The following is a 55407-nucleotide window of genomic DNA, read 5'->3' on the forward strand; positions in this document are numbered from 1 at the left end:
TGCACCCCGGCGACCTGGTCGTCGCCGAGGAGACCCGGGACCCGCGGGGCACGGTCGGGTGCGCCGGCACCGACCGGCTCGTCAAGGAACTGGTGCGCGCCGTGCCCGGGCGCACCGTACACACCGGGCCGCTGACCGGCTCGGACCACGTCGTGCGCGGTCCCGAGCGCGCCGACCTGCTCGCGACCGGCGCGATCGCCGTCGACATGGAGTCCGCCGCCACGCTCCTGAGCGCCGTCCGCGCGGGCCCGCGCCCCGTTGCGGCCGTCCGGGTGGTCGTGGACGCTCCCGAACACGAACTCGTCCGGATCGGCACCGTGCGCGGTGGAATATCGGCTTTCCGCGTCCTTCGGTCCGTACTTCCCGCGTTTTTCGAATGGCACCGTTCTTTGCCGCTCCCCAGGAGGTGAGCCCAGATGGCCATGCCGCTGCGTCAGTCCATCAAGGTCGCTACATACTTGGCCGAACAGAAGCTCCGGCGGCGGGACAAGTTCCCGCTGATCGTGGAGCTGGAGCCGTTGTTCGCCTGCAATCTCAAATGCGAGGGATGCGGCAAGATCCAGCACCCGGCCGGTGTGCTCAAGCAGCGCATGCCGGTCGCGCAGGCGGTGGGGGCGGTGCTCGAATCCGGGGCGCCGATGGTCTCCATCGCCGGCGGCGAGCCGCTGATGCACCCGCAGATCGACGAGATCGTCCGCCAGCTGGTGGCCAAGCGGAAGTACGTCTTCCTGTGCACCAACGCCCTGCTCATGCGCAAGAAGATGGACAAGTTCACGCCCTCGCCGTACTTCGCGTTCGCGGTGCACATCGACGGGCTGCGCGAGCGGCACGACGAGTCCGTGGCGAAGGAGGGGGTGTTCGACGAGGCCGTCGAGGCCATCAAGGAGGCCAAGCGGCGCGGCTTCCGGGTCACCACCAACTCGACCTTCTTCAACACCGACACCCCGCAGACCATCGTCGAGGTGCTCAACTTCCTCAACGACGACCTCCAGGTCGACGAGATGATGATCTCGCCCGCCTACGCCTATGAAAAGGCGCCCGACCAGGAGCACTTCCTGGGCGTGGAGCAGACCCGCGAGCTGTTCAAGAAGGCCTTCTCGGGCGGCAACCGGGCCCGCTGGCGGCTCAACCACTCCCCGCTGTTCCTCGACTTCCTCGAGGGCAAGGTCGACTTCCCCTGCACCGCCTGGGCGATCCCGAACTACTCCCTCTTCGGCTGGCAGCGTCCCTGCTACCTGATGAGCGACGGGTACGTCCCCACGTACCGGGAGCTGATCGAGGACACCGACTGGGACAAGTACGGCCGCGGCAAGGACCCGCGCTGCGCCAACTGCATGGCGCACTGCGGCTACGAGCCCACCGCCGTCCTGGCCACCATGGGCTCGCTCAAGGAGTCCCTGCGGGCCATGCGGGAGACGGTCTCCGGGAACCGGGACTGAGGGCGTGACCGCCGTCTCCCTGGGCGTCCCCGGGGTACCGGTCCGGCCGATCGCCGAGCGGCGCGAGTCGCGGCGGATCCAGGTCGGGCCGGTGGCGGTCGGGGGCGGGGCCCCGGTGTCGGTGCAGTCCATGACGACGACCCGTACGTCCGACATCGGTGCGACGCTGCAGCAGATCGCCGAGCTGACGGCGGCCGGCTGCCAGATCGTGCGTGTGGCGTGTCCCACGCAGGACGACGCCGACGCCCTGCCGGTGATCGCGAAGAAGTCGCGGATCCCGGTGATCGCCGACATCCACTTCCAGCCGAAGTACGTCTTCGCCGCCATCGAGGCGGGCTGTGCCGCGGTCCGTGTGAACCCGGGCAACATCAAGCAGTTCGACGACAAGGTCAAGGAGATCGCCCGGGCGGCGAAGGACCACGGCACCCCGATCCGCATCGGCGTGAACGCGGGCTCCCTGGACCGGCGCCTGCTGCAGAAGTACGGCAGGGCGACCCCCGAGGCGCTCGCCGAGTCCGCCCTGTGGGAGGCGTCCCTCTTCGAGGAGCACGACTTCCGCGACATCAAGATCTCGGTCAAGCACAACGACCCGGTCGTCATGGTCGAGGCCTACCGGCAGCTCGCCGCCCAGTGCGACTACCCGCTGCACCTCGGCGTCACCGAGGCAGGCCCCGCCTTCCAGGGCACCATCAAGTCCGCCGTCGCCTTCGGCGCCCTGCTCTCCCAGGGCATCGGCGACACCATCCGCGTCTCCCTGTCCGCGCCGCCGGTCGAGGAGATCAAGGTCGGCATCCAGATCCTGGAGTCGCTGAACCTGCGACAGCGCGGCCTGGAGATCGTCTCCTGCCCCTCCTGCGGCCGCGCCCAGGTCGACGTCTACAAGCTCGCCGAGGAGGTCACCGCCGGCCTGACCGGCATGGACGTCCCGCTGCGCGTCGCCGTCATGGGCTGCGTGGTCAACGGGCCCGGCGAGGCCCGCGAGGCCGACCTCGGCGTCGCCTCCGGCAACGGCAAGGGCCAGATCTTCGTCAAGGGCGAGGTCATCAAGACCGTCCCCGAGTCCAGGATCGTGGAGACCCTCATCGAAGAGGCCATGAAGCTCGCCGAGCAGATGGAGAAGGACGGCGCGTCGGGGGAGCCGGCCGTCACCGTGAACTGAACAGCACGGACCGAAGGGGGCTTGAGCGTGACGATTCTGGAGAGCATCCGGGGGCCACGCGACCTGAGAACGCTGTCCAAGGCGCAACTCGGCGAACTGTCGGACGAAATACGTGATTTCCTGGTGCAGGCGGTCGCCCGTACCGGCGGACACCTCGGACCCAATCTCGGCGTGGTGGAACTCACCGTCGCCCTGCACCGGGTCTTCGAGTCACCGGCCGACCGCATCCTGTGGGACACCGGCCACCAGAGCTACGTGCACAAGCTCCTGACCGGCCGTCAGGACTTCTCCAAGCTGCGCGGCAAGGGCGGGCTCTCCGGCTATCCCTCGCGCGAGGAGTCCGAGCACGACGTCATCGAGAACAGCCACGCCTCCACGGCGCTCGGCTGGGCCGACGGCCTCGCCAAGGCCCGCCAGGTGCGGGGGGAGCGGGGCCACGTCGTCGCCGTCACCGGCGACGGCGCGCTCACCGGCGGCATGGCCTGGGAGGCGCTGAACAACATCGCGGCCGCCAGGGACCGGCCGCTGATCATCGTCGTCAACGACAACGAACGCTCGTACGCGCCGACCATCGGCGGCCTCGCCGACCACCTGGCGACGCTGCGCACGACCGACGGCTACGAGCGGGTGCTGGCCTGGGGCAAGGAGGCGCTCCAGCGCACACCCGTGGTCGGCGACATCCTGTACGAGGCCCTGCACGGCGCCAAGAAGGGCTTCAAGGACGCCTTCGCGCCGCAGGGGCTCTTCGAGGACCTCGGACTGAAGTACCTGGGCCCGATCGACGGGCACGACATCGGTGCCGTCGAATCGGCGTTGCGGCGCGCGAAGCGCTTCCACGGCCCGGTGCTGGTGCACTGCCTCACCGAGAAGGGCCGCGGCTACGAGCCCGCCCTGCGCGACGAGGCGGACCACTTCCACACGGTCGGTGTGATGGACCCGCTGACCTGCGCACCGCTCAGCCCCTCGGACGGGCCGTCCTGGACCGCCGTGTTCGGCGAGGAGATGGCGCGGATCGGCGAGGAGCGCGACGACGTCGTGGCCATCACCGCGGCCATGCTGCACCCGGTCGGGCTGGGGCCCTTCGCCGAGCGGTTCCCCGACCGGGTCTGGGACGTCGGCATCGCCGAGCAGCACGCGGCCGTGTCCGCCGCCGGACTCGCGACGGGCGGACTCCACCCGGTCGTCGCCGTCTACGCCACCTTCCTCAACCGCGCCTTCGACCAGCTCCTGATGGACGTGGCCCTGCACCGCTGCGGCGTCACCTTCGTGCTGGACCGGGCGGGCGTCACCGGTGTCGACGGCGCCTCGCACAACGGCATGTGGGACATGTCCGTCCTCCAGGTCGTCCCGGGCCTGCGCATCGCCGCGCCGCGCGACGCCGAACAGCTGCGCGTCCAGCTGCGCGAGGCGGTCGCCGTCGACGACGCGCCGACGCTGCTGCGCTTCCCGAAGGAGTCCGTCGGGCCCGCCCTCCCGGCCGTTGACCGGGTCGGCGGCATGGACGTCCTGCACGCCGCCGGCCGGCCCGAGGTGCTGCTGGTCGCCGTCGGTGTGATGGCGCCCGTGTGCCTGCGGGCGGCCGAGCTGCTGGAGGGCCGCGGCATCGGCTGCACCGTCGTCGACCCGCGCTGGGTCAAGCCCGTCGATCCGGCGCTGCCGCCCCTGGCCGCCCGGCACCGCCTGGTGGCCGTCGTCGAGGACAACAGCCGTGCCGCCGGGGTCGGCTCCGCGGTGGCGCTGGCCCTCGGCGACGCCGAAGTCGACGTACCCGTACGGCGGTTCGGCATCCCGGACCAGTTCCTCGCGCACGCCAAGCGCGCCGAGGTGCTCGCCGACATCGGTCTCACCCCGGTCGAGATCGCCAGCCGGATCAGCGCGAGCCTGGCCGTGAGGGAAGCGGCCGGGGACGAGGGAACCGTCATGCCTGGGCAAGGAGAGAGCTGAATGACCAAGGAGTTCGATCTCGGCGCGCTGCTGGCCGAGCGTGGCGCCGAGCGGTACGAGCTGCACGCGAAGCACCTCAACCACCAGTTGCCGCGCATGCTGCGCACCATCGGCTTCGACAAGGTCTACGAGCGGGCCGAGGGCGCGCACTTCTGGGACACGGACGGCAACGACTACCTGGACATGCTGGCCGGGTTCGCCGTCATGGGCCTGGGCCGTCACCACCCCGTCGTCCGCAAGGCGCTGCACGACGTCCTCGACGCCTCGCTGGCCGACCTGACCCGGTTCGACTGTCCGCCGCTGCCCGGGCTGCTGGCCGAGCGGCTGCTCTCCTACAGCCCCCACCTGGACCGCGTCTTCTTCGGCAACAGCGGTACGGAGGCCGTGGAGACCGCGCTGAAGTTCGCCCGGTACGCGACCGGCCGGCACAGGATCCTGTACTGCTCGCACGCCTTCCACGGGCTGACCACCGGCTCGCTGTCGGTGAACGGCGAGGCCTGCTTCCGGGACGGCTTCGCACCGCTGCTGCCCGACACCGCCGTACCGCTCGGCGACCTGGACGCCCTGGCCCGCGAGCTGGGCCGGGGCGACGTGGCCGCGCTGATCGTCGAGCCCATCCAGGGCAAGGGCGTCCACGAGGCCCCACCCGGCTACCTGCGCGCCGCACAGGAGCTGCTGCACCGGCACAAGGCGCTGCTCATCGCCGACGAGGTGCAGACCGGACTGGGCCGGACCGGCGCGTTCTACGCCTACCAGCACGAGGAGGGCGTCGAGCCCGACCTGGTGTGCGTCGCGAAGGCGCTGTCCGGCGGGTACGTGCCGGTGGGGGCCACGCTGGGCAAGGACTGGATCTTCCAGAAGGTGTACTCCTCGATGGACCGGGTGCAGGTCCACTCGGCGAGCTTCGGCTCCAACGCGCAGGCCATGGCCGCCGGGCTCGCGGTGCTGTCGGTGATGGAGAACGAGGAGATCGTGGCGAACGCCGCCGCCGTGGGTGAGCGGCTCAAGTCCCGCCTGACGGAGCTGGTGGACCGCTACGAGCTGCTCGCCGACGTCCGGGGCCGGGGGCTGATGATCGGCATCGAGTTCGGCCGGCCGAAGTCGCTGCGGCTGCGCAGCCGCTGGACGATGCTGCAGGCCGCACGGAAGGGGCTCTTCGCCCAGATGGTGGTGGTGCCGCTGCTGCACCGCCACCGGATCCTGACGCAGGTGTCCGGCGATCATCTCGAGGTGATCAAGCTGATCCCGCCGCTGATCATCGACGCGTCGGACGCGGACCGGTTCGTCGACGCCTTCACCGACGTGATGGAGGACGCCCACCACGGCGGGCTGATGTGGGACTTCGGGAAGACTCTGGTCAGGCAGGCGGTGGCGAACCGCTAGCCGGCGGAGGCCGGCCGTCCCTTTGCCTGTGAGGCAATAAAATTGCCTTGCAGGCAAAATCGGGGCTGAATGGAGACATGACCTCCTCGAACGACCCGTCGGGGGAGCCGGCGGACGCCGTGTCCTCCGTGGTCGCCCCGCAGCTGCGCGCCCTGCGGCACCGTGCTGCTCTCACCCTGGAGGCGGCGGCCCGCGCCGCGGGGCTGTCGCCCGCGCACCTCTCCCGGCTGGAGACCGGGCAGCGTCAGCCCTCGCTGCCGATGCTGCTCTCGCTCGCCCGTATTTATGGTACGACCGTCTCGGAGCTGCTCGGCGAGACGGCCGCGGACCGGGACGCCGTCGTGCGGGCCGGGGACATGGAGCCGACCGCCGCGGGCGGCTGGACGTACTGGCAGGCCGGCGGTTCCGGCCGCGGGATGCAGGCCCTGCGCGTCCGTGTGCCGCACGGCTCCCAGGGCGACATCGTGCGCGTGCACCCCGGCGAGGAGTGGCTCCACGTCCTGCGGGGCCGGCTGCGGCTGCGCCTCGGGGACGCCGTTCACCTGCTCGGCCCGGGCGACAGCGCCCACTTCGACTCCCTGACCCCGCACCGGATCGCCGCCCAGGACGCCGACGGGCTCGAACTCCTCTTCGTCCACACCCTGCTGCAGAGCCCCACGGCGGCGCTGTGCCTGGGGCCCGTCACCACACCGACCCGTCACACCGCAGGAGAGATGCCATGAGCACGATCCAGGACAAGCTCCCGCGCGCCCTGTGGGTGCGACTCCTCATCTACATCGCCCTCGGGCACGTCGTCGCGGGCTTCCTCTTCCTGCTCTTCGAGGTCGGCGCCAAGTAGCCGGCCGGACCGTGAGCGGGCGGCTCAGTCCACCATCCGCTCGCGCAGCCGCTCCCGGATCTCCGGGGTGACGCGCAGCCCCTTCTCCAGGTAGGCGTCGACCCCGCCCCAGGTCGCCTCGACGGTCTCGAAGGCCGCGGAGAGGTATTCGGCGCGCGCGTCGAACAGAGGGCTGAGCAACTCCATGACCTCGGGGGAGTAGGCCGAGGCGGCGGATCCGCTGCGGCGCACCTTGTAGCGGCGGTGCGTCGCGTTCGACTTCAGGTAGTCCTCCACGATGGCGTCGCGCCGCACGCCCAGGGCGAGCAGGGTGATCGCGATCGACAGGCCCGCGCGGTCCTTGCCGGCCGCGCAGTGCATCAGCGCGGGGACGCTGTCCTCCGCGAGCGCGTGCAGCACCCGGGAGTGCTCCGCGGTGCGCTCCTTGATGATCGTGCGGTAGGAGGCGATCATCCGGTTCACCGCCCGGCCGTCCGCCAGGATCTCGCGGAGCTGGTCGAGGTCGCCGTCGCGGACCATCCTCCAGAACTCGGCGCCGTCGGCCGGGTCGCTCAGCGGCAGGTTCACATTGCGCACGCCCGGCAGCTCGACGTCGGGTCCCTCGAGCTTGTGGTCGGCGGCGTTGCGGAAGTCGAAGATCGTGTGCAGCCCCAGTGAGGCGAGGAACGCGGCGTCCTCCCCGGTGGCGTGCGCGAGGTGGCCGCTGCGGAACAGCACGCCCTGACGCACGCGGCGCCCGTCCTCGGTCGGCAGTCCGCCCACGTCCCGGAAGTTGCGCACGCCGGCCAGCTCGGGTTCGGTCGACGGGACCTGCTGCGTCACGGGGGCTCCTCCCACTCCGCCCCGCCGGCACTGCTCGCCGACGGGCGCCCAGCCGACGATACGGCATCCCTTGCCTGCGGCAACGAGCCGTTCGCGGGGCAGCCGGCAGGTCCGACTAAGGGGCATCCGGGGCTTCTGCCCGAATCAGCCTTTTAATCCGAACTCGTAGGCAAGTAAGGGATGCTGGGACATCTCCCGTGAGCAGCGTCATAGCGGTGACCGTGCGTGGCTCGTCATGTCCACGTAATGTGCGTGCGTTTCAAGCCTCTTCGCGGAGAAGGGCGCTCGCGGAATCGACGGAGTGTGACCGCCCGTCCCCGCAAAGGATCAAGCGAAACACCCGTCCGCGGAATCACTCGCTTGTCCGTTCGCATCCCGGTCGCTTACGTTCACCACCGATCCGGACGGACGCCTAATCCTGCCGCCGACCGGAGCCCGCATCCATCCACCACCCGTACACGGCAGGAGCGGGGGACCCACAGGTACAACGCCTGTTCCGGTTCCCGGAACGGCTCGGGGTAAAGCCGCGTCACGACGCGGCCGGGCATCTCCAGCCCGCACCCGACAGCTCACCTCGCAGGCGCCGGAGAGGAATTCGCCATGCCCGCGAAGGGTAAGCACCGCCGTACCAAGGCCCAGCGCCTCACCCGCACCATCGCCGTCGCCGGAACCGGTGGCGCCGCGCTCGCGCTCCCGCTGATGGGTGCCGCCGCCGCCAACGCCGCTCCCGCGCACTCCGTCGCCGGACAGTCCGTCCAGTCCGTCGCGGCCGGTGCGCAGAAGTCGGCCGACAAGGGCTCGGCCTCGCACACCTACGTCGTCAAGAGCGGCGACTACCTGTCGAAGATCGCCAACGAGCAGCACGTCGACGGCGGCTGGAAGAAGCTGTACGCGGACAACCGCGAGGCCGTCGGCTCCGACCCGTCGCTCATCCACCCGGGTCTCAAGCTGTCGATCGGCCAGAAGGCCGCGGCCGGCTCCGCCAAGTCCTCCCCGGCTCCGGAGAAGGCCGCCGAGAAGCCGGCCAAGACCGAGAAGTCCGCCGCGCAGTCCGCCGAGAAGTCGGACACCGCGAAGACCTCCGCCTCGAAGTCCTCGGGCACGAGCACCCAGTCCGCCGGCACCACCAGCGGCTACACCGCCCCCGTGGCCGGCGCCGGCGTCGGCACCCCGTACCACCAGTCCGGCAGCATGTGGTCCAGCGGCTACCACACCGGCACCGACTTCGTCGTCCCGACCGGCACCTCCCTGAAGGCCGTCGGCGCGGGCACCGTCGTCTCCGCCGGCCCCGGCGGCGCGTACGGCAACCAGGTCGTCATCAAGCTCGCCGACGGCTACTACGCCCAGTACGCCCACCTGTCCTCGATCTCCGTCTCCGCCGGTCAGTCCGTGACCGTCGGCCAGCAGATCGGTCTCTCCGGTGCCACCGGCAACGTGACCGGACCGCACCTGCACTTCGAGATCCGCACCACGCCGGACTACGGTTCCGACGTGGACCCGGTCGCCTACCTGCGTTCGCACGGCGTCTCCCTCTGACGACGTCTCCCGCGCCACCGAAGGCCGGACCCCGATCCCCGGGTCCGGCCTTCGGTGCGTCCGCCACCGGGCCCCGCTTATTCCTGAGTTGGCGAACACTTTAGGAGTGGCCTTTCTCACCGCCCGTCAACCCCTGCCTACGGTCGCGTAGGTCACACTCCACGGTGAATCATGGACCGACGTGGCAGACGATTCGAAGAGTGACAGCAGAGCAGTGATCGGGTCGTACGTGGCGGTGGGGGACAGCTTCACCGAGGGCGTCGGCGACCCCGGCCCCGACGGGTCGTTCGTCGGCTGGGCCGACCGGTTCGCCGTACTGCTCGCCGACCGGCGCCCCGAGGGCGACTTCACGTACACGAACCTGGCCGTACGCGGCAGGCTGCTCGACCAGATCGTGGCGGAGCAGGTACCCCGGGCCGTCGAACTCGCGCCGGACCTGGTCTCGTTCTGTGCCGGCGGCAACGACATCATCCGGCCCGGCACCGACCCGGACGAGGTGGCCGAACGGTTCGAGCGGGCCGTGGCCGCGCTGGCCGCCACGGCCGGCACGGTGCTGGTGACCACCGGCTTCGACACCCGGGGGATACCCGTCCTCAAGCACCTGCGCGGCAAGATCGCCACCTACAACGGGCATGTGCGGGCGATCGCCGACCGCTACGGCTGCCCGGTGCTCGACCTGTGGTCGCTGCGGAGCGTCCAGGACCGCAGGGCCTGGGACAGCGACCGGCTGCACCTGTCGGCCGAGGGGCACACCCGCGTGGCGCTGCGCGCCGGCCAGGTCCTCGGCCTGGCCGTCCCGGCCGACCCGGACCAGCCCTGGCCGCCCCTGCCGCCGCGCGGCACCCTCCACATCCGGCGGGACGACGTGCACTGGGCGCGGGAGTACCTGGTGCCGTGGATCGGGCGCCGGCTGCGCGGCCGGTCCTCGGGGGACCACGTGATCGCCAAGGGGACGCTGACGGCGGACGACATCAGGCTGCGGATCGCCTCGGTGGCGTGAGGGCGGCCCCGGCGGCGCCGGCGGGAGGCCCTGCCGCCCAGCGGAAGTCGCCCGGCGGCTCCGGCGGGGCCCTTCGCCCCGCGGGAGGGGCCGGGCGGCCAAGCCGACCCACCGGGGCACGCGCTCAGCGCCGGGGCGTGGTCAACGCTCCCCGTTCGAGGCCGAGTTCCCGGGCGAGTGCCCCGTCCACCCACTCCAGCGCACGGGCCCGGGACACCGCGCCCGTGTACGACGTCAGCTGCACGGCCAGCCCGTCCAGCAGCGCCGTCAGCCGCAGGGCGGCGCCGTCGGGGTCCGGGCAGGGGAACTCCCCGGCGGCCACACCCTCCGCGATGACCTCGGCGATGGCCGCCTTCCACTGCCGGTCCAGCTCCCGCGCCACCTCCCGCAGCGCAGGCTCGCGCAGCGAGACCGCCCAGCCCTCGATCCACAGTCGCCAGCCCTTGGCCTGGCCGGTCGGGGCGTACCACCGCACGGCCGCGCGCAGCCGGCGCAGCGCCGACGTGCGGCGGCCGAGCAGCTTGCGCAGGCGGGCCAGGTCCTCCTCGGCGGCGCGGGCGAACGCGGCGGCTACCAGCTTCTCCTTCGTCGAGAAGTGATACAGCACCAGCGCGCTGCTCACCCCGAGCGCCGCGGCCACGTCGGCGATCCGCAACGCCGCCACGCCCCGCGCCGATATCTGCTCGATGGCCGCGCGCAGCAGCTCCTCGCGCCGCTCCGCCACACTCAACCGGACTCTCGCCACGCCCGTCACCCTATACAGGCGCCCGCACGTGCCACGACGGCCACCTGCGGCCCCGCCGGCTCAGTCCGCCGTGGCGGTGGCCGCGCCCGTGCGCCCCGTGCCGGGCAGGTCGCAGGAGTCCTTGAAGCCCTGGCTGGTGAGGCCGAGAGCGGCGTTGATGCGGGACCGCAGGTTCTCGACGGCGACCATGGCCGTCAGCTCCACGAACGCCGGCTCGCCCAGCCGGGTCCGCAGCCGCTCGGCGAGACCGTCGTCGACGGCGGGCGGCGTCGCCGTCACCGCCTCGGCGTACTCCATGACGTCGCGCTCCAGCGGCGTGTAGGCGTCGCTCTCCCGCCAGAGCGGCACGTCGTGGAGCTTGCGCCGGTCCATGCCGCGCCCGGCGCTCTCCCAGTATCCGAAGTCCATGCACCAGGAGCAGCCGATCGAGGCCGCCGAGGCCATCACCGCGAGCGCCTTCAGATCGGCGTCCAGCCTGTTCCAGCGGGCCACGGACTGCTCGAACCGCAGGTCGCTCCAGAGCACGCGCGGGTTGTGCGCGAGGGCCTTGCCCGGGTCGAGGACCTTGCCGTAGGTGCGCCGGGAGTACCACTCCATGACGCGGAAGAAGAGGGTGCGGGGCGGGGTGAGGGATACGCGGGCCATGGGGGGCCACCTTCCTGTCCGTCGGCCGTGCCGATCCGTTCCCGGCGCTCCGTGGGGAGCGCCCTCACCGGTACGACGAGTGGAGGGAACCCGGATGTGACATCCGTCGTTCGACGTGACGTCGGACAGGACGACAATGAGAGCCTGACCCACTCCACCAGGAGGTACCGTGGCCGCCCCCCGTTCCCCCCGTACCGGGCTCCGCGTGCCGCGGCCCGCCGCCTTCGGCGTCGACCCGGGCGGTGCGCGCATGGCGCGTATCCGCAGATCGCCGCACTTCCGCGACGGAGTGTTCCAGAACCCCGGCGGCCCCGCCCGGACCCGCCCCTCCGGTTCGGCCCGCGAATTCGCCCGCGTCTACTTCGACCGGGAGTCGCGGCTCGGCCGTGCCCCGCGAGGCACGGTTCCGGTGCACGCCACCACGCTCGCCGACCTCGCCCGGCCGCCCGCCACCGGGCTGCGGCTGACCTGGACGGGGCACTCCAGCGTGCTCGCCGAGATCGACGGACAGCGGGTGCTCTTCGACCCCGTCTGGGGCGAGCGCTGCTCCCCCTTCCCCTTCGTCGGCCCCAAGCGGCTGCACCCGGCCCCGGTGCCCCTGGCGTCCCTGGGCCCGGTCGACGTCGTCGTGATCTCCCACGATCACTACGACCATCTGGACCTGCCCACGATCAAGGCGCTGGCCGGCACGGACACCCTGTTCGCCGTGCCGCTCGGCGTCGGCGCCCACCTCGAGCACTGGGGCGTGCCCGCCGACCGGCTGCGGGAGCTGGACTGGCACGAGTCGACGCGCGTCGGCGGCCTCACCCTGACCGCCACCCCGGCCCGCCACTTCTGCGGACGCGGGCTGGGCAACACCCAGCACACCCTCTGGGCGTCCTGGGTCGTCGCCGGTGAGGAGCACCGCGTCTTCCACAGCGGGGACACCGGCTACTTCGACGGCTTCCGCGACATCGGCGCCGCCCACGGCCCCTTCGACGCCACGATGATCCAGATCGGGGCGTACGCCGAGTTCTGGCCGGACATCCACATGACGCCCGAGGAGGGCATACGCGCCCACCTGGACCTCCAGGGACGCGCTCCGGGCGGGGTGCTGCTGCCGATCCACTGGGGGACCTTCAACCTGGCCCCGCACGCCTGGGCCGAACCGGGGGAGTGGACGAAGGACGCGGCCGAGGAGGCCGGCCAGGCGGTGGCGCTCCCGCGGCCGGGCGAGCCGTTCGAGCCGGCGGGGAAGCTGCCGGTGGAGCCGTGGTGGCGGGCGGTCTCCGGTCCGATCGCGCACCCGTGGCGGCGTCCGCAGGGCGCTCAGCGGGCGGCCGAGACGAGCAGGGGTGATCTCGACCTCGCGGGGGAGCGGTGACGTCGGTCGGGGACGAGCTGGGGGAGATGGTTCAGATGTTGAAGCGCCTTCCGGCTGAGGTGCTGGATCGTTTGCTGTTGGACTTTGGTCTCACCGTGGAGTGGAAGTTCTCCGTCCGTGCCGAGCACCTTTTGCGCGGCACGTGTCCTGTGCCGCCCGAGATGGCTGCCCGGGCCGCCCCACAGGAGTCTCTGGCCCTCACCTTCCTGCGCGGGCGCCGCCGTATCGGTGTCCTTGACGGGCAGAAGGGCGCCAGGCTCCGGACGACCGGTGGGGACCTGGCCATGCCAATTGATCGCGAGCATAGGCGATCTGTGAGGAGCCCAGTGCACCCGCTGGCGGACCACCGGCACGAACGCGTTCGGGTGGTTCGGCGCTCCCGCTCAGCTCCAGCGTCCCACCCGCACAGGAGTTCTGCTGCATGACCTGTTCTCGCTCGTCGGCTTCCTCGCACTTGCTGCGGTCTGCAGGAACCGTTCAGCCATGCCCGTAGGGACGACTCGTGCGGCGGCAGTAGATCGAGTCCCAATGCCGTGGTCGCAGTGTGGAGTTCTTGATCCGGCGACACGATCGTCAGCAGTTCGCCGATTTCCTGAGCCGTCTGCGCACGGTCCCCCGGATCGGTTCCACCGACTTACTCGTCGAGGGCCTCTTCGCGGGAAGTGAGGGGGAGCCCGGCCGAACCCCGCGTCGCCGAATCCGCCTCATCGCGCGTCCACGGATTCCTCGGCTGCGTCACGGGCTCCGTACGGACGTGCCCCGCCTGTCGGCGGCGCCGGGGTAGGGCATGCGCACGCACTCGGGCGACGGGTGCGCGACGGCGCTGCGACGAGAAACGACGATCCGGCCAGTTCGCGGCTTGTTCCAGGCTGAGTACGGCTACTCAGACTTCTTGATGCCGGATACGGGTGGGGCCGGTGGTGACGGCACGTTAGCTTTCACTTCGTCCACACACCATTGCCGGTGAACGGGGGCCGTTCGGCCGGTGGTGGGTCCAGGAAGTCGGGGAGGGGCCACGCATGGCGTGGGAAGAGTGGGAGCGGCTCAAGGCCGCGGCGGCTGAGCGTCAGCCCGCGCACATGCAGCTCAACCAGTTGCCGGCCGACCAGGGAGGAACGGGCGGCGGTACCTATGGTCCTCCGTCGGGCAGGTTGCGGTCGGACAAAGCCGCGTGGTCCAGGGCGGGGGAGGGGCTCGGCGAGGTGCAGACCAACCTCGGCAAGGCGTTGACGAAGCTGGGGGATTCCCAGACCGGTCTCGACGAGGGTTCCGCGTTTCTGACCGCCGCGGCGCAGAAGGGGGTCTTCGACTCGTGGGAGCGCCGGGTGAAGGACATCGACGAGTGGTGCGAGGGTCTCGCCGGTGTTCTGGAGAAGACGGGGAACGACCAGCTGAGGACGGACCAGGCGATCGAGGCCGAGATCGCCGCGCTGAGTGTCGGTTCCAAGGACGCGTCCGCCGACCACGGCAAGGGCCGGTGATCGGTCGTGGACATCAAGACCCTCAAGGCGCTCAAGCCGGCCGAGTACGCGGAAGCCGCGGACGGATACCGCGCGGTGAGCGATACAGCCGACGCGTCCAGGGAGCGCATCGGCAAGCAGATCACCAAGGCCATGGACGCGGCCAACGAGGGAAAGGCCGCTGACGCGGCGCAGAAGCAGCTGAAGAAGCTCGCGGAGAACCTTCACTACACCCAGGTCGAGTGCGGCCTGGTCAGCGGGTCGCTCAACGGCTTCTCCGCCGAGATCGCCTCACCTCGGCGCCGCCTGATCGAGGCGTTGGACGATGCGGCGGCTCTGGGATACCCGGTCAGCCCGGCTGGAGACGTCACCTTTCCTGCAGGCGGCGAGAACGAGGCAACCGGAGGCGAGGTCCCGGGCGGCACGGCCGTCGGCAACAACGGCATGCTGAGTCCCGACAACAGAGCCCTGTACGGCCCTGGCCCCAACGGACTGTATTCACCGGATGCGAGAACCAGCGGCATCGACATCCACCACGGCAACCCGCACTTCGCGAAGGCCCAGGACATCGCCGACCGCATCGCCCACGCCCTGCGGGAAGCCACGGAGATCGACGAGCGGTACAGCGAGGCGCTCGGCAAACTCAAGGCGGCGCCAGGGCTGAACGTCAACACGAAGACGTGGGCGGACGTGGCCTACGACGTAGACGCTGTCAGCTCGGCCGCGCGCGATTACCTACAGGACACCGTCCCTTTCGACAAGACCCCCGCCGACCGAAAAGAGTGGTGGGACACCCTCACCGACGAACAGCGCGAAGAATACAAGATCGCATTCCCTGAGACCATCGGAAGCCTGGACGGAATTCCGGCCGCGGTGCGTGATGAAGTGAACCGCGAGAATCTGCATGTACTCATCGCCAAACTGGAAGGGCAGCACGACGAGACTTCCAAGGCGCAACTGGAGGGCATGAAAGGAATTCAGGAGAAGCTGGCCAGCCCCAGTCAGCCACCCATGCTTCTGCTCGGCATCGGGGACGAAGGAAATGGTCGTGCGATCGTAAGCTACGGGAACCCGGACACTTCGAGGAACGTATCCGCTTACGCTCCGGGACTAGGGACAGCGCTTGACGGCGACTTCGCGGACGACACGGTCCGGCGAGCATTTCAGACCGCAAAAGGGGCATACAAGTACGACCACTCCACCGCTTCCATCGTCTGGTTGGGTTATGACGCTCCCGGTTTCACCGAAGTGACGTCCACAACTCTCGCCGACAGGGGCGCTCCCGCATACCGAAGCTTCATGGAAGGCATACAGGCCACCAACGAGAACGCCGATCCGCACGTCACGGCCATTGGCCATTCCTATGGCTCACTCTTGGTGGGAACGGCGGCAAGAGAGGAGGGCGGTATACCCGGAGTCGACGACATCGTACTCCTGGGCAGCCCCGGCACCGGTGCGCAGACCGCCGACGAACTCAACGTCGGGAAAGGTCATGTATTCGCCGCATCAGCCGGAAATGATCCAGTTTCCTGGCTCCCGGCCCCCAGCAGCCTTATCGGCCCCGCACCTGCCATTGTCAACGCACTGGACGGCGAACGCTGGTTCGGCAGGGACCCCGTCAGCGAGAGTTTTGGCGCCACGCGCATACAATCGGGCGACGGCCCACTGCCTCTTTGGCTCTCCGGTGAGGGCCCGACCCCGGCCCACTCGGGGTACTTCGATTCCGAGAGAAATCCGTCCGCTGCAAACAATATCGCCAAGATTGTCTCCGGAAGAGCAGATCTAGTCACGACAGAAGAGTCACGATGAAAAGGTTTCCCATCGGAGTGATCGGAATTTCACTCGCGCTCCTCACCGTCGTCGGTTGCGGCGGTGACCATGGGCGTTCGGAAGACGCACGGAAGGGTTCGAATGTGAACATGCAGGAGGCGGCGGACAAGGCCGATGCGCTTGTTTACGAAACTCTCTCGACAGTGAAGCCTCCCATCGAGTGGACTCACGACGTGTCGGATCACGGCAGCTGTGGTGGACAGGCGACCGGGCTGGGGGACGTTACGCGCCGCGCGGTTGTCATGACAAAAGTTTCGAAAGAGAGGAGGGGTGCCCTGCTCGGCATCATCGAGCGTCATTGGAAGAAGAACGGAAACAAAATCACCGACGTCAACCCTAGTGTCGAATTCCCGGAAATTTACGCCGAAAGCGGTGACGGACTGCTCCGCATGAGCTTGGTGGTCGGCGGGGAGGGACAGTTCTTTCTGGACGTCCAAACCTCCTGCGTCAAGGAGTCCAGCGTGGCCCCACCGGCGACGAAAGTGAACGGCCGCAGTTACTACGGTGAGCCGATTCCGAGGCCCAACACGGAAGACGCCTTCTGGTCGTCCAGTGAACCCCTCCCGCCGACGTCTTCGGGCTGAAAAACCAGCCCGCCTTCTGAAGCAGGGTCCTTGGTGGCCGCGGATCCAGGCCGCGAGCTCGCTGCCGCTGACCGCGCCGGGCGGCAGACTCGTGACCAGGTGGATCCGCTCGATCGTCAGCTTGCCCGTGCCCAGATCGCGTCTCCAGCGCACGACTTGGAGGGCCTGGCGGGCGTGCGGGTAGTCGATGTGGGCGAAGGCGACGGTCTTCAGGCGGCGGAGGCGCTCATTACGGTTGAGCCGCTGTGGGCTGAAAGAACCGGGACCTTCAACCTGGCCCCGCACGCCTGGGCCGAACCGGGGGAGTGGACGAAGGACGCGGCCGAGGAGGCCGGCCAGGCGGTGGCGCTCCCGCGGCCGGGCGAGCCGTTCGAGCCGGCGGGGAAGCTGCCGGTGGAGCCGTGGTGGCGGACGGTCTCCGGCCCGATCGCGCACCCGTGGCGGCGTCCGCGACCTGACGGAGCCCTACGAGGCGGTGTCGGGCTCGATCATGCCCATACACAGTCGGACGTTCAGTTCGGGTGACCCTTCCACGGTGAAGTAGTGGTCCCGCTTGTTGTGCGGGAATCGCTCGCAGTCGTCGGAGGCGCTCCGGCCCTCGATACGGCCGACGACCATGAGGCCGGAGGGCCGGCACCGCTCCACGGCCCACGCCGTCCCCGCGGGTCCGCTGCCGACGCAATCGCCGCGGTCCGCGTTGTACGCGGCGCCGTCGCTGTGGCGGTAGCCAGACAGACGGTCACGTCGGGATCGCCGACGGAGTAGCGCCACTCGACGTGGTCGACGTAGTCGCACACGCTGCGGTCGGTGGTGTTGCCGAAAGCGCGCAGGACCTCGAAGACGCCACCCTCGCCGCACTTGGCCGGCTCGAGGTCCATGTCCTGCATGGTTCCGCTGTTGCGGAAGCAGTCGCCTCGGGATACGCCGGCCAAGGCGTGGCCGGGTTCGGTCGATCCGCTGGACGGACCGGCCTGGGGCGTCTTCCCGGCGGGTGTGCCGCCCCCGTCGGTCAGCGCGATCCTGCCCCACAAGGCACCGAGTACCGCGACCGCCGCCAGGGCGAGGACGGCCGGCCGCGTACGCCGTGAACGGGGGGGCCGTGCAACCGGTTCCGGCTCCGGACTGTTCGCCGCTCCCGTCGTGAAGATCCTGGTCGGGTCGAGGTCGTGTGGCCCGGGGAGGACGACGGTGGGGTCGATGTCGGTGTAGCGGCGCAGTTCGGTGTGCTGTCGCCGGGTGAGCGTGTGGACGGCTTCGGGCCACAGGGATGGGATCGGGGGCGGCGTGCCGAGGGTGGCCAGGAGGGTCTGTGCGTCGGGCCGTTGGGTTGGGTCGGGGAGCAGGCAGGGTTCGATGATGTGGCGCAGTGCGGTGGGGATGGGGTCCAGGTCCGCGGTGGCCATCATGACGTTGTAGCGGGTCTGTTCGCCGGTCGTGCCCTGGAAGGGGTTGCGGCCGGTGGCTGCTGTCGCGAGCAGGGTTCCCAGGGAGAAGATGTCGCTGGCGGGGGTGAGGTCGGACAGGCCCATGGCCTGTTCGGGGGACATGAATGCCGGGTTGCCGATGGCCACGCCGGTGCCGGTCACGGTGACGAGTTGGGTCTGGTCGGGTGTGCCGGCTGTAGGGCCGGCTGATCTGGCGATGCCGAAGTCGATCACGACGGGTCCGTCGTCGGCCAGGAGGACGTTGGCGGTCGACAGGTCGCGGTGGATGAACTGGGCGGTGTGGATGTCGCGCAGTGCGGTGGCGAGTCCTGCCGCGAGGTGCAGCACGGTGTTCTCCGGCAGGGCCGTCGTCTCGGTCAGGGCGCGGTGGAGGGTGGGTCCGTGGTGGAACTCGTAGGCCAGCCAGGGGACTCCGGCGTCGGCGTCGGCGTCGACCACTCGGGCGGTGCGGGGGCTGCGGACTCTTTGTGCGGCGAGGGCCTCGCGGCGCAGTCGTTCGCGGAAGGTGTTGTCGTAGGCGGCGAAGGTGTCGCGTACGAGTTTGACCGCGACGAGGCCGCCTGCCGGATCGGAGGCCAGCAGCACCCGGCCCATGCCTCCCTCGCCCAGCACCGCGCGGGTCCGGTACGGTCCCACCGTGCGCGGATCGGACGGCGCCAGGTCCCACACAGACGGCCTCTCCCTGAAGAAGGTGGTGCGCCTTGACTTCGCTCCTGAGAATCGCGGCCGGTTTTCCTGTGACCGGGAGTGTGCGTCACTGTAGTGGACGACGGTCGGGACTCGTCGAGGTTCCGGCAAGGTCGCCGACGAGGTGGGCGGGCCGAACGAGCATCCGCCCGAAGGCAGGACACGAGCGGCCCGGCGAGTCGTCGCCGGGCCGCTCTCCTGTGCGGAACCGCCCGGCCCGCGAAGCCTCTGTCACCCCCATTGCCCGCGGTGACTCCGGGAGAAGCTGTCCGCGGCCCTGCGGGCCATCTGTCGCTGATGCCGGCGGAGCAGCGGGCGGCCATCGACGAGGCGTCCGCGGTGGCCCGCGAGCACGTCGGGTACCGCGAGCGTGGCCGGACGCCGCCCGCCGAGCTGGAGGGGCGCTACGCCGGAGCCCGCCGGGACGTCCTGTCGCCGCTGCTGGCCGCCGGCGGCCTGGACCGGGTCACGTGGGCGGCCAGCGCGCCGGCGCCCATGCCGGTCGACGGGGCCAGCCGCACCGCGCACTCCCGGGCGGCCGCCGGCACGTCGAACGAGGTCACCCATGGTGACCGAATTTGATCGAATCGGACCGGCGTCGGCGCTTCGGGAACGACTCCTTCACCGGCTTATCGGTCTGTCGTACGACGCCTCATACCAGAGCGGGACCTTGTCCGTGGGACTTCCGCAACTGCCCACCGCACGTGACGCACAGGCGACTACTGTCAGTGTCCGTCGGGCGGCGTAGGGCCGGATCCCCTGCCCGTCCGGACGACACCGCGACGGCGCACGCCCGCATGGCGTGGCGTGCCCGCGTGGCGCCGCCGTCACGGCGGGCACCCCGGCCCGACGGACCAACGGACCAGTACGAGGACCCCGATGTCTCACCTCCGCGCCCCCGCCGCGCGAGCAGACCGCCGTGAGGGCGGGCGGCACGGCCGGCCGGCCCCACGCACCGCCCCCGCACTGCACGAGACCCACCTACGGCCCCAGCTCCTGCGTCTCGCCGTGCTGCCGCCCGTGGCGGTCGCCCTCAGCGCCTGTGCCGCCGTGCTGTTCACCGTCCGCTCCACCGGCGCACGGCCCGGTCCCGTCCTGTGGGCCGTGCTCGCCGGAGCGGTCTCGGTCGCGCTGGCGGCCGTCGTCATCGCCGCCGTCGCCGCCGGCCGGGCCGCCCGGTCCGTGCACGAGCGCGTCGGCGCGCTGCGCCGCAGCACCGCACGCGGGGAAGCCGATCTGCGCGCCGCGGTCGAGGCGTTGCGCCGCGGCGAGACCCCGCCCCGGCGCAAGCCGCGCGGCGGGCCGCCGGACGACGCCGACGACTTCGAGCTGCTCGCCGCCGACCTCTCCCGCGCCCACGACGGCGCCGTCACCGCCGTCGTCCGGGCCGCCCAGCTCTCCAGCCAGGCCGGCAGCGAACAGAAGCTGGAGGTATTCGTCAACCTCGCCCGGCGCCTGCAGTCCCTGGTGCACCGCGAGATCTCCCTCCTGGACGAGCTGGAGAACGAGATCGAGGATCCCGACCTGCTCAAGGGCCTCTTCCGCGTCGACCACCTCGCCACCCGCATCCGCCGCCACGCCGAGAACCTCGCCGTGCTCGGCGGCGCCGTCTCCCGCCGGCAGTGGAGCAATCCGGTCGACATGACCGAGGTGCTCCGTTCCGCCATCGCCGAGGTCGAGCAGTACTCCCGGGTCCGGCTGGTCCCGCCGATCGACGGCACCCTGCGCGGCCACGCCGTCGCCGACGTCATCCACCTGCTGGCCGAACTCGTCGAGAACGCCACCCTGTTCTCCGGCCCGCAGACCCAGGTACTGATGCGGGCCAGCCTCGTCACGTCGGGCCTCGCGGTGGAGGTCGAGGACCGCGGACTCGGCATGCCCGTCACCGAGCAGAGCCGGATGAACGCCCTGCTCGCCGACCCCGACCAGGTCAACGTCGCCCGCCTGCTGGCGGACGGCCGCATCGGGCTGCACGTGGTCTCGCAGCTCGCGAAGCGGCACGGCATCACCGTCCGCCTCCAGACCAACATCTACGGCGGGGTCCAGGCCGTACTGGTCGTCCCGCAGGCCCTGTTGGGCACGGAGCCGGGCAGCCCGGACGCCGACGCCGGGGGCCGGCCGCAGGAGGCCACGGGGTCCGTGCCGGCGCTCGTCCCGCCGCAGCAGCCACGCACACCGGCCGCCGCGCTGCCACCCACGCCCGCCGGGCCCGTGTCCGGGACGCCGGTCTCCGACGGCCTGGTCTCAGGGACGCCGGTGTCCGCGGGACCCGTGTCCGGGGTGCCCGTCTCCGTCGCGCCAGCGTCGGGGGTGCCCGCTTCGGCTTCTCCCGGCACCGGGGCGCCGCTAGCCGAGGGGTCCGTGTCCGGGGCTCCGTTCTCCGTCGCGCCTGCGTCCGGGGCGTCCGCTGCCGTCCTGTCCGGCACCGGGGCGCCGGTGACCCCGGGGTTCGGGTCCGGGGTGCCCGGTCCCCCCGGACCCGCGCCCGCCGCACCCGGTTCCAGCTCCCCCGCCCCCGGCGTTCCGGTGCCCGCCGGCGCCCGGGCGGCCCGCGTCGCGGAGGGCGGGGAACCCGCGCCGCTGCCCGTGCGCGGCGCGCGTGAGGACCGGGCCAACCCGGCCGCCGCAGTGCCGGGCGTCCGGCCCGGCGACCGGGACGCCCTCGCGGAGCACGCGGCCGCCCCGCCCGTCCCGCGGCACAGTGCCGTGCGCGGCACCATGGACAAGCCCCGGCTGCCCCGCCGCCGCGCCCACGAGCACATCGCGCCGCAGCTGCGCGGCGGCCCCGCGCCGCGCCCGGAGCCCGGCCCGGACCGAATCGTCGGCCACGACCCCGGCCTGATGGCGGCCTTCCAGCGCGGCGTCGGTCTCGCCGAGACCCAACAACGCCTGGAACAGACCCCCTTGGAGACGGCCCGCCCGGAACCGCCCCTCACCGCGCGGGCCGCCCTCGACGCGTCCTCCAGGGAGCCGGCCCGCACCGCGTACCCCGAGGCGCCCCGCCTGCCCGCGCCCCGCGCCGACCGCACCGCCCCGCAGGACGGGAGCGCCCCGGCCGGATGACCGCACCCCCGCCCACCCCCACGACCAGCGCTCCCACAGACCTTCGTACCCCAAGGAGTCGATCCACCATGGCGAGCGACGCGCCGACCGGCCAGGTATCCGATCTCGACTGGCTGATGAGCGGCCTCGTGCAGCGCGTACCCCACACGACCAGCGCGGTGCTCCTGTCCTGCGACGGACTGGTGAAGTCCGTCCACGGCCTCGACGCGGACAGCGCCGACCACATGGCGGCCCTGGCCTCCGGCCTGTACTCCCTGGGCCGCAGCGCCGGCGTCAGGTTCGGCGACGGCGGGGACGTACGGCAGGTCGTCGTCGAACTCGACTCGACCCTGCTCTTCGTCTCCACCGCCGGCTCCGGCACCTGCCTCGCCGTGCTGGCCGGCCGCGAGGCCGACGCGGCCGTGCTCGGCTACGAGATGGCGATGCTGGTCAAGAGCGTCCGCCCCTACCTGGTCACCGCACCCCGGCAGCACGCCGTGGAACCCCCGGCGATGAGGCCTTGAGGGTGGCCACGGCCGGCGACGGGCCCTGGCTCGACGACGCGGCCGGACGTCTGGTCCGCCCCTTCACCGTCAGCAACGGCCGTACCCGGCCCACCGTCGCACTGGACCTGATGTCCCAGGTGATGGCCACGGGGTCGACCCCCCTCGGCTACCTCGGACCCGAACACGCGCAAGCACTCGACCTGTGCCGGGCGCCCCTCCCGGTCGCCGAGCTCGCCGCTCACCTGAGGCTGCCGGTCGCGGTCACCAAGGTGCTGCTGTCGGACCTCGTCGACTGCGGCGCGCTGACCACCAAACCCCCCGCCTCGTTCCACCACGACCCCACGGACCGGGCCCTTCTGGAGGCAGTGCTCGATGGACTACGACGACAGCTCTGACCACGGCCACGACACCAACCTGTTCCCCACCGCGCTGAAGATCCTCGTCGCGGGCGGATTCGGTGTCGGCAAGACGACTTTCGTCGGCGCGGTCAGCGAGATCGCACCGCTGAGCACGGAGGAACTGCTCACCACCGTCAGTGCGGCGACCGACAGCCTCGACGGCATCGAGAACAAGCTCGAGACGACCGTGGCCATGGACTTCGGCCGCATCACCCTCGACCCGCAGCACGTGCTGTACCTGTTCGGGACCCCCGGCCAGGAACGGTTCTGGTTCATGTGGGACGAACTGTGCGAGGGAGCGCTCGGGGCGGTGATCATCGCCGACACCCGCCGCCTGGACGAGTCCTTCGCCGCCGTCGACTTCTTCGAGGAGCGCGGCCTCGGCTTCGTCGTCGCGATCAACGAGTTCGACGGCGGCCACCGCTACGACCCCGAGGAGGTGCGCGCGGCCATGGACCTCCACCCGGAGATCCCCGTCGTGCGCTGCGACGCCCGGATCTCCAGCTCCGGCGTGCAGACGCTGCTCACCCTCGTACGCCACCTCATCGCCCACACACCGGCCCCCGCGACGGGGTACGTCCACAGCGACGGAGCCCGCCCATGAGCTACGACCCGCCGCGCCCGGTCGGGCGCCTGCTGCTCACGCCCGAGGACCGGGAGGCCCCGGCCCGGGTGCGACGGCTGCGCCGGCTCGGTCTGGCGGAGCGTCCGGATCCGGCCCTCGACGCCTTCGCGGCCCATCTCGCCGGGCTCGTCGAGGCGCCGTACGCCATGGTCAACTTCCTGGTCGAGGGCGGGCAGTTCTTCGCGGGCCTGCGCGTGCCCGAGGTCCCGCCGGTGACGCGCGCGGACGGCACCCGTGCCGAGTTCGGCCGCGTCCAGCCCCGCGACCACGGCTTCTGCCCGCACGTGGTGGTCCGGCGCAAGGCGCTGGTCCTGGAGGACGTGCGCGACTACCCGCGCTTCGCGGGCAACGCCGTCGTCGACGGGTTCGGCATCCACGCCTACCTCGGCGCGCCGCTCATCGACAGCACCGGGACGGTGCTGGGCACGGTGTCCGCCGCCGACGTGCGGCCCCGCACCTGGGGGAGGGCGGGCCTGGAGACCGTCAAGTCGTCGGCGGCCGACCTCGTACGGCGCATCGAACGCAGCGCCGAGGACGGGCTGCCCCTGTGAGCGGTCGCCGGGTGTGAAGGAAAGCTGCGGCCGGGCTTAAGAAAGGCTCGATGGACCCGGGGCGGTCCCGTACGGCAGATTGCTGTGCGATTCCACTTCCGTCCCCGGACACGGGCCGCTTCGGCATGCCCGGCGCCGGGGACCACACCCGTCAGGAGCCGTAGCGTTGAAGGCGCTGGTCAAGGAGAAGGCGGAGCCCGGGCTCCGGCTCGCGGACATCCCCGAGCCCGCCGTGGGACCCGGTGACGTGCTCATCAAGGTGCTGCGCACTGGTATCTGCGGCACCGACCTGCACATCCGGGCCTGGGACGGCTGGGCGCAGCAGGCCATCCGCACCCCGCTCGTCGTCGGGCACGAGTTCGTCGGCGAGGTCGTCGAGACCGGGCGGGACGTCACCGACATCAAGGCCGGCGACCGGGTCAGCGGCGAAGGACACCTCGTGTGCGGCAAGTGCCGCAACTGCCTGGCCGGACGGCGCCACCTGTGCCGCGCCACGGTCGGCCTCGGCGTCGGCAGGGACGGGGCGTTCGCCGAGTACGTCGCCCTGCCCGCCACCAACGTCTGGGTGCACCGCGTCCCCGTCGACCTCGACGTCGCCGCGATCTTCGACCCGTTCGGCAACGCCGTGCACACCGCGCTGTCCTTCCCGCTGGTCGGCGAGGACGTCCTCATCACCGGCGCCGGGCCGATCGGCCTGATGGCCGCCGCTGTGGCCCGGCACGCGGGCGCCCGCAACGTCGTGGTCACCGACGTGAGCGACGAACGCCTGGACCTCGCCCGCAAGGTCGGCGCCAGCCTCGCCCTGAACGTTTCCAGGGCCACGATCGCCGACGGCCAGCGCGAACTGGGGCTGCGCGAGGGCTTCGACATCGGCCTGGAGATGTCCGGCCGCCCCGAGGCGATGCGCGACATGATCGCCAACATGACCCACGGCGGCCGGATCGCGATGCTCGGCCTGCCCGCCGAGGAGTTCCCCGTCGACTGGGCGCGGATCGTCACCTCGATGATCACCATCAAGGGCATCTACGGCCGCGAGATGTTCGAGACCTGGTACGCCATGTCGGTGCTGCTCGAGGGGGGCCTCGACCTCGCCCCCGTGATCACCGGCCGCTACAGCCACCGCGACTTCGAGGCGGCCTTCGCCGACGCCGCGAGCGGCAAGGGCGGCAAGGTCATCCTCGACTGGACCGCGTAAGTCATCTGCCTTTCCTAGGAGCTTCCGAGATGTTCGACTCCGTGCGCGACGACCTGCGCGCCACCCTCGACGAGATCCGCGCCGCCGGCCTGCACAAGCCCGAGCGCGTGATCGGCACCCCGCAGTCCGCGACCGTGAACGTCACCGCCGGCGGCCGCCCCGGCGAGGTCCTCAACTTCTGCGCCAACAACTACCTCGGCCTCGCCGACCACCCCGAGGTCGTCGCCGCCGCCCACGAGGCGCTGGACCGCTGGGGCTACGGCATGGCCTCCGTCCGCTTCATCTGCGGCACCCAGGAGGTACACAAGGAGCTGGAGGCCCGGCTCTCGGCCTTCCTCGGCCAGGAGGACACGATCCTCTACTCCTCCTGCTTCGACGCCAACGGCGGCGTCTTCGAGACCCTCCTCGGCCCCGAGGACGCGGTGATCTCCGACGCCCTGAACCACGCCTCGATCATCGACGGCATCCGCCTCAGCAAGGCCGGGCGCTTCCGCTACGCCAACCGCGACATGGCCGACCTGGAGACCCAGCTCAAGGCCGCCGGCGACGCCCGCCGCAAGCTGATCGTCACCGACGGCGTCTTCTCCATGGACGGCTACGTCGCCCCGCTGCGCGAGATCTGCGACCTCGCCGACCGCTACGACGCCATGGTCATGGTCGACGACTCGCACGCCGTCGGCTTCGTCGGCCCCGGCGGACGCGGCACCCCCGAGCTGCACGGCGTGATGGACCGCGTCGACATCATCACCGGCACCCTCGGCAAGGCCCTGGGCGGCGCCTCCGGCGGTTACGTCGCCGCCCGCGCCGAGATCGTCGCCCTGCTGCGGCAGCGGTCCCGGCCGTACCTCTTCTCCAACACGCTGGCCCCGGTGATCGCCGCCGCCTCCCTCAAGGTGATCGACCTGCTGGAGTCGGCCGACGACCTGCGCGTCCGCCTCGCCGAGAACACGTCCCTGTTCCGCCGCCGGATGACCGAGGAGGGCTTCGACATCCTGCCCGGCGACCACGCCATCGCGCCGGTGATGATCGGCGACGCCTCGAAGGCGGGCCGGATGGCCGAGCTGCTGCTGGAGCGCGGGGTGTACGTGATCGGCTTCTCCTACCCGGTGGTCCCGCAGGGCCGGGCCCGCATCCGCGTGCAGCTGTCCGCCGCCCACTCCACCGAGGACGTCGACCGCGCGGTGGACGCCTTCGTGGCGGCGCGGGAGGCGCTGGACGCCTGACGCCGTCCGGCCCGGTGCGCCGGGCCTGAGAGAATCGGTGCCGTGATCGAAGCGCGGCGGCTGCACATCCTCCGAGCGGTGGCGGACCACCGCACCGTGACGGCGGCTGCCGCCGCGCTGTACCTGACCCCGTCGGCGGTCTCCCAGCAGCTGACCGCCCTGGAGCAGGAGACCGGGCACCGCCTGGTCGAGCGCGGTGCCAAGGGCGTACGGCTGACCCCGGCCGGCGAGATCCTGCTCAGCCACACCAACGCCGTCCTCGCCCAGCTCGAGCGGGCCGAGGCCGAGCTCGCCGCGTACGGCTCGGGCGAGGCCGGCACGGTCACGGTCGCCGCCTTCGCGACCGGCATCACCCTGGTCGTGGCCCCCGCGCTGGCCCGGCTCGCCGACGCGGCACCCGGCATACGCATCCGCGTGCGGGACGCCGAGGGCGACGCCAGCCTGCCGATGGTCCTGGACCGGCAGGTCGACGTGGCCGTCGCCGTCGAGTACCGCGGGGCGCCGTCCGCCGACGACCCGCGGCTGACCCACGTCCCGCTGTACGCGGAGCCCTTCGACGCCGTCGTCCCGGTCACCCACCGGCTCGCCGACGCCGCGGAGGTGCCGCTCGCGGAGCTGGCCAAGGACCCGTGGATCGGCCCCTACCCCGGCAACCCCTGCCACGACGTGGTGGTCCTGGCCTGCGAGACCGCCGGTTTCCAGCCCCGCCTCGAGCACTCCTCGGACGACTTCCGCGCGGTGGTGTCCCTCGCCGCGGCCGACGCGGGCGTGGCACTCGTCCCGCGCTCGGCGCTGCTCGGCATGGACCTGGCCGGAGTGGTGGTCCGCCCCGTCGACGGTGTCGCCCCCACCCGCCGGGTCTTCGCGGCCGTACGCCGGGGCGCCGAGGGGCATCCGCTGATCCGTCCGGTGCTGGACGCGCTCGAGGCGGTCGCCGAGCGGTAGGGGCGCCGCACGCCGCACGCCGCACGCCGCGGGCCCGGCCGACGACGGGAACCGGCCGCCCGCCCCGCGCAGTCTGGGCTGTCATGCGCGTGACGATGATCCTCCCGGCCCTGACCGAGGCGACGAGCCCGCTGTTCCGGCCCATCAAGTACTCGCTGTTCCCGCCGCTCGGCCTCGCCACCCTCGCCGGCTACCTGGATCCCGACGACGAGGTCACCCTCCACGACGAGCACGTGGAACGCCTGGACCCGGCGGCCATGGCCACCCCCGACCTGCTGGTGGTCCAGCCGTACATCACCTCGGCCCGGCGCAGCTACGAGATCGCCGACCACTTCCGGGCCCGCGGCGTCCACGTCGCCATGGGCGGCCTGCACGTCACCTCGCTGCCCGACGAGGCCGCGGCCCACGCCGACACGGTCTTCACCGGCCCCGGCGAGGACACCTGGCCGCTGTTCCTCAAGGACTTCCGCGACGGCGTACCGGCCCGCCGCTACGACTCCACCCGGCGGACCCTCGCCGGACTGCCGCCGGTGCGCCGCGACCTGATCAAGCGTGACCTATACCTCGTCCCCAACTCCCTCGTCGTCTCGCGCGGGTGCCCGCACCACTGCGACTTCTGCTACAAGGACGCCTTCTTCGAGGGCGGCAAGTCCTTCTACACGCAGGCCGTCGACGACGCCCTCGCCGAGATCGACCGCCTGCCCGGCCGCCACCTCTACTTCCTCGACGACCACCTCTTCGGCAACCCGCGCTTCGCCGAGGCGCTCTTCGACGGCATGAAGGGCATGGGCCGCCTGTGGCAGGCGGCCGGCACGGTCAACTCCGTGCTGAAGCCGGGTCTGCTGGAACGGGCGGCCGAGGCGGGCCTGCGCAGCCTCTTCGTAGGCTTCGAGACCGTCAACGACGCCAACCTCGCCGAACGCCGCAAGAACCAGAACATCGGCACGGACTACGGGGCGGCGGTACGGCGCCTGCACGACGCCGGGGTGATGGTCAACGCCAGCTTCGTCTTCGGGCTCGACCAGGACGGCCCGGACGTCTTCGACCGGACGGTGCGGTGGGCGGTCGAACAGGGCGTCGAGACGGCGACCTTCCACATCATGACGCCCTACCCGTCGACCGGACTGTGGCGGCAGCTGGAGGCCGAGGGCCGCGTCCTGCACCGCGACTGGGACCTGTACGACACCCGCCACGTCGTCCACCGGCCCCGGGGCATGACGGCCGGGCAGCTGGAGGACGGCTACTGGCGGGCCTACCGCGACTTCTACCGCTGGAGCAGCATCTGGCGGGGCTCGGCGGCCCAGCCCGGTGCGCACGAGCGGCTGCGGCACCTCGCGTACGCCGGGGGCTGGAAGAAGTTCGAGCCCGCCTGGGACCTGCTGATCCGGTCGAGACGGGTCGTGCGGGCCCTGCCCGTGCTGGAGCGCACTCTGAGCGCGTTCGGCGGGCGGTCCGGCGTCGCCGGCTGAGACGTATCCCCCGCCGCACGCGGGCCTGCGCGGCGAACTCGTCGAGGGACGGCTCACCGCCGGCGCCGACATCGCCTACGACCGGCCCCCCGTACCGGGCCTGGAACAGCACATCCGGGTCCTGGAAGGAGCGCTGGAGGTGACGGCGCAGGACGTCGCCCACGACCTCGGCACCGGCGACTGCCTGCGGCTGAGGGTGTGGGGGCCGACCCGGTTCCGATGCGCCGGCCCGCGGGACGCGCGTTACCTGCTGGCGGTGGTGCTGCCGTGACCGTGACCGTGTGGACGAGGGCCGTCCGACCGCGCTGCTGGGGGACCTGGCCGGGCTGCTGACCGACACCGTGGGCGGTGGCGCGTCGGTCGGATTCCTGGCGCCCCTGGCCCGCGACGAGGCCCTCGCCTGGTGGCGCGGGCGGGCCGCGGCCGTGGCCGCCGGCCGGCTCGTCGTGTGGGTGGCCCGCCATGGGGACCGGGTGACCGGGACCGTTGGCCTCGCCCTGCCCGACAAGCCCGACAGCCGCCACCGCGCCGAGCTGGTGAAACTCATGGTGTCCCGCGAGGCCCGCGGTCAGGGCCTCGGGCGCCGGCTGCTGGCCACTGCCGAGGAGGCCGCCGCCCGGACCGGCATCACCCTGCTTCACCTGGACCGACAGCCCCGCCGAGCACCTCTACCGCTCCGCCGGGTGGACGCGGGCCGGGACGATTCCCGACTACGCGGCGAGCCCGGACGGGATGCTGCGGCCGACGACCCTCTACTTCAAGCAGGTCGGAGCCCTCGCGTCCGGCGGGTGATTCCCCGTTCGTTGTCAGTGGCGGCGGCTACGGTGCCTGACATGCCGGACGCCGAAGACGTACGCCGTATCGCCCTGTCCCTGCCGGACACCACGGAGAAGACCGCCTGGAGCATGCCCACCTTCCGGGTCGCGGGCAAGATGTTCGCCACGCTGCCCGAGGACGAGACCTCCATGGCGGTGCGCTGCCCCAAGGAGGAGCGCGACGAACTGGTGCTGGCCGAACCGGAGAAGTTCTGGATCGCCGGTCACGAGGCCCAGTTCGCCTGGGTGCGGGCCCGCCTCGCCGCCCTCGACGGGGAGGACGAGCTGCGCGACATCCTCGCCGACTCCTGGCGGCAGGCCGCCCCGTCCCGGCTGCTGGAGGCGCATCCCCGCCTGGGACTCCCGACCGGGGGCTGAGAAGGCCCTCGGGCGTTGTCGGTGGCCCGTGGCATGATCCCGGGGACAAGCGTGGCAGCCGGGGCCGGAGGGGGGCTCCGGCTGCCAGGAGCACGGTGGGGACCACGGGCCGGGGACCGGCGCCCGCCCGGCGGGCGGCACAGGGCCGGTGGGTCCGGCCGGGGAGCACAGGAGCCGGCGGTGACCGGCCGGGAGGGGAGCGCGCGGGATGGCCGGGACGTCGTCGGAGTCCATGCACGAGGGGCCGGCCCAGCGCACGGCCGAACGCCCCTTCTGGTCACGGGACTTCGCCCTGTTCTTCGTCGCCCGGGCCGTCGCCCGGCTCGGCGACACCATGCTGCCCGTCGCCCTCGCCGCCGGCCTGCTCCAGCACGGGTACGGAGCGGGCGCCGTCGGCCTCGCCATGGCCGCGACGGCCGCGGCCTTCGCCGGACTCGTCGTCTTCGGCGGGGTGCTCGCCGACCGGTTCAGCACCCGCAGACTCATGATCGGCGCCGACCTGGTGCGCCTGGTCACCCAGGCCGTCACCGCCGTCCTCTTCTTCTCCGGCCACGTGGTCCTCTGGCAGATCTGCGTGATCGGCTTCCTCAACGGCGTCGCGGGTGCCGTGTTCCAGCCCGGCGTCGCCAGCACCGTGCCCCGGCTCGCCTCCGACATCCAGGGCGCCAACGGCGCCATACGCGTCGCCGAGTCGGCGGCCCAGCTCGCCGGCCCCGCCGCGGCCGGACTGCTCGTCGGCTTCGCCTCACCCGGCGGCGTCTTCGCCGCCCACGCCACCACCTACGCGGTCAGCGCCTTGTGCCTGCTGCTGCTCCGCCTGCCCCCGCTCCCACCCCGGGGCCGGGCCTCGGACGCCCCCCGGAGCCGCGCCACCGAGGCCTTCCGCGCCGACCTCGTCGAGGGATGGCGCGAGTTCCGGTCGCGGACCTGGCTGTGGGGCGTCATCGCGGTCTGGGGCGTCTACATGATCGCCGTCTGGGGCCCGACCGTGCCCCTGGTGGCGACCGAGGTCGTGCAGCGGCACGGCCCGCGCGTCTACGGACTGGTCAACTCGGCCCTGGGCGCCGGCACGGTCGTCGGCGGTCTCCTCGCGCTGCGGCTGCGCCCGCGCCGCATGCTCCGCGCGGGCGCGATCGCCCTCTTCGGCTTCGCCGCCTTCCCGGCGAGCGTCGGCGCCGGGCTGGGCGTACCGGCCATGGCCGCCGGAGCCGCCGTCGCCGGCGCGGGCATGTCCTTCTGGGGCGTCATGTGGGCGACCAGCGTGCAGACCCAGGTCCCGCCCGACGTCCTCAACCGCATCCACGCCTACGACGTCGCGGGCTCCCTCGCCATGATGCCCGTCGGCCAGGCCCTCGCGGGCCCCGCCGCCTCCGCCCTCGGCGCGGACCACGTCCTGCTCACCGCCGGCGCGGCGAGCTTCGTGGTCTGCACCGCCCTGCTCCTGATACCGGCGGTACGCGGCCTGGTGCGCGTCGACGCGAGCACGGCCGGTCCGGACCGGAGGACGCTGCCCGGACGGGCCCGCGCGGACCGGAGCTGACCTGCGGGTCCCCGCCCGGCCCGAAAAAGCGGTGCGCGACCACCGGTCCGAGTGCGGTATGGTTTTCCTGCGCGTTCGGCCAGGGGAAACCCCAGGTCACACGGGCAACGGGACGTGGCGCAGCTTGGTAGCGCACTTGACTGGGGGTCAAGGGGTCGCAGGTTCAAATCCTGTCGTCCCGACAGAGCGAAGGGTCTTCGCGGGCGAGAGCCCGCGGGACCCTTTGTCGGTTCCGGGCACGGACGAGGGACCCGCAGGCCGATGCCTGCCGGTCCCTCCCGCGGGGCCCGACGCCGTCAGATCACGCAGCCCACATGCGCCAGCGCCTGCTTCAGCAGCACCGCGTGCCCGCCGGGCATCTCGCTCTGCACCGCCGCGGACAAGGCCTCCTGCGGACTGAACCAGACCAGGTCCAGGGCGTCCTGCCGGGGCCGGCAGTCACCGGTCACCGGCACGACGTAGGCGAGGGAGACCGCGTGCTGCCGTGGGTCGTGATACGGGGTGACGCCGTGCGTCGGGAAGTACTCCGCCACCGTGAAGGGCTGGAGCGAGGACGGCACCCGGGGCAGCGCCACCGGGCCGAGGTCCTTCTCCAGATGGCGCAGCAGTGCGTCGCGGACCCGCTCGTGGTGCAGCACCCGGCCGGAGACCAGGGTCCGGCTGACCGTCCCGTCGGGCCCGATGCGCAGCAGCAGGCCCACGCTGGTGACTTCGCCGCTGTCGTCGACGCGCACGGGCACGGCCTCGACGTACAGGATCGGCATGCGTGCGCGCGCCATCTCGAGTTCGTCGGTCGTCAGCCAGCCCGGCGTGGTTTCGGTCATGTCAGACATCGCTTGATCATACTTTCAGCGTCTCGTGCTTCCTGGGCGCCGCTCCGGGACTGTGACCGTCCCCACGTCGCTCAGCCGTCGTCCGGAGGGGCGCCGGGCAGTCCGTACACCCGGCGCGCGTTGTCGCGTCCCGTCCACCGTGCGATGCGCAGCGCGTCCGGCAGGGCGAGTTCGTCCCCGTCCACCCGCTCCTGGAGCAGCCCGGCGAGTCCGCGACGGAAGGCCAGCGCCCCGAGGTGGTGGAACTCGGCCACTCCGTAGGCGTCGGAGCTGTACAGCAGCTTGCGGAAGGGCGTGATCTCCAGCGCCTCCGCCAGGATCGCCCCCGCCCGGGCGGGGCCGACGTGGTGCAGGGTGAGGCCCACGTCGAGGTACACCCGCTCGAAGACCGCCGACAGGTAGGCCGCCTGCCGCTGGTAGGGCCAGCAGTGCAGCAGCAGGACCGGGACCGTCCCGGCGGTCAGGTGCAGCCAGTCGGTCAGGTGGGTGGGGTCGGCGCGGTGCATGCGGATGTCGCTGTCGCCGAACCCGGTGTGCAGTTGCAGCGGACGCCCGAGCTCGACGGCGGTCCACAGCAGGTGCCGTACCAGTACCGGGTCGTCCAGCCGGCCGCCGCGCGCGAGCCAGGCCCGGGCGGCCCGCGTCACCTCCGCGGCCGACGGGCGGGCCGGATCGAGGTCGAAGCCGGTGCGATAGGCCGCCACCGACTTCACGCCCACCACGCCCGGCCGCCGCACGGCCTCCCGGGCGGCCGAGTGGAACGCCTCCGCGTACGCGTCCGGCTCCACACCCCCGGCCGCCACCGCCTCCGCCACGCCCTCCAGCCGGACCACCTCGTACGCGACCGCGTCCGCCGCCCCGGCCAGGCCGTCCGGCGTGGTCACGGGGTGCGGGGCGTACCCGGTGTCGACGCAGAACACGCCGGTGCCCGCGGCGCGCAGGAACCGCCGGTTCACCTCGGCGGCGCCCAGCTCGGACCGCCGGGCCAGATAGGCGTCCGGCGACGCGTGGCGCGGCAGGTCCAGCAGGGGTGCGCAGTGCCGGCGGACGGCGAGACCGGCGGGGCTGTCGAAGGACGAGAAGCCGGGCCATGCCTCGCCCTCGGTGAGGAGCGACTCGAAGCCCGCCCGGTCCAGATCGTCGGTGACGGCGCCGTGGCAGTGGTGATCGACCAGGTCGAGGGCGGCGAGGGTCTCGTGGACCGGGCCGGCCGCCACGTCAGTAGACCCAGCGGTAGGCCGCCGCCACCCGGTCGTCGTCCAGCCCGTCGACCGCCGCTATCTCGCCCCGCCGCACCGCGGTCACGGCGTCGGCCAGCACCGGCCCCAGCGCGTTCCGGAGCACGTCGTCCGCGCGGAACGCCTCGACCGACTCCGCGAGCGACACCGGCAGCCGGTGGACACCCCGGGCCGCGGCCTCGGCCGCGTCGAGCCGCGCCGGGTCACCGGTGATCTCCTCGGGCAGGGAGGCGGAGGACGCCATGCCGTGCAGTCCGGCGGCGAGCACGGACGCCAGGGCGAGGTACGGATTGGCGGCCAGGTCGACCGGCTTGACCTCCAGGTTCGCCGCCTCGTCGCGCACTCCGGCCGTGCCGGTCACCACGCGCAGGGCCGCCTCGCGGGTTTCCCGGCCCCAGGCGGTGAACACCCCGGCCCACTGGGAGGGCCTGAGCCGCAGATGACTGGCCGGGCTGGGCGCGGTCACCGCGGTGAGCGCGGGGAGGCGGGCCAGCACCCCGGCGACCAGCGACTCGGCGTCGGCCGTCATGCCGTACCGGCGCTCGCCGCCCGCGTGCAGGTTCCTCCCGTCCCGCCAGGCCGAGAGGTGGAGGTGACCGCCGCTGCCGACGCCCCGCGCCGACACCGCGGGGGAGAAGGAGACCCGCATCCCGTGCCGCTGGGCCACCGCCCGGATCGTCTGGCGCACCAGGACACTGCGGTCGGCCGCCGCCACCGGGTCGAGCGCGCCCACCGAGACCTCGAACTGCCCCGCCGCGTACTCGGGATGGAACTGCTCCACGTCCACGTCCTGCTCCGCCAGGGCGGCCAGCAGCTCCGCTGCGCAGTCGCTCAGCCCGACCTGCCGGGCCGCACCGTACGCCGGCCCCGTCACCGCGGGCACGAACGCGTCGTCGGGCACGTCTCCCCGGCCGAGGACCCACTCGATCTCGACGGCGGCCCGGAAGGTGACCCCGTGCCGTTCCGCGGCCTCGGCCACCGTCCGGCGCAGCACGGTCCGCCCGCAGGCCGGATGCGGCTCGCCCTCCTGCGTGATCCGGTCCACCGGTGCCCACGCCCAGCCGGGCTGCGCGGCGAGGACGGTCAGCCGGCCGAGGTCGGGGTAGAGGCGCAGGTCGCCGTCCGGGGAGCCGAGGACGTCCGTGGAGACGATCGTGTCGTTGGCGAGGAAGGTGTCGAACACCGGTGACATCCCGACGCCCCAGGCCGCGGCCGAGGCGAGCTTCGCCGTGGGCACGGTCTTGACCCTGCCGATCCCCGCGGTGTCGACGTACGCCAGGACGACGCCGTGGACGCCCTGCCTGGTCAGCTCGCCGCTCAGGGAGGCGGCCCGCTCGACGTCACCGGGACGACCGCCGGGGACGGGGCCGTCGGGCGTGGTCATGCGTCCTCCCCGGCGGTCCCGTCGGGGCCGGGCCACGGCGCGGACCGGGCGGTGCCCGCGTCCGCCGCGGCGGTGTCCCGCGTCGCGGATCCGCCCGCCGGGGTCCGGTTCTCGCTCACGTCTCGGCTCCTTCGCGTGTGCGCCGCCCGTCGCGGACCATTGTGCCGTCCGGTTAATCACCGTGTCCCGGGATCGGGCCAGGGCGCGCACGGCGACGCCCCGCGCCCGAGGACGCGGGGCGGCGGGTGCTGCGCGGCGCGGTCAGTCGAGGTTGCCGGGCTGCGGGGAGGGGGTCTTGCCCGCCAGGACGGCCTGCAGCCGTTCTGTGCCCTGCTGCGTCGCCGGTGACGGCACGACCACCGCCGTCCGGGTGACGGCGCGACCGCCGGCGCCCGAGCTCCGGCCGGTGCCCGGGAGCCGTGGACGTACGGCCTGTCGTCGGGGCGGTGGCGCGCGGCGCACCCGGTCAGCCGGCGCGGTCCAGGGTGTCCCGCACCGTGTCCTTGTCCAGGGCGGCGCGCACCAGGGCGGCGGCCAGGACGGCGGGTTCCGTGCCGCCGCCCAGCTCGAGCAGCCGTTCGGCGTCCTCGGGCAGGCCGAGGTGCCGTGCTCCCTGCAGGGCCTTGCGGTCGAGGTAGGGGGCCGTCTCCGGCCAGACCCGCTGGGCCTCGCGCAGGAAGATGTCCGCACCGGCCGGTCCCACGCCCGGGAACTCCTGGAGCAGGCCGCGCAGTTGCGTCACCGCGCCGTCCGCCTCCGTCCGGAGCCGGCGCAGATCCCCGCCCCAGCGCTCGATCAGCAGCCGGGCCCCGTCGCCGAGTTGCGTCGCGGTGCGCTCGTCGTAGCGCCGGTAGCCGCCCCGGCCGAGGGCGTCCACCCGCTCCTGCCACGGGGCGCCGGCCATGCGGCGCGGGTCGCCGAGCCCGGCCTCGTCGAGGGCCCGGGCGGTCGCCACCGCGACCGAGTTCCGGATGCGGGCGCTGAGCAGGTGGGCGAGCACCAGCAGCCGGTACAGCGGCTGCGGGGTGTCCTTCAGCCGGATGCCGGCCTCCTCGGCGTACGTCTGCCCGTGCGCGCCGACGAGTTCCCGTACGACGCGCTCGTCGCGGCCCGCCACTACGGCTTCAGCGGGTCGTGGCCGATCGTCATCAGCCGGTGCCTGAGCCGGGTGTCGTCGGACCGGGGCTCGTTCTCCAGGTCCGCCTGCGAGGTCACGGTGTCCACGACCTTGCGCATCGCGTGCAGGTCGTCCTCGGTCAGGTCCGTGCGCCGCTTCTGCAGGATCGCGAGGACGTGCCGTCCCAGGGGCGGGCCGGCGTCGTCCGGCAGCGGCTCCGTGACCTCGCCGGAGTCCCGTACCCGGAGCCAGTCGGCGAGCTCGGCGGACGTCATGTTCACCACGCGGTGGAAGTCCTCCCACAGCGCGTCGAGTTCGAGGGCGTCGGCCATGGTGCTTCTCTTTCGTCGTGTCCTTCGTCGTGCGGATGCGCGTACGCCGGGCGTCAGGGCAGTCCCGCGGCGCTCCTGCCGCCGCTCGTCGCGGGCGCCCGGGTGTCACGGAGCAGAGCGACGCGTTCCTCCTCGCAGGTGCCGCCCCACACGCCCGACGTCGGCCCCGTCTCCAGCGCCGACGCCAGGCACTGGGTGGTCACCGGGCACCGGGCGCAGACGCGCTTGGCGGCCGCGATGTCCCGCAGGGCCGGTCCGGTGGTGCCCACCGGGAAGAACAGTTCGGGGTCCTCATCCACGCAGGCGGCGTGGCGCGTCCACTCCATGGGGGCGCGGGTGCCCGTGGGGCACGGGGGCAAACGCCCCCGGCCGGTCAGCGGGCGAGCACGCCGTCCAGGAAGCGGGTGACGTCCGTGAACACCTCCGCCCGGTTCGTCTCGTTGAAGACCTCGTGCCGGGCGCCCGGGTAGATCCGCTCGGTGAGGTCGCCGCCGGCGAGCCGCTCGACGCCGACGCGGCTGCCGGGCAGCGGCACCAGCCGGTCGTCGTCGCCGTGCACCCACAGCAGCGGGAGCCGGCCGACGTCACCGCCCTTCGCGACGGTCTCCAGCGTCCGCACGAACGCCTCCAGCGTCGGCCGCTTCATCGGGCCGTGCCACACGAGCGGGTCCGCCGCGTACGCCGCGCCGACCGCCGGGTCCCGGGAGAGCGAGGACGGGCTGATCGGGGTGTCGGGGATCTCGTCCAGGGCGAGCAGGCGGCGCGGCAGCTCCCAGTCGCCGATGACCGGGCCGGACAGCACCAGCGCGGCGAGTCCGTCGGGGTGGCGCTGCGCGTAGCGGGAGGCGATCAGGCCGCCCATGGAGTGGCCGATCACCACGACCGGCAGGCCGGGATGCGCGGCCCGGGCGAGTTCCGCCACGGCGTCCACGTCGGTGACCACGTCCTCGAAGTCCTCGATCAGCACCCGCTCGCCGTCCGACGCGCCGTGCCCGAGGTGGTCGGGGGCGTAGACGGCGGCGCCGTGCGACGTCAGGACCCCGGCCACCTCCTCGTAGCGGCCCGAGTGCTCCCCGTAGCCGTGGATCAGCAGCACTACGTACCGGGGGCGCCCGGCGGGCCACTCGCGGACGGCGATCCGCCCCCGGGTTCCGGACAGGACGTGCTCGCGGGCCTCGGCCATGTCTCCTCCAGCTGCGTCGGTGCCGGTCACCCGGAGGATCTTCCCAGGGGGACGGCCGGAGGTCTATAGTCCAAAACTAGCAGTGCTAATTACGGCTGCGGGAATCAAGGAAGCAGGCTCGCGGAGGCCGGCCCGGCGGCACGCCGCCCGGCGGCCGAGCGACGACGGTCAGGAGTCACCTCGTGCGTCCCGTCCACTTCGCGGCCGCCCGCCGCACCCCGATCGGCAAGCTGCGCGGCGCCCTGTCCGCCGTACGGCCCGACGACCTCGCCGCCACCGTGATCCGAGGTCTGGTCGCGGGCGTGCCCGCGCTCGACCCCGCCCGCATCGACGACGTGTACTGGGGCGCCGCCAACCAGGCCGGCGAGGACAACCGCAACGTCGCCCGCATGGCCGCGCTGCTCGCGGGCCTGCCCGAGACCGTGCCCGGCGCCACGGTGAACCGGCTCTGCGCCTCCGGCCTCGAAGCCGTCACCGCCGCCGCCCGGACCATCGCCGCGGGCGAGGCCGACGTCGTGCTCGCGGGCGGCTCGGAGTCGATGAGTCGCGCGCCCTTCGTCCTGCCCCGCCCCGACGAGGCCCTGCCGCACCGCATCGAGACCGCCGACACCCGCCTCGGCTGGCGCCTGGTCAACCCGGCGATGAAGGACCTGCACGGACTGCTGGCCATGGGCGAGACGGCGGAGGAGGTCGCCGCGCGGTACGACGTCTCGCGCGAACGGCAGGACGAGTTCGCCCTGCGCAGCCACCGTCTGGCCGCCGAGGCCCGCAAGAACGGCCACTTCGACGCCGAGCTGCTCCCCGTCGAGCGGCCCGACGGCGTGGTCGTCGACGCCGACGAGTGCGTCCGCGAGGACACCTCCGTCGAGAAGCTGGCGCGCCTCAAGCCGGTCTTCCGCGCGGGCGGCACGGTCACCGCGGGCAACGCCTCCCCGATGAACGACGGCGCCGCGGGCCTCCTGCTGGTCAGCGAGGAGGCGCTGAACGACCTGGGCCTCGAGTCGCTCGGCCGCTACGTGGCCGGCGGTTCGGCGGGCGTCCACCCGGACGTCATGGGCATCGGCCCGGTCCCCGCCACCCGCAAGGTCCTCGCCCGCGCCGGCTGGAGCGTCGACGACATCGCGGAGGCCGAGTTCAACGAGGCGTTCGCCGCCCAGGCCCTCGCCTGCGTCGACCAGCTCGGCATCGACCCCGACCTGGTCAACCCCACCGGCGGCGCCATCGCGCTCGGCCACCCGCTCGGCTGCTCCGGCGCCCGCATCCTCACCACCCTGCTCCACCGCATGCGGCGCACCGGCACCGCCCGCGGACTCGCCACCATGTGCGTCGGCGTGGGGCAGGGCAGCGCGGTGCTGGTCGAACGGCCCTAGCCAGCCCACCACCCCTCTGCAGAGCCGCAGCAAGGAAACGGAGCAACACCCCATGGCAACCCTCTCCGTCGCCGCCATCCTCGCCGAGAACGCCCGGCGCCGTCCCGACAAGGAGGCGCTGGTCGAGGGCGACCTGCGCCTGACCTTCGCCGAGGTGTGGCGGCGGGCCCGCGCCCAGGCGGGGGCCCTGGTGGACCTCGGGGTGCGGCCGGGGGACCGGGTCGCCCTGATGGCACCGAACACCGCCGACTTCCCGCAGGCGTACTACGCGATCGCCGCGGCCGGCGCCGTCGTCGTCCCGGTGCACCTGCTGCTGTCCCCGCCGGAGGTGGGGCACGTCCTCACCGACAGCGGAGCGACCCTGCTGCTGGTGCATCCGGCGCAGGCGGAGACGGGAGCCGCCGCCGCGCGGGAGGCGGGGGTGCGGGTCGTCGTCCTGGGCGACGAACTGGGCAAGCTCGCCGCGGACGCCGAACCGCTGCCCTCGTACGTGACGCGGGACGCCGACGACCCGGCCGTCGTCTTCTACACGAGCGGCACCACCGGCGTGCCCAAGGGCGCGGTGCTCAGCCACTTCAACCTGGTGATGAACGCGACCGTCAACGCCTTCGACGCCAACGACATCCGCCCCGACGACATCGCGCTCGGCGCGCTGCCACTGTTCCACGCCTTCGGTCAGACCGTCTCCCTCAACTCCACCTGGCGGGCGGGGGCCACCCTGGTGCTGCTGCCGCGCTTCGACGCGGCGCGCGCGATCGAGCTGATGGTGCGGGAGAAGGTCAACACCTTCCACGGCGTGCCCACCATGTTCGTCGCCCTCGCCGCCGCGGCCGCCGGGGCCGACGCCCTGCCCGGCCTGCGGGTGTGCGTCTCCGGCGGCGCCTCACTGCCCGTCGCCGTGCTGGAGCGCTTCGAGGAGGCCTTCGGCGCCAGAATCCACGAGGGGTACGGGCTGTCCGAGACCTCGCCCGCGGCGGCCGTCAACCAGCCCGTGTTCGGCACCAGGCCCGGCACCATCGGCCACCCGCTGTGGGGCGTGGACGTGGAGATCGCCCGCGCCGAGACCGAGGACCGCGTGGAACTGCTGCCGCCCGGCGAGCTGGGCGAGGTCGTCGTGCGCGGCCACAACGTCTTCTCCGGCTACCTCGGCCGCCCCGAGGCCACCGCCGAGGCGCTCGTCGACGGCTGGTTCCGCACCGGGGACCTCGGCACCAAGGACGACGAGGGCTTCCTGCGGATCGTCGACCGCAAGAAGGACGTCGTCATCCGCGGCGGCTACAACGTCTATCCGCGCGAGGTCGAGGAGGTGCTCATGCGCCACCCCGGCATCGCCCAGGTCGCCGTCATCGGCCTGCCGGACGAGCTGCACGGCGAGGAGGTGTGCGCCGTGGTCGTCCCCGCGCCGGGCACGGCCCCCGACGGCGCCGCCATCACCGAGTGGTCGCGGCAGCACCTCGGCAGGTACAAGTACCCGCGCCGGGTCGAGTTCACGGACGAGCTGCCGCTGGGCCCGAGCATGAAGGTGCTGAAGCGCGAACTGCGGGCGCGGTACGCCGGCCGCACGTGACCGTCCGCCGAGACGGTCCTCCCGGGCACCGGCCGGGTGCGCATAGCATCGGTCTCCGCAATGGACACCATGACGCTCTGGCACCTCACCGGCTGGGAATTCGCCGCCCTCGCCTTCGCGGCCCTGCTCGTCGGCTTCTCCAAGACCGCCGTGAGCGGGGCCAACACGGTCAGTCTCGCGATCTTCGCCGCGGTCCTGCCGGCCAGGGCCTCCACCGGCGTCCTGCTGCCCGTCCTGATCGCCGGTGACGTCCTGGCCGTCCTCACCTACCGGCGGCACGCGCACTGGCCCACGCTGTGGCGGCTGTTCCCGGCGGTGGGGGTCGGCGTGGTCGTGGGCACCGTGTTCCTGGTGTGGGCCGACGACGCGGTCGTACGCACGTCGATCGGGGCGATCCTGCTGTTCATGGCCGGCATGACCGTGTGGCGCCGCCGGCGCAGCGACGCGGCCGGACAGCCGGACGCGATCACCTCCCGGGCCGGCCGGATCAAGGCCCGTTCGTACGGCGTCCTCGGCGGCTTCACCACCATGGTCGCCAACGCGGGCGGCCCGGTGATGTCGCTGTACCTGCTCTCCGCGGGCTTCCGCAAGCTGGGCTTCCTGGGCACCTCGGCCTTCTTCTTCCTGATCGTCAACGTCTCCAAGCTGCCCTTCAGCGCCGGCCTGGGCCTGATCGACGGCCGCTCGCTACTCCTCGACGCCGCGCTCGTGGTGTTCGTGGTGCCCGGCGCGTTCCTCGGGAAATGGGCCGTGAACAGGATCAACCAGCGTCTGTTCGAGCAACTGGTGATCGCGGCGACCCTCGTGGGCGGCCTGCAACTGCTCCTGCGCTGAGGTCCGTCGTCCGGATCAGGCCGGCTGGGAGGGACGGTGCGCCCTGGCCTACCCGAGCGGGGTGTGGTGCGTGCGGCCGCAAGGCAAACAAGGGTTGCCAGGGCGGAGCCCTGGCAACCGACGACAACGCGGCAGATGTGCGTGCCACACCCCGCGACGCCGGCATGATCCGGACGACGGACCTCAGGCGGTGCCGGCGGCGGCCTCGTCGAGCGCGGCGAGGGCGTCGGCGGCCTCGACCTGGCGCGGGCTCCGGAGGGCGGCGAGGGCGTCGCGGGCGGTGCGGAGCGTCTCCCTGGCGTCGGGGTGCCCCATGGCGCCGAGCACCTGGCCCAGGTCCAGCCGGGCCTGCTCCGTCCAGGCCGCCATCTTCGCGGCGTCGAAGGCGGCGAGGGCCTGCCGCAGCGGCGTTTCGGCCTCGTCCCAGCGTTCCAGGGCCGCCAGATCGTTGCCGATCTGCTGCCGGGCCACCGCCTGGTACACCGCGATCACCTCCTGCGTGCGGCCCGGGACCCCCGCCCGGCAGATCCGCTCGCTGCGGCGGTGGATCTCCAGGGCCTCCTCCACCTGGCCGGTGCTGCGCACGAGCACGCCGAGGGTGTTGAGGATCGACAGCTCGGCCAGCCTCCCCTGCGGGGACTCCTGCGAGGCAAGACGGCGGGCGGCCTCACGCAGCCGGCTCTGCGCCTCGTCCATGCGCCCCAGCCGGTGCAGCGCGCCCGCGCCGTAGCCCAGTGCCCACCCCTCCTGGAGCCCGTCCCCGCACTCGCGGGCCGCCGTGAGCGCGGCGTCCGCGCTCACCAGGGCGGCACGGGGGTCGTGCACGCAGAGGTTGTAGGCCCAGGCGAGGTAGTTGAGATGAGCGGCCTCCTCCCGCCTGCTGCCCAGCGCACGGGCGGAGCCGGACGAGCGCTGGAACACCTCCACCCACTGCTCCCAGTGCTGGTTCAGGTCGGAGAACCAGTGCATCGCCTCCGCCGTGTCCAGGACCTGCCGGTGGCGGCCCGTGTCGTGCGCCCGGCGCAGCGCGGCGAGCCATTGGGCCCGCTCGGCCTCCAGCCAGGCCCGCGCCTCCTCCCGGCCGGTGGGCGCCGTCTCCGGGTCCGGGTCGCCCTGCGGCGCGGCCCGTTCGTGGTCGACGTCGAAGTGCAGCGCGGCGGCGGTGGCCCGGCGCAGCATCCAGGACGCGGTCCGGTCGAGGGCGGCGTCGCGGCCCCCGGGGCCGTCCTCGGCCTCGACCTGTTCGGCCGCGTAGAGCCTGAGCAGGTCGTGGAAGCGGTACCGCTCGGCGCCGGCATCGCTCTGCAGCAGCCCGGCGTCGGTCAGTTCCTCGGCGCAGGCGACCACCTCGTCGTGGCAGAGCCCGGCCAGGAGCGCGGCGGTCTCGGGGCCGAAGTCCGCTCCGGCGGCGAGCGCGGCGCGGCGCAACACCGTCCGCGAGTCCGGCGGTAGCTGACGGTAGGACAGCGCGAACGCTGCCCGCACCTGAAGACTTCCGGCCTGGAGGCCGTCGAGGCGCCGGCCCTCGGCGGCGAGGCGGGCGACGAGCTTGCCGAGCCGTTCGTGCGGCCGGCTGAGGAGCCGTTGGCCGGCGATCCGGACGGCCAGCGGCAGGTGCCCGCACAGGTCGGCGAGGTCGCGTGCGGCCTGTGCCTCGGCCAGCACGCGGTCCGGGCCGATGATGCGGGTCAGCAGTTCCACCGCCTCCTCACGCCGCAGCAGCGCCAGGTCGGTGCGGTGCACGGACTCCAGACCCGCCAGGGCGTGGCGGCTGGTGACGATGGTCAGGGACGGACCGGTGCCGGGCAGCAGGGGGCCGACCTGGGACTCGTCGACGGCGTTGTCCAGCAGCAGGAGCATGCGCCGCCCGGCTGCCAGGGAGCGCCACAGACCGGCACGGTCGTCGGTGCCGGCCGGTATCGCCGCGTCGGCGACGCCCAGCGCACCGAGCAGCCGGGCCAGGGCGTCCCGGGGGGTGGCCGGCTCGGGGTCCATGCCGTGCAGGTCCAGCGCGATCTGCCCGTCCGGGAAGTGCGGGGCGAGGCGGTGCGCCGCGTGCACCGCGAACGCGGTCTTGCCCAGACCGGGCTGCCCGGCGACCACGGTGACCACCGGCCGGTCCGGACCGGTGTCCCGCGCCAGGTCAAGCAGCCGGGCGAGGGCCGGGCCGCGGGCGGTGAAGTCCTGGATGTCGCGCGGCAGGGCCAACGTGCCGGGCCCGGCCGGGCCGGTGGCCGTCCGGGGGCGCGGACGGCCGAGGGCGGCGGACCGCTCCAGGCCCTTCGCCTCCTCGCCGCCGAGCCCCAGCGCTTCGGCCAGCGCCTGCACCGTACGGCGCTGAGGCCCCCGGGTGCGCCCGCGTTCCATGTCGGCCAAGGCCCTGACACTCACCCCCGCCGCGTGGGACAGTGCTTCCTGACTGAGCCCGGCGCGGTCCCGCAGGCTCCTCAACCGCTGCCCGAAGTCCCCTGCGGAAGACGTGCCGTCGCGCACCGTCGTCGTCCCCGATCGTCCGGCCCGACCGGACGCGAGCCACCGGCAGAAGTATCACCGACAGGACTTCTGCCGGGAGAACCGCCTGGGCGCCGGAGACCGGAAATGATCGACTGAAGGCCGACGCGGAACGCCCCTCCCGGGCCTGCGCGATCCCGACGCCCCGGCGGACGGATCCGCCGAGGGGACGGAGCAGGTGCGGGCCGGGAACGGCTCGGACCATCCGCCGTCGAACGACCGTGGCACACGTGCCGTAGCTCACCGAAACGGGGAACCCTTCAGATGAACACCACTCCGCGTCAGCGCTCCGCGCTGCTCGCCGCCGCGGGCACCGCCCTCGTCCTGTCCCTCACCGCCTGCCAGGGCGACTCGGACACCAAGTCGTCCTCCGCGCCGACCACTTCCGCCACGGTGGCTTCGACCGCAGCGGCCGGCGAGGGCACCGGCACGTCCGGGACGACGGCACCGGCCGGGTCCGCGCGCTCGGCGGGACCGAACGGTGCGGCGGACTCCGCCGACGCCTCCGCGGGGGAGAGCGGCGCGAACGGCGAGCAGGTGACCGCCGCCACCCCGGCCTGCACCGCCCGGGACGTCCGCGTCACCGCCGCCACGCAGGACGGCCCGCCCTACACCCACATCGTCCTCACGGCGCGGAACAGCTCCGGGCACTCCTGCCGTCTGGCGGGCTTCCCGCACGTCCAGTTGCTGGAGAGCCACAAGCAGGACGTCCCGGCCGTCGCCAAGAGCAAGCCGGCCACGCCGGTCGTCCTCGAGGCGGGAGCCCCGGCCTACGCCCTGGTGAGGGTGTCGGACGGCGGGGTCGACGAGGAGAACGAGCCCGTGTCGGCGTTCTCCGTCGTGCTGGAGGGCGACTCCACGGTCATCGCCGTCACCGCGCCCGGCAGCGAGGGCATCGCCGCCGACCCGGCGAAGGCGCTCACCGGCTACTGGACGCCCGAACTGCGCAACGGGGCGGACGACTTCTGAACTCCGCCGCAGGGCACGGCAGTCACCCGGGGTGACGCGCGCGCACCGGCGCCCGGGCCGCGGGCCCGCGCCGGTGCGACCGCGGGCTGCCACCGGATCCGGCGGCACGTCCGGGCCGGGCACCTCGTACCCTCGACGCCATGCCGGTCCCGCACGTCCTCGTCCTCGGCGGCACCACCGAGGCCCGCCGCCTCGCCGCCGCCCTCGCGGGCCTGCCCGGGGTGCGGGTGACGACCTCGCTGGCGGGGCGGGTGACCCGGCCGGGCGCGGTCGACGGCGAGGTGCGCGTCGGCGGGTTCGGCGGTGCGGACGGGCTCGCCGTGTGGCTGCGCGAACAGCGTGTGGACGCCCTCGTCGACGCGACCCACCCCTTCGCCGCGACCATCACGGCGAACGCGGCACGCGCCGCGGCGGCCTGCGGGACCCCTCTGGTGATCCTGCGCCGGCCGGGCTGGCACCCGGGCCCCGGTGACCGGTGGCACCAGGTCGCGTCCCTCCCGGAGGCCGCCGGTCTGCTGCCGCGGCTCGGCCGCCGCGTCCTGCTGACCACCGGCCGCCTCGGGCTGGGGGCCTTCGCCCACCTGGCCGGCCTCCACTTCGTCGCCCGCTCGGTGGAGCCGCCCGAGCCCCCCTTCCCGCCGGACCTGCGGGTCCTGCTGGCCCGCGGCCCCTTCACGGTGGCCGACGAAACCGCCGTCCTCCGCGACCACCGCATCGACGTGGTGGTCACCAAGGACAGCGGGGGAGCGGCCACCGCGGCCAAACTGACGGCTGCCCGGGACCTCGCCCTGCCGGTGGTGGTCGTGCGCCGGCCGCCCCTGCCCGAGGGCGTGCCCGTGGTGCCCGACGTGCCCGGCGTCCTGGAACGGCTGGGCCTCGGATCGCCCTGACCGGGGCGCGTGCCGGGCGCCTCCAGGACGCGGCAGGCGATGTCCGGCTCCCTGCCTACCGGTTGCCCGGGTTGCGCCGCAGCAGGTACGTGTCCATGATCCATCCCTTGCGCTCCCGGGCCTCGGCGCGCAGCCGCTCGATCCGGGGCGCGGCCTCGGCGATCGGGCCGGAGGCGAGGATCTCGTCCGGGGTGCCCAGGTAGGCGCCCCAGTAGATGTCGATGTCCTGGTCGGCGTACTGCCGGAACGCCTGGTGGGCGTCCAGCATCACCACCACGTCGTCCACGCCCTCCGGGAAGCCCTCGGAGAGGCGCCGTCCGGTCGTGATCTGCACCGGGCGCGCCACCCGGTTCAGCCCGGTGCGGTGCCGGGCGACGAGCGAGGAGACGCTGCTGATACCGGGCACGACGTCGTACGCGAACGCCACCGTGCCCCGGTCCAGGATCTCCTCCAGGATGCCCAGCGTGCTGTCGTACAGCGCCGGATCACCCCACACCAGGAACGCGCCGCTCTCGTCCTCGCCCAGCTCCTCGGCGATCAGCCGCTCGTAGATGCCGGCGCGGGCGCTGCGCCAGTCCCCGACGGCGGGGGAGTACGCCGTGCCGCCCGCGGTGCGGTCCCGCTCCGGATCGCGCGCCTCGACCACCCGGTACGTGCCTTCGGGTACGTGCGCCTCCAGCATGTCCCGGCGCAGCCGCACCAGGTCCGCCTTCGCCTCGCCCTTGTCCAGGACGAAGAACACGTCCGTGCTCCGCAGCGCCCGGACCGCCTGGAGGGTGAGCTGGTCGGGGTCGCCCGCGCCGATACCGATCACATGAATCTTCCGCACGCCCCGAGTCTGCCGTACGCCTCCGGCAGGGCCCCGGGCGGGCTGCCGCAGGCCCCGCGGAGGGGCTCTTCAGCCCCGCAGCCGCGGCGCCCGGGCTCCCGCGTCCACCGGCGCGCCGTCCTCCACGTCCCGCGCCAGCTCCCGGGCCCACCGGGCGACCGCGTGCGGATCCACCCCGTACGGCCGCCGCTGCCCGTGCTCCGACGCCGCCCACTCCGTCACGGCCCCGGCCCCTCGCCGCAGCAGCCTGGCCCCGCCGGTGGCGTTGCCGCGCGCCGCGTGCGTGAGGCCGACGGCCAGCTGGGCCAGGCCCCGCCACAGCTCCCGCTCCTCCTCGGGGCCCGACTTCCAGGCGTCCTCGAAGACCTCGTGCGCGTGGAAGGGCTTGCCCTCGTCCAGCAGCCGCTGCGCCTCGGCCACCGTCTCGTCGGGGGCCCGTACTACCCCCTCGGGCTGGCGGGGGACGCCTTCCGCGCCGTGCGGCAACGGGCGTCCGAGCCCGTCCCGCGGCCGGGCGTTGCGGGCCCGCCCCTCGTCGTCGCGGTCCCGCTCGTCGGCCGGGTGGTCCGGGGCTGTGCTGTCGGCAGGGCTGTCCATGGGGTCGATTGTCGCTCGGCCTCCCCGCTTAGCCGTGACCCGGGGTGTGGGGTAAAGTGCTGTCCGCGTGATCGCGCGGTGCACCGCGCGTGAGCACATCGGGACGTGGCGCAGCTTGGTAGCGCACTTGACTGGGGGTCAAGGGGTCGCAGGTTCAAATCCTGTCGTCCCGACTCGTGAGAGTCGCAGGTCAGGGCCGGTTTCGGAGGACTCCGAAACCGGCCCTTGATCATTCCTGGGGATCAGGTGCGGCTGCCACTGCTCCGGCACCGTGAAGTAGTCGGCCGGATCGAGGGCGTTGGGCGGGATCCGCCCTCAGTGGCTTCCTTCGAAGCTGCGGGCCTCTTCGTGCTCCGGTTCCGGTACCGGAGCCTTCTTCTCCACGGCAGGCAGGGCGATCAGCAGCACGGCCGCTCCGAGGAGTGCGAAGACCGTGATCCAGCCCGCGCCGACGTGCATGGCACGGACGAACGCGTCATCGGCGGCCCGAGCAAGAGAGGGCTGGTCGACAGCGGTGGCGACGTGGCGGGCCTGTTCGGCGGACACGCGCGCCTGATCCCGCACCGGGCCGGGCACATCCTCCAGTGAAGGTTCGATCGCGCGTCGGTACATGATCGACATGATCGTGCCGCCCACCGCGAGGCCGATCACGCTGCCGGTCTGCCGCACGGTGTTGGTGACGGCAGATCCCGCACCGGCCTGCTCCAACGGCAGGTTGCTGATCAACGCGGCCGTGACCGGGCCGATCACCATGCCGATCGAGAGGCCCTGCACCAGCAACAGGGCCTCGATCCGGACGAGTGGAGTGCCGAGTCCGAGGAACCCGTACCCGCCCATGGTCAGCGCGGCCACGGTCAACGCCGGCACGGTGACAACGCGCAGCGAAAGGCGGCGGACCAGGCGCGAGGCAAGAGGCGCCCCCGCGAGCGCGCCGACCGCGGTCGGAATGTTGGCCAGACCCGCCTTCATCGGCGAGAAGCCGAGCGCGCCTTGCAGGTAGAACGCGTTGTAGAAGGTGATGGCGGCCACCCCGAAGAGCAGCAGTCCGAGCGCTGCGTTGCCGCCACCGAATGTGCGCTGCGCGAGCAGCCGCGGATCGAAGCTGGGCACCCTGACGCGCAGTTCGACGAGTACGAACACGGCCAGCAGGACCAGACCGGCAACGATCGGCGCCCAGACGTCGGTACGACTCCACGCCGTCACCTGCCCCGCCCGGATCAGCCCGTAGGCCAACCCCACGAGCCCGCTGATCGACAGCAGCATCCCAGCGAGGTCCAGTGGCCGCGGAGTGGGGCTGCGGAAGTTCGGCACCAGCACGGCGAGTCCGACCAACGCCAGTGCCGCGACCGGGACGTTGATCAGGAAGACCGAGCCCCACCAGAAATGGTCGAGCAGGGACCCCGCCAGTACCGGGCCGGCAGCCATTCCGACACCGGCCGACGTCGAGAAAACGCCGATCGCGGCAGCCCGCGCGGGGCCGGTGAAGGTCCACATGAGGATGGCCATCATGGCGGGAGTGATCAGCGCGCTGCCCACCCCCATCGCCGCTCGGGCGGCAATCAGCTGGCCGGCGTCGCTTGCGTAGGCCGCCCAGAGCGAGGACCCGGCGAAGATCAGCAAACCGCCGGAGAACACAGTCCGGTGACCGAACCGATCACCCAATGCGCCTGCGGTGAACATCAATGTGGCGAAAGCCAGCGTGTACGAACCGGTCGCCCATTGCAGCTCACCGGGATCGGCTCCCAGTCCACGGTCCGGGTCCGCAAGGGTCTCCAGCGCAGTACTCAGGACGGTGTTGTCTATCCAGATCAGCAGCGAACACAGCATGAGAACAGCGAGGATCAACTGCTGCTTGGCCTTCGGCAACGCGGGAGGCACGGTCATGTACACCATCGCATATCGCTCGGCGGGAAACTGGACGACTGGACTTTAAGTAAACTCCACGACGTCGTCAAGCTTTTGATTTATTGCCGAGACTGTTGCGGCCGAACGGAATGTATGCCCCTTGCCGCATTTGCGGAATCAATAATTGTGTGCCCCGCCGCGATTTGTTTTTCGAAGAATCCCATGCCTTTTGCGGGGTTGCGACCGAGTCGAATTCATGCCCCCGCTCTTCGACCACGTCGGTCATGGGTGCTCGGCGATCTCCCCTCGCCGCCGGGCCCCGGCGGCGAGGAGCAGCTCCTCGGTCTCGGGATGCGGCCCCCTCGCCGCCCAGTCGAGCGGGGACCAGCCCATGCCGTGGTCCTCTCGCAGGTTCGGATCGGCGCCGCGCTCCAGGAGCGCGCGTACCGCCTCGACGTGACCCCAGCAGGCCGCCCCGCACAGCGGCGTGCCCTCCGACCCGATTCCGCTCTCCGTGTCGGGCGATGCCCCGGCCGCCAGCAGGGCGCGGACGATGCCGGCGTCCCCGTCGACCGCCGCCTGGTACAGCGGCGTGGTGCCCGCGGAGTTGGCCGTCTCGGCGGGCGCGCCCGCGCGCAGCAGGGCCCGCACCCGCGTGAGGTCGCCGATCAGCGCGGCGTCGACGAGACGCCCGGACAGTTTCTTTCGCCGCCTTCGATTCACGACGACCGAGCCTAGTGGGCGGACGTGAGCCGCCGCCGCGAACAGGGGGGTGCCCGCGGTCCTCTGCCTGCGGCAGAACATCGACCCGACCGGCCCGACGGTGATTACAGTCCCGTCGCATGACAACGGTGACGACGCGCACGGTCGAGTACCCCGCCGACGGCCTGACGATGATCGGGCACCTCGCACTGCCCGCCGGCACCGGCCGCCGGCCCACGGTGCTGCTCGGTCCGGAGGGCCCGGGGCTCAGCGACGTGGAACGCCGCCGGGCCGACGCACTCGCCGAACTGGGCTACGTGGCACTGGCCTTCGACCTCCACGGCGGACGCCATCTGACCGACCCCGAGGAGATGCTGGCCCGCTGCATGCCGCTGCTCGCCGTTCCCGACCGGATGCGGGACATCGGCCACGCGGCGCTCGACGTGGTGCGCGCCGAGCCGCGCACCGACCCCGACCGCGTCGCCGCCGTCGGCTACGGCACCGGTGGCATCATCGGGCTGGAACTCGGGCGTGACGGCGTCGACCTGCGGGCGATCGGGACGGTCAACGGACTGAACACCGGCCGACCGGGCGAGGCGGCGCGCATTCGCTGCCCGGTGTGGGCCGGCGTCGGGTCGGAGGACCCGATCATGCCGGTCGCGCAACGCGACGCGTTCACCGCCGAGATGCAGGCCGCGGGCGTCGACTGGCGCCTCGTGGTCTACGGCGGCGCCCAGCACGCCTTCCACTACCCGCCGGTCGACCAGACCTTGCTCCCGGGCGTCGGGCACCACCCACGGCACGCGCCGCGTGCCTGGCGCGACATCGTGGACCTGCTCGCCGAATGCGTGCCCGTGGCGGAGTGATGCGGTCGGTCAGGGAGTGGGCGAGGCCCTGGTCAGCGACATCCAGTCCCGGACCGTCCGCTGGTGCGAACCGCTCGCCGTGCTCGCGGCCACCGCCCGCGCGTCCTCGGCGGTGCACGGCGTTCCCGCGCGCGTGAGCAGGACGAGCGGCCACTCGGGGCCCGCTCCCGCCGGTTCTCCGTCGAAGGCGGTCCAGTCCCAGGGTCCGTCGAACCGCCACGCCCGGCCGGCGGCGTCAGCGACCTCGTCGCCCGGCCGGAGGCACGCGTACGGCCGCAGCAACAGGTCGAAGGTGAAGGGGATCCCGTCGCCGGGGTGGAGGCAGTACCCCGTGCCGTCGAGGTGGCTGTCGTCCGGGAACTCGCGATAGGACAGGCCGCGGCGCAGCACGCTCACGGTCAGACGGGGGCGGGGCAGCCAGCCCGTCTCGAGCGGGGGATCGTGGTGGTCGACGGACGTCACGTGCACCGTGGTCGGCGGCACTCCGACCCGGCAGACGTCGCCCGCCGTCAGCCGCTCGGGCGGCGGGTCGGTCCGGAACAGCTCCGCCCGCACCTCGGGCTCCGAGCGTTCGGCCCCCGCCACGCCAAGGGCGACGACGCCGTTCCAGTGGATGAAGTCGCTGTCGCTGTCGATGTCCCACCACGGCCATCGCACCGCGATGCGTCCCCACGTCACACCTCGCTCCACGCGAGTCGGTGTGAAGGGGCAGGCGACCGACAGCACGTCACCGGCCCGGAAGTCCCCCGAGTCCATCACCGGGCCAGGGTAGACGGCCGCCGCCCGGGCAGGCCAGAGCGTTCGGAGCGGCCTGACGCGCTCAATCGGGGGTCCCGGGTGTAAGAGGACGCGATTGCGCACGTCACCGGAGGGAGTAAATCTGCACTGGCGGGTGTAGACATTGCCTTGGATTGGCGCTAGTGTTCTGGGTGTAGCCAGAAGTCGAAGGACACGGCAGAGACGAACTGCCGTGCAAGCACCAGTACGAACAGATCGATCGAAAGAGGTAAGGAGCGAAACGCCATCAGGATCGCCCGGGTGGGCAGAACCGCCCGGGTACCGCAGACCCCGGATTGGATGGTGGTCCCCGGTCACGCAGCCGCGATCCCCGCAAGCCCGTTCTTCCAGGCGGCACATGCGGATACAGAAGGCCGGCGCAGTCAGCCGGTAGATGGTGTGGAAAGCTCGGGGCCCGGGTGCCGGTCGGCGCCCGGGCCCCCCGACGCGTCACCCGGAAGAAGAGGTCTATGCCCCCTGGCAGTTCCCGCCCCGTCGACAACCTCGACGACGACGACTACCCCGCCTACACCATGGGCCGGGCCGCCGACATGCTCGGCACCACCCCCGCCTTCCTTCGCGTCCTGGGCGAACACCGCCTGATCACCCCGCTGCGTTCCGAAGGCGGCCACCGCCGCTACTCCCGCTACCAGCTGCGCATCGCCGCCCGCGCCCGCGAACTGGTGGACGCCGGCACCGCGGTCGAAGCCGCCTGCCGGATCATCATCCTCGAAGACCAGCTCGAAGAAGCCCAGCGCATCAACGAGGAACTCCGCGCCGCACAGGGCACCGGCACGCAGCCGAAAAGCTCGGTCTGACGCTCGACCGCCGCGGTCGGCGGACCGCTGAGCTGCGGGGCACAAAGGGCAGGCCGGACGCCCTCGTCGCCCCGCAGCACGGGGACGTCCGCCCCGTCGCCCCCCAGTCCTCGGCGATCCGGACGTCGGCGCGGCCGGGGACGCGCTCCCGCCGGCCGAACGCGCAGCCGCCTCCGCGAGCGGCCGAACCGCGCCGAACCGCCACCAGCGCCGGTCTCACCACCCCCGGCGCCCCGGGCAGCGGCCCTCCGGGCCCGGCGGGTCAAGCGGCCCCCGGCGCCTCCAGGACCAGACGGATCTCCGTCACGTCATAGCGGGCGCGGTCGAAGGCACCGGCCATCGGGACGTTCGTCGTGTCCGTCGTCGCGGTGAGGCGCTCCGCGCCCTCGGCCGCGTGGAAGCGGGTGATCTCGGCGAGGATCTCGGCGATCAGCCCCTTGCCGCGCTGCTCGGGTACGACACCGAGATAGCCGACGTTGCGGTGGTACGGGGTCGCCGAAGGGACTGCCAGACCGGCGAGCGTGCCGTCGGGCAGCTCCGCGAGCCGCCACCAGGAGCGCTCGCCCGGGCAGTCGAGGTAGAACCGCATGTCCTCCTCGGCGAGTTGCCTGGCGTCCTTCGTGCGCAGTTCGTCACGGGTGGCCTCGTCGAGGCTGCCGGCCGAGACCTGGACGAAGGCCTCCAGGAACTCGTCGTCGCTGCCCTCCCGGAACGTCAGCCGGCTGCCCGCCTCGGGCAGTCCCGCCGCCGGAGTCCACTCGTAGCGCAGGCGCCGGATCTCCCGGCTCAGCCCCGTGCGCAGGCCCGCTTCGCGACGCCAGGCGACCGCCTCGGCCAGTTCGGAGCGGCGGTCCCAGTCCGCCGGGAGGGAGAGGTTGTACAGCGGGCGCGTGCCGAGGGCGGCGTGCCCGGCTTCGAGGAGTCCGGTGGCGACGGCGACCGGATCGCTGGCCGTGGAGCGGACCTGGAGGCAGTCGAGCGCCAGGGGGCGTTCACTGTCGGCACGGCCCCACCACAGCGCGCGGGCCAGGACCTGTCCGCCGTCCTCGGCGAGCCAGACCCACTCCGGGCGGAACCGGCCGGCGTCGAGTTCCTCGCGGATTCTTACGGCGGTGAGAGCGGCGAGGGGACCGTCGGCCGGGTACGAGACGGCACGATCCAGGACGGTGGGGTCCGCTGCGGCGGAAAGGAAGCGCATCGGCCCCATGATCACGGCCGGGAACGCACGCGAGCAACGCATTTGTTGCCCTCCGTCTCCCCCCGGCCGCATGCTGCTCACGAGTCCGTGATGCCGTCCTGCGGTGCCGGCGCGAAGGCGTGCGGGTCCGTCTCCGCCGGCCGGCGACGGGCGTGGCAGGGGCACAGGGCCCGGCCCAGAGGAGTGACGTCGGGAAGTGCGCGGGCCGTGGCCTGTCCCGGCGCCGGAGTGGGCCGCCGGCCTTAGTGTTCGACGCACGGACGAGCCGGACGCCCCGCCCGGCGCCGTCGCACGCCGGGACCCGTGACGGGGCGTCAGAGGTGGTGGCGGCGGTCGGCGGCGGCGCGCTCGTACCGTGCGCGTGCCTCGGCGGCGGCCGGGCGGGCGGAGATCTCGGCCACCGGCACGTCCCACCAGGCCTCGGCGCCGGGGGCGGTCACCGTCGGGTCCGTCTCGACGTGGACGCAGGTCGGACGGGTCGCCGTACGGACCGCCGCCAGCGCCTCCCGCAGCTCGCGCACCGTCTTGGCGCGCAGCACCTCCATGCCGAGGCTGGCCGCGTTGGCGGCGAGGTCGACGGGCAGCGGGGCGCCGGTGAAGGTGCCGTCGGCGGCGCGCTGGCGGTAGGCGGTGCCGAAGCGCTCCGCGCCGACCGACTCGGACAGGCCGCCGATGGAGGCGTAGCCGTGGTTCTGCACGATCACCAGCTTGACCGGCAGATTCTCCTGCACGGCGGTGACGATCTCCGTCGGGTTCATCAGATAGGTGCCGTCCCCGACGAGGGCCCACACGGGCGTGCCGGGCGCCGCCTGCTGCACGCCGATCGCGGCCGGGATCTCGTAGCCCATGCACGAGTAGCCGTACTCCAGGTGGTACTGGCGCGGGGAGCGGGCCCGCCACAGTTTGTGCAGGTCACCGGGGAGCGAACCGGCCGCGTTGATCACCACGTCCTCGTCGCCGACGACCGCGTCCAGGGCGCCCAGCACGTGGGTCTGCGTCGGGACGGCGTTGTCGTCGTCCGCCGTCAGGGCCGCCTCCACGACCTGCTCCCAGCGGTCCTTGCCCGCGCGGTACTCCGCCTCGTACTCCGGCGCCACCCGGTGTCCCGCGAGGGCGTCGGTCAGCAGCGTGAGACCGGCCCGCGCGTCGCAGACCAGGGTGCGGGCGGCGAGCTTGTGGGCGTCGAAGGCGGTGATGTTGAGGTTCAGGAAGCGGACGTCCGGTCGGCGGAAGAGGGTGCCGGAGGCCGTGGTGAAGTCCGAGTGGCGGGTGCCGATGCCGATCACCAGGTCCGCCGTGCGGGCCAGGTCGTCGCTGACGGCGGTGCCGGTGTGGCCGATGCCGCCGAGGTCGGCCGGGTGGTCGTGGCGCAGGGATCCCTTGCCGGCCTGGGTGGAGGCGACCGGGATGCCGGTGGCGTCCACGAAAACCTTCAGCGCCGCCTCCGCCTCACTGTGGTGGACGCCGCCGCCCGCGACGATCAGCGGGCGCTCCGCGGCGCGGACCGCGCGGACCGCCTCGGCCAGTTCCGCCGGGTCGGGGGCGGGACGCCGTACATGCCAGACGCGGTCGGCGAAGAACTCCTCCGGCCAGTCGTACGCCTGCGCCTGGACGTCCTGGGGGAGGGCGAGGGTGACCGCCCCGGTCTCGGCCGGGTCGCTCAGCACCCGCATCGCCCGCAGCGCGGAGGCGATCAGGGCGTCCGGGCGGGTGACGCGGTCGAAGTACCGGGACACCGGGCGCAGGGTGTCGTTGACGGACACGTCGGCCTCGGTCGGGTGCTCCAGCTGCTGGAGCAGCGGGTCGGAGGCGTGCGAGGCGAAGTAGTCGCCGGGGAGCAGCAGGACCGGCAGGCGGTTGACCGTGGCGAGGGCGGCGCCGGTGACCAGGTTGGTGGCGCCCGGGCCGATGGAGGTCGTCACCGCCTGCGCCGACAAGCGGTTGAGGTGGCGGGCGTGCCCGACGGCCGCGTGCACCATC

General features: G+C 72.7%; 52 protein-coding genes, 2 tRNA genes, 4 pseudogenes and 1 riboswitch (2 of these 59 running past the window's edge). Of the genes and pseudogenes, 37 read left to right on the forward strand and 21 right to left on the reverse strand.

The features are described 5' to 3' along the window. From AC0VYN_RS12600 to AC0VYN_RS12630, 7 genes are all read left to right on the forward strand, one after another. Window positions 1–410: the 3' portion of a phosphorylase family protein gene (locus tag AC0VYN_RS12600; protein ID WP_475536053.1), read on the forward strand. It extends 232 nt beyond the left edge of the window; 410 of the gene's 642 nt are visible here — the last part of the coding sequence; its start codon lies off the left edge, out of view; it ends in the stop codon at window positions 408–410. A 6-nt stretch (window positions 411–416) separates the two neighbouring features. After that, window positions 417–1439 carry an adenosyl-hopene transferase HpnH gene (hpnH, locus tag AC0VYN_RS12605; RefSeq protein ID WP_161163682.1) on the forward strand — a complete coding sequence of 341 codons (1023 nt, stop codon included), beginning with the start codon at window positions 417–419 and terminating at the stop codon, window positions 1437–1439. A 4-nt stretch (window positions 1440–1443) separates the two neighbouring features. Beyond that, complete coding sequence (ispG, locus tag AC0VYN_RS12610) at window positions 1444–2598, forward strand: flavodoxin-dependent (E)-4-hydroxy-3-methylbut-2-enyl-diphosphate synthase (protein WP_475536054.1); 1155 nt, start codon at window positions 1444–1446, stop codon at window positions 2596–2598. Window positions 2599–2625: 27 nt separating this feature from the next. After that, window positions 2626–4542, forward strand: a complete 1917-nt coding sequence (gene dxs, locus AC0VYN_RS12615) for a 1-deoxy-D-xylulose-5-phosphate synthase (protein WP_475536055.1) — start codon at window positions 2626–2628, stop codon at window positions 4540–4542. After that, window positions 4543–5925, forward strand: a complete 1383-nt coding sequence (locus tag AC0VYN_RS12620) for an aspartate aminotransferase family protein (protein WP_475536056.1) — start codon at window positions 4543–4545, stop codon at window positions 5923–5925. It begins immediately after the preceding gene. Window positions 5926–6002: 77 nt separating this feature from the next. Next, window positions 6003–6647: a helix-turn-helix domain-containing protein gene (locus tag AC0VYN_RS12625; RefSeq protein ID WP_475536057.1), complete on the forward strand. Its 645-nt coding sequence runs from the start codon at window positions 6003–6005 to the stop codon at window positions 6645–6647. Next, complete coding sequence (locus AC0VYN_RS12630) at window positions 6644–6763, forward strand: DUF6126 family protein (protein ID WP_189231612.1); 120 nt, start codon at window positions 6644–6646, stop codon at window positions 6761–6763. The genes AC0VYN_RS12625 and AC0VYN_RS12630 overlap by 4 nt, the downstream gene beginning before the upstream one ends. A 24-nt stretch (window positions 6764–6787) precedes the next feature. On the opposite strand, the gene AC0VYN_RS12635 is transcribed toward AC0VYN_RS12630, so the two are convergent. Beyond that, the gene (locus AC0VYN_RS12635; RefSeq protein ID WP_475536058.1) at window positions 6788–7585 is read right to left on the reverse strand and encodes a tyrosine-protein phosphatase; all 798 of its coding nucleotides are present in this window, start codon (window positions 7583–7585) and stop codon (window positions 6788–6790) included. Window positions 7586–8024: 439 nt separating this feature from the next. Beyond that, window positions 8025–8181, forward strand: a riboswitch (cyclic di-AMP (ydaO/yuaA leader). Between the two features lie 4 nt (window positions 8182–8185). Between AC0VYN_RS12635 and AC0VYN_RS12640 the strand changes: the two genes are divergently transcribed. After that, window positions 8186–9121 carry a M23 family metallopeptidase gene (locus AC0VYN_RS12640; RefSeq protein ID WP_475536059.1) on the forward strand — a complete coding sequence of 312 codons (936 nt, stop codon included), beginning with the start codon at window positions 8186–8188 and terminating at the stop codon, window positions 9119–9121. 214 nt (window positions 9122–9335) lie between these two features. Then, window positions 9336–10121, forward strand: a complete 786-nt coding sequence (locus AC0VYN_RS12645; protein WP_475536869.1) for an SGNH/GDSL hydrolase family protein — start codon at window positions 9336–9338, stop codon at window positions 10119–10121. Between the two features lie 124 nt (window positions 10122–10245). Here the strand turns inward: AC0VYN_RS12645 and AC0VYN_RS12650 are convergent, their stop codons facing one another. Both AC0VYN_RS12650 and AC0VYN_RS12655 read right to left on the reverse strand, forming a co-directional pair. Continuing rightward, on the reverse strand, window positions 10246–10866 hold the full coding sequence (locus AC0VYN_RS12650) for a TetR/AcrR family transcriptional regulator (protein ID WP_475536060.1): 621 nt from the start codon (window positions 10864–10866) through the stop codon (window positions 10246–10248). 60 nt (window positions 10867–10926) lie between these two features. Then, window positions 10927–11511, reverse strand: coding sequence for a carboxymuconolactone decarboxylase family protein (locus AC0VYN_RS12655; protein WP_475536061.1), 585 nt, complete (start codon window positions 11509–11511; stop codon window positions 10927–10929). 169 nt (window positions 11512–11680) lie between these two features. Between AC0VYN_RS12655 and AC0VYN_RS12660 the strand changes: the two genes are divergently transcribed. From AC0VYN_RS12660 to AC0VYN_RS12680, 5 genes and pseudogenes are all read left to right on the forward strand, one after another. Then, window positions 11681–12874 (forward strand): MBL fold metallo-hydrolase, encoded by a 1194-nt coding sequence (locus AC0VYN_RS12660; RefSeq protein WP_475536062.1) that lies wholly within the window; start codon window positions 11681–11683, stop codon window positions 12872–12874. Between the two features lie 1019 nt (window positions 12875–13893). Next, window positions 13894–14355 (forward strand): hypothetical protein, encoded by a 462-nt coding sequence (locus tag AC0VYN_RS12665; RefSeq protein WP_475536063.1) that lies wholly within the window; start codon window positions 13894–13896, stop codon window positions 14353–14355. Between the two features lie 6 nt (window positions 14356–14361). Further along, window positions 14362–16143, forward strand: coding sequence for an alpha/beta hydrolase (locus tag AC0VYN_RS12670; protein ID WP_475536064.1), 1782 nt, complete (start codon window positions 14362–14364; stop codon window positions 16141–16143). Between the two features lie 110 nt (window positions 16144–16253). After that, complete coding sequence (locus AC0VYN_RS12675) at window positions 16254–16748, forward strand: hypothetical protein (RefSeq protein ID WP_475536870.1); 495 nt, start codon at window positions 16254–16256, stop codon at window positions 16746–16748. 261 nt (window positions 16749–17009) lie between these two features. After that, a pseudogene (locus AC0VYN_RS12680) lies at window positions 17010–17273 on the forward strand (hypothetical protein); the annotation flags it as partial. Here the strand turns inward: AC0VYN_RS12680 and AC0VYN_RS12685 are convergent. After that, window positions 17261–18862 carry a serine/threonine-protein kinase gene (locus AC0VYN_RS12685; RefSeq protein WP_475536065.1) on the reverse strand — a complete coding sequence of 534 codons (1602 nt, stop codon included), beginning with the start codon at window positions 18860–18862 and terminating at the stop codon, window positions 17261–17263. The pseudogene AC0VYN_RS12680 and the gene AC0VYN_RS12685 overlap by 13 nt on opposite strands. Window positions 18863–19139: 277 nt before the next feature. On the opposite strand from AC0VYN_RS12685, the pseudogene AC0VYN_RS12690 reads away from it, so the two are divergent. From AC0VYN_RS12690 to AC0VYN_RS12760, 15 genes and pseudogenes are all read left to right on the forward strand, one after another. Then, window positions 19140–19387: pseudogene (locus AC0VYN_RS12690) on the forward strand (long-chain fatty acid--CoA ligase); the annotation flags it as partial. Window positions 19388–19759: 372 nt separating this feature from the next. Continuing rightward, on the forward strand, window positions 19760–21943 hold the full coding sequence (locus tag AC0VYN_RS12695; protein WP_475536066.1) for a sensor histidine kinase: 2184 nt from the start codon (window positions 19760–19762) through the stop codon (window positions 21941–21943). Window positions 21944–22011: 68 nt separating this feature from the next. Beyond that, on the forward strand, window positions 22012–22446 hold the full coding sequence (locus AC0VYN_RS12700; RefSeq protein ID WP_385460135.1) for a roadblock/LC7 domain-containing protein: 435 nt from the start codon (window positions 22012–22014) through the stop codon (window positions 22444–22446). A gap of 2 nt (window positions 22447–22448) precedes the next feature. After that, the gene (locus tag AC0VYN_RS12705; protein WP_475536067.1) at window positions 22449–22823 is read left to right on the forward strand and encodes a DUF742 domain-containing protein; all 375 of its coding nucleotides are present in this window, start codon (window positions 22449–22451) and stop codon (window positions 22821–22823) included. Continuing rightward, entirely contained in the window at window positions 22801–23430 is a 630-nt protein-coding gene (locus AC0VYN_RS12710; protein WP_475536068.1) for a GTP-binding protein, read from the forward strand. The genes AC0VYN_RS12705 and AC0VYN_RS12710 overlap by 23 nt, the downstream gene beginning before the upstream one ends. Next, window positions 23427–24002 (forward strand): GAF domain-containing protein, encoded by a 576-nt coding sequence (locus AC0VYN_RS12715; protein ID WP_385460141.1) that lies wholly within the window; start codon window positions 23427–23429, stop codon window positions 24000–24002. Before AC0VYN_RS12710 ends, AC0VYN_RS12715 begins: the two co-directional genes overlap by 4 nt. A 166-nt stretch (window positions 24003–24168) precedes the next feature. Further along, on the forward strand, window positions 24169–25197 hold the full coding sequence (gene tdh / locus AC0VYN_RS12720; RefSeq protein WP_475536069.1) for an L-threonine 3-dehydrogenase: 1029 nt from the start codon (window positions 24169–24171) through the stop codon (window positions 25195–25197). Between the two features lie 29 nt (window positions 25198–25226). Further along, complete coding sequence (locus AC0VYN_RS12725) at window positions 25227–26420, forward strand: glycine C-acetyltransferase (RefSeq protein ID WP_475536070.1); 1194 nt, start codon at window positions 25227–25229, stop codon at window positions 26418–26420. 42 nt (window positions 26421–26462) lie between these two features. Then, a complete protein-coding gene (locus AC0VYN_RS12730) occupies window positions 26463–27365 on the forward strand; it encodes a LysR family transcriptional regulator (protein WP_475536071.1) in 903 nt (300 codons plus the stop codon). Window positions 27366–27448: 83 nt separating this feature from the next. Then, on the forward strand, window positions 27449–28834 hold the full coding sequence (locus AC0VYN_RS12735) for a B12-binding domain-containing radical SAM protein (RefSeq protein ID WP_475536072.1): 1386 nt from the start codon (window positions 27449–27451) through the stop codon (window positions 28832–28834). 10 nt (window positions 28835–28844) lie between these two features. After that, window positions 28845–29105 (forward strand): annotated as a pseudogene (locus AC0VYN_RS12740) (cupin domain-containing protein); the annotation flags it as partial. Between the two features lie 10 nt (window positions 29106–29115). Beyond that, window positions 29116–29626: pseudogene (locus AC0VYN_RS12745) on the forward strand (GNAT family N-acetyltransferase). 41 nt (window positions 29627–29667) lie between these two features. After that, complete coding sequence (locus AC0VYN_RS12750) at window positions 29668–30027, forward strand: MmcQ/YjbR family DNA-binding protein (protein ID WP_475536073.1); 360 nt, start codon at window positions 29668–29670, stop codon at window positions 30025–30027. Window positions 30028–30235: 208 nt separating this feature from the next. After that, window positions 30236–31567: an MFS transporter gene (locus AC0VYN_RS12755; RefSeq protein ID WP_475536074.1), complete on the forward strand. Its 1332-nt coding sequence runs from the start codon at window positions 30236–30238 to the stop codon at window positions 31565–31567. Window positions 31568–31675: 108 nt separating this feature from the next. Continuing rightward, window positions 31676–31749, forward strand: a tRNA-Pro gene (locus AC0VYN_RS12760). Window positions 31750–31863: 114 nt separating this feature from the next. On the opposite strand, the gene AC0VYN_RS12765 is transcribed toward AC0VYN_RS12760, so the two are convergent. From AC0VYN_RS12765 to AC0VYN_RS12800, 8 genes are all read right to left on the reverse strand, one after another. Continuing rightward, on the reverse strand, window positions 31864–32391 hold the full coding sequence (locus tag AC0VYN_RS12765) for an NUDIX hydrolase family protein (RefSeq protein WP_385460226.1): 528 nt from the start codon (window positions 32389–32391) through the stop codon (window positions 31864–31866). Between the two features lie 80 nt (window positions 32392–32471). Beyond that, window positions 32472–33617, reverse strand: coding sequence for an amidohydrolase family protein (locus AC0VYN_RS12770; protein ID WP_475536075.1), 1146 nt, complete (start codon window positions 33615–33617; stop codon window positions 32472–32474). A 1-nt stretch (window position 33618) separates the two neighbouring features. Continuing rightward, entirely contained in the window at window positions 33619–35022 is a 1404-nt protein-coding gene (locus tag AC0VYN_RS12775; protein WP_475536076.1) for a type I glutamate--ammonia ligase, read from the reverse strand. Then, the gene (locus AC0VYN_RS12780; protein WP_475536077.1) at window positions 35019–35141 is read right to left on the reverse strand and encodes a hypothetical protein; all 123 of its coding nucleotides are present in this window, start codon (window positions 35139–35141) and stop codon (window positions 35019–35021) included. The genes AC0VYN_RS12775 and AC0VYN_RS12780 overlap by 4 nt, the downstream gene beginning before the upstream one ends. 347 nt (window positions 35142–35488) lie before the next feature. After that, on the reverse strand, window positions 35489–36139 hold the full coding sequence (locus tag AC0VYN_RS12785; protein ID WP_475536078.1) for an HhH-GDP family DNA glycosylase: 651 nt from the start codon (window positions 36137–36139) through the stop codon (window positions 35489–35491). Beyond that, a complete protein-coding gene (locus AC0VYN_RS12790) occupies window positions 36139–36471 on the reverse strand; it encodes a DUF3140 domain-containing protein (RefSeq protein WP_475536079.1) in 333 nt (110 codons plus the stop codon). The genes AC0VYN_RS12785 and AC0VYN_RS12790 overlap by 1 nt, the downstream gene beginning before the upstream one ends. 53 nt (window positions 36472–36524) lie before the next feature. After that, entirely contained in the window at window positions 36525–36797 is a 273-nt protein-coding gene (locus tag AC0VYN_RS12795) for a WhiB family transcriptional regulator (protein WP_475536080.1), read from the reverse strand. A 47-nt stretch (window positions 36798–36844) separates the two neighbouring features. Continuing rightward, window positions 36845–37654: a lysophospholipase gene (locus AC0VYN_RS12800; RefSeq protein ID WP_475536081.1), complete on the reverse strand. Its 810-nt coding sequence runs from the start codon at window positions 37652–37654 to the stop codon at window positions 36845–36847. 182 nt (window positions 37655–37836) lie between these two features. On the opposite strand from AC0VYN_RS12800, the gene AC0VYN_RS12805 reads away from it, so the two are divergent. Genes AC0VYN_RS12805 through AC0VYN_RS12815 form a run of 3 tightly spaced genes read left to right on the forward strand, consistent with a single transcriptional unit; the run spans window position 37837 to window position 41425 of the window. Further along, window positions 37837–39024, forward strand: coding sequence for a thiolase family protein (locus tag AC0VYN_RS12805; protein ID WP_475536082.1), 1188 nt, complete (start codon window positions 37837–37839; stop codon window positions 39022–39024). Between the two features lie 52 nt (window positions 39025–39076). Continuing rightward, entirely contained in the window at window positions 39077–40591 is a 1515-nt protein-coding gene (locus AC0VYN_RS12810; RefSeq protein WP_475536083.1) for a long-chain-fatty-acid--CoA ligase, read from the forward strand. A 60-nt stretch (window positions 40592–40651) separates the two neighbouring features. Next, window positions 40652–41425 (forward strand): sulfite exporter TauE/SafE family protein, encoded by a 774-nt coding sequence (locus AC0VYN_RS12815; RefSeq protein WP_475536084.1) that lies wholly within the window; start codon window positions 40652–40654, stop codon window positions 41423–41425. A gap of 183 nt (window positions 41426–41608) precedes the next feature. Here the strand turns inward: AC0VYN_RS12815 and AC0VYN_RS12820 are convergent, their stop codons facing one another. Next, window positions 41609–43918, reverse strand: coding sequence for an ATP-binding protein (locus AC0VYN_RS12820; protein WP_475536085.1), 2310 nt, complete (start codon window positions 43916–43918; stop codon window positions 41609–41611). Between the two features lie 282 nt (window positions 43919–44200). Between AC0VYN_RS12820 and AC0VYN_RS12825 the strand changes: the two genes are divergently transcribed. Together AC0VYN_RS12825 and AC0VYN_RS12830 are read left to right on the forward strand one after the other, a co-directional pair. Next, entirely contained in the window at window positions 44201–44905 is a 705-nt protein-coding gene (locus tag AC0VYN_RS12825; RefSeq protein ID WP_475536086.1) for a DUF4232 domain-containing protein, read from the forward strand. A 140-nt stretch (window positions 44906–45045) separates the two neighbouring features. Continuing rightward, entirely contained in the window at window positions 45046–45795 is a 750-nt protein-coding gene (locus tag AC0VYN_RS12830; protein WP_385460186.1) for a cobalt-precorrin-6A reductase, read from the forward strand. Window positions 45796–45850: 55 nt separating this feature from the next. On the opposite strand, the gene cobF is transcribed toward AC0VYN_RS12830, so the two are convergent. Together cobF and AC0VYN_RS12840 are read right to left on the reverse strand one after the other, a co-directional pair. Further along, complete coding sequence (gene cobF / locus AC0VYN_RS12835) at window positions 45851–46624, reverse strand: precorrin-6A synthase (deacetylating) (RefSeq protein ID WP_475536087.1); 774 nt, start codon at window positions 46622–46624, stop codon at window positions 45851–45853. Between the two features lie 69 nt (window positions 46625–46693). Continuing rightward, entirely contained in the window at window positions 46694–47221 is a 528-nt protein-coding gene (locus AC0VYN_RS12840; RefSeq protein ID WP_475536088.1) for a DUF309 domain-containing protein, read from the reverse strand. A gap of 99 nt (window positions 47222–47320) precedes the next feature. On the opposite strand from AC0VYN_RS12840, the gene AC0VYN_RS12845 reads away from it, so the two are divergent. Beyond that, window positions 47321–47394, forward strand: a tRNA-Pro gene (locus AC0VYN_RS12845). 142 nt (window positions 47395–47536) lie between these two features. Here AC0VYN_RS12845 and AC0VYN_RS12850 read toward each other — a convergent pair. The 3 genes from AC0VYN_RS12850 to AC0VYN_RS12860 all read right to left on the reverse strand — a co-directional run bounded on the left by AC0VYN_RS12850 (window position 47537) and on the right by AC0VYN_RS12860 (window position 49789). Continuing rightward, window positions 47537–49105 (reverse strand): MFS transporter, encoded by a 1569-nt coding sequence (locus AC0VYN_RS12850; RefSeq protein WP_475536089.1) that lies wholly within the window; start codon window positions 49103–49105, stop codon window positions 47537–47539. 67 nt (window positions 49106–49172) lie between these two features. Then, a complete protein-coding gene (locus AC0VYN_RS12855) occupies window positions 49173–49352 on the reverse strand; it encodes a hypothetical protein (protein ID WP_475536090.1) in 180 nt (59 codons plus the stop codon). Then, window positions 49349–49789, reverse strand: a complete 441-nt coding sequence (locus tag AC0VYN_RS12860) for an ankyrin repeat domain-containing protein (RefSeq protein ID WP_475536091.1) — start codon at window positions 49787–49789, stop codon at window positions 49349–49351. The genes AC0VYN_RS12855 and AC0VYN_RS12860 overlap by 4 nt, the downstream gene beginning before the upstream one ends. 119 nt (window positions 49790–49908) lie before the next feature. Between AC0VYN_RS12860 and AC0VYN_RS12865 the strand changes: the two genes are divergently transcribed. Continuing rightward, a complete protein-coding gene (locus tag AC0VYN_RS12865) occupies window positions 49909–50634 on the forward strand; it encodes a dienelactone hydrolase family protein (RefSeq protein ID WP_475536092.1) in 726 nt (241 codons plus the stop codon). Between the two features lie 9 nt (window positions 50635–50643). Here AC0VYN_RS12865 and AC0VYN_RS12870 read toward each other — a convergent pair whose 3' ends face one another. Continuing rightward, a complete protein-coding gene (locus AC0VYN_RS12870; RefSeq protein WP_475536871.1) occupies window positions 50644–51390 on the reverse strand; it encodes a hypothetical protein in 747 nt (248 codons plus the stop codon). 491 nt (window positions 51391–51881) lie between these two features. Between AC0VYN_RS12870 and AC0VYN_RS12875 the strand changes: the two genes are divergently transcribed. Next, the gene (locus tag AC0VYN_RS12875) at window positions 51882–52229 is read left to right on the forward strand and encodes a MerR family transcriptional regulator (RefSeq protein WP_475536093.1); all 348 of its coding nucleotides are present in this window, start codon (window positions 51882–51884) and stop codon (window positions 52227–52229) included. Window positions 52230–52491: 262 nt separating this feature from the next. Here the strand turns inward: AC0VYN_RS12875 and AC0VYN_RS12880 are convergent, their stop codons facing one another. Together AC0VYN_RS12880 and iolD are read right to left on the reverse strand one after the other, a co-directional pair. Further along, complete coding sequence (locus AC0VYN_RS12880; protein WP_475536094.1) at window positions 52492–53427, reverse strand: GNAT family N-acetyltransferase; 936 nt, start codon at window positions 53425–53427, stop codon at window positions 52492–52494. A gap of 314 nt (window positions 53428–53741) precedes the next feature. After that, on the reverse strand, window positions 53742–55407 hold the 3' portion of the coding sequence (iolD, locus tag AC0VYN_RS12885; RefSeq protein WP_475536095.1) for a 3D-(3,5/4)-trihydroxycyclohexane-1,2-dione acylhydrolase (decyclizing). It continues 206 nt past the right edge of the window; the window shows 1666 of its 1872 coding nt (coding positions 207–1872); the start codon falls outside the window, past its right edge; it ends in the stop codon at window positions 53742–53744.

Source organism: Streptomyces sp. 63XJN7_1_ISO-PGPR-S23-121, assembly GCF_056173025.1.

Excerpts from the sequence above, each read along its gene's own strand:
- AC0VYN_RS12870 (WP_475536871.1), bottom strand. The coding sequence starts at position 51,390 with ATGGACTCGGGGGACTTCCGGGCCGGTGACGTGCTGTCGGTCGCCTGC.
- AC0VYN_RS12675 (WP_475536870.1), top strand. The coding sequence starts at position 16,254 with ATGCAGGAGGCGGCGGACAAGGCCGATGCGCTTGTTTACGAAACTCTC.
- AC0VYN_RS12755 (WP_475536074.1), top strand. The coding sequence starts at position 30,236 with ATGGCCGGGACGTCGTCGGAGTCCATGCACGAGGGGCCGGCCCAGCGC.
- AC0VYN_RS12765 (WP_385460226.1), bottom strand. The coding sequence starts at position 32,391 with ATGACCGAAACCACGCCGGGCTGGCTGACGACCGACGAACTCGAGATG.
- AC0VYN_RS12640 (WP_475536059.1), top strand. The coding sequence starts at position 8,186 with ATGCCCGCGAAGGGTAAGCACCGCCGTACCAAGGCCCAGCGCCTCACC.
- hpnH (WP_161163682.1), top strand. The coding sequence starts at position 417 with ATGGCCATGCCGCTGCGTCAGTCCATCAAGGTCGCTACATACTTGGCC.
- AC0VYN_RS12695 (WP_475536066.1), top strand. The coding sequence starts at position 19,760 with ATGTCTCACCTCCGCGCCCCCGCCGCGCGAGCAGACCGCCGTGAGGGC.
- AC0VYN_RS12655 (WP_475536061.1), bottom strand. The coding sequence starts at position 11,511 with ATGGCCCGCGTATCCCTCACCCCGCCCCGCACCCTCTTCTTCCGCGTC.
- AC0VYN_RS12875 (WP_475536093.1), top strand. The coding sequence starts at position 51,882 with ATGCCCCCTGGCAGTTCCCGCCCCGTCGACAACCTCGACGACGACGAC.
- AC0VYN_RS12710 (WP_475536068.1), top strand. The coding sequence starts at position 22,801 with ATGGACTACGACGACAGCTCTGACCACGGCCACGACACCAACCTGTTC.
- AC0VYN_RS12625 (WP_475536057.1), top strand. The coding sequence starts at position 6,003 with ATGACCTCCTCGAACGACCCGTCGGGGGAGCCGGCGGACGCCGTGTCC.
- AC0VYN_RS12725 (WP_475536070.1), top strand. The coding sequence starts at position 25,227 with ATGTTCGACTCCGTGCGCGACGACCTGCGCGCCACCCTCGACGAGATC.
- AC0VYN_RS12880 (WP_475536094.1), bottom strand. The coding sequence starts at position 53,427 with ATGCGCTTCCTTTCCGCCGCAGCGGACCCCACCGTCCTGGATCGTGCC.
- AC0VYN_RS12850 (WP_475536089.1), bottom strand. The coding sequence starts at position 49,105 with ATGACCGTGCCTCCCGCGTTGCCGAAGGCCAAGCAGCAGTTGATCCTC.
- AC0VYN_RS12750 (WP_475536073.1), top strand. The coding sequence starts at position 29,668 with ATGCCGGACGCCGAAGACGTACGCCGTATCGCCCTGTCCCTGCCGGAC.
- AC0VYN_RS12855 (WP_475536090.1), bottom strand. The coding sequence starts at position 49,352 with ATGACCGACGTGGTCGAAGAGCGGGGGCATGAATTCGACTCGGTCGCA.
- AC0VYN_RS12865 (WP_475536092.1), top strand. The coding sequence starts at position 49,909 with ATGACAACGGTGACGACGCGCACGGTCGAGTACCCCGCCGACGGCCTG.
- AC0VYN_RS12795 (WP_475536080.1), bottom strand. The coding sequence starts at position 36,797 with ATGGAGTGGACGCGCCACGCCGCCTGCGTGGATGAGGACCCCGAACTG.
- AC0VYN_RS12830 (WP_385460186.1), top strand. The coding sequence starts at position 45,046 with ATGCCGGTCCCGCACGTCCTCGTCCTCGGCGGCACCACCGAGGCCCGC.
- AC0VYN_RS12700 (WP_385460135.1), top strand. The coding sequence starts at position 22,012 with ATGGCGAGCGACGCGCCGACCGGCCAGGTATCCGATCTCGACTGGCTG.
- AC0VYN_RS12790 (WP_475536079.1), bottom strand. The coding sequence starts at position 36,471 with ATGGCCGACGCCCTCGAACTCGACGCGCTGTGGGAGGACTTCCACCGC.
- AC0VYN_RS12620 (WP_475536056.1), top strand. The coding sequence starts at position 4,543 with ATGACCAAGGAGTTCGATCTCGGCGCGCTGCTGGCCGAGCGTGGCGCC.
- AC0VYN_RS12840 (WP_475536088.1), bottom strand. The coding sequence starts at position 47,221 with ATGGACAGCCCTGCCGACAGCACAGCCCCGGACCACCCGGCCGACGAG.
- AC0VYN_RS12735 (WP_475536072.1), top strand. The coding sequence starts at position 27,449 with ATGCGCGTGACGATGATCCTCCCGGCCCTGACCGAGGCGACGAGCCCG.
- AC0VYN_RS12630 (WP_189231612.1), top strand. The coding sequence starts at position 6,644 with ATGAGCACGATCCAGGACAAGCTCCCGCGCGCCCTGTGGGTGCGACTC.
- AC0VYN_RS12715 (WP_385460141.1), top strand. The coding sequence starts at position 23,427 with ATGAGCTACGACCCGCCGCGCCCGGTCGGGCGCCTGCTGCTCACGCCC.
- AC0VYN_RS12775 (WP_475536076.1), bottom strand. The coding sequence starts at position 35,022 with ATGACCACGCCCGACGGCCCCGTCCCCGGCGGTCGTCCCGGTGACGTC.
- AC0VYN_RS12800 (WP_475536081.1), bottom strand. The coding sequence starts at position 37,654 with ATGGCCGAGGCCCGCGAGCACGTCCTGTCCGGAACCCGGGGGCGGATC.
- AC0VYN_RS12825 (WP_475536086.1), top strand. The coding sequence starts at position 44,201 with ATGAACACCACTCCGCGTCAGCGCTCCGCGCTGCTCGCCGCCGCGGGC.
- AC0VYN_RS12815 (WP_475536084.1), top strand. The coding sequence starts at position 40,652 with ATGGACACCATGACGCTCTGGCACCTCACCGGCTGGGAATTCGCCGCC.
- AC0VYN_RS12810 (WP_475536083.1), top strand. The coding sequence starts at position 39,077 with ATGGCAACCCTCTCCGTCGCCGCCATCCTCGCCGAGAACGCCCGGCGC.
- AC0VYN_RS12665 (WP_475536063.1), top strand. The coding sequence starts at position 13,894 with ATGGCGTGGGAAGAGTGGGAGCGGCTCAAGGCCGCGGCGGCTGAGCGT.